The organism is Paenibacillus sp. GM2, from assembly GCF_900069005.2.
In the GTDB taxonomy this organism is placed as follows: domain Bacteria; phylum Bacillota; class Bacilli; order Paenibacillales; family Paenibacillaceae; genus Fontibacillus.
Map to the genome: position 1 here is coordinate 3307414 of NZ_LN831279.1, position 57671 is coordinate 3365084.

Below are 57671 nucleotides of genomic sequence, written 5' to 3' on the forward strand. Positions count from 1 at the left end.
GAATTCATAGTACCTCTCGGCAAGCCCCTAATAACAAATCTGGCTACGGGCCATGGTGTCTATAAAGCGGCTTTGCCAATTGGCGCAACGGTGAATCTCGATTCAATCAATAGTTCGATAACTGTGCTTGAACCTACCGTCAGTATATAACGTTTGCGGGCATCCTTCGGGGAATCCGTGATTTGGAATGAATTTGTCCGATTTAATACTATCTTTACTCTGAAGTTACCCCCATGGTTTCATTGTCCTGTGTAGTACCATCGCTTCCTAGAGCTTGAATATAGATACGGTCATGAAATGCCCGGCTACCAAAATTCCAGGTCAAAGACCAGCCGTTATCCTCCTCTATATCATAGCCAATAAGTTCCCTTTCCCCCCAGGTCTCTGTGCCAGCAGGAGCAATCCAAAATAGAACCGTTTCAATGTTTTTAGCCTTTACATGAATCGTCATTGTTGTGGCATCTTCTGGTACAACCCACCAACCTGCGTTCTTCGTTAGATCCGTGGTTACTTCCAGAATCTCAGCCTTTCCATTCGTATTCTGAGGTCTTACGGATTCTGTTAGACGATTATTGCACGCTGTCAGTAGAACAACAACTAAAAAACATATACTGATGCTCGCTCTCATCATTTTCCTCCATCATATCTAGATACTTTTAATCGACTCACAATCCTAAACTATAATCATTAACAGAAAAGAGAATGTATCCTATATGATAAATATACCAAACAAAGTAGGATAAATATCCGCTTCCGTGCTTTTCCTGGAAATTTCTCCAATCTCGGCAAAAGACTTCTCCTCAGCACCCGTAATATCAGTAATTCATCCGCGCTTAAAGCTGTTATAGCAGATGCCAAAGGCTCCCCGAATAAACGGTTTGTCATCGTCTGCTCCGCACTTTCCGCAATCGCCTCTTGGTGGAACCAACTCTGGAATTTACGCTGGAGACTGCGTTTACGAAGCAGATTCAAACAATGGTAGTGCGCAATCTTGTATAGCCAGGATGAGAAGCTGCCCGTTGGATTATACTTGTCTATTTTTTCATAAGCTTTAACCAGAATGTCCGGAACAGCACCCTCCGCCTCCTGCCGATTCCCTAACATACGACTGCAATATCGATAAATCGGAGCCTGGAACGTCTCAACGATATGTACATATTTATTCGCTTCGCCCGCTTTAACTTGCATTACGCATTCCTCAACAAACTCCATCAAGCCATCCTCCTCTCTACCTACGTGTAACACTTAAGGAGCGGTAAAAGGGACATTGGATTTCAGATTATAAATAGAAAAACAGTTCTCTTTCTGAGAACTGTCCTTGTCCAGCAGATATTTCAGTTATGTATTAACAACATTTAATAATAAAATCCCTCTTCCAAAAGAAGCCCTATAATGGTTCCGATTAGAAACATACCTATCCCATAGACAATGCCCCAGCCACTGGTTCCACCTTTTTCGTAAATCAAACTGCGACGGAGCTCATAATCCCCGTGTAGAGCCAGGATATGATCAATCTCTTTTTGAGCCTTCTGATAGTATAGTTTGTTGCCTAATGTTCCGCATAAAATATAAATTCCAATATAGGCTCCCTTAAGTGGAAGGCCTAATAATAGTTCAATGAAGACCAGCCCAACTAAGATGGCTGTATAGATCGCGCACTCGGCATACATTTTCCGATACCCCGCCCAAAACGGAAAGAAAAGAAAAGATGCCCAGTTCCACTTTGAATTTTTAATCCATTTTTCTACATATCTATCACTATGGGAATATAACCATAACCATTCTGCTTCAGGTGTATCATAAGGATTGGATTGTGGATGTTGCCATGCTGGGGTTTGATACGCTTGTTGCTGGTAAACTTGTTGTGGATAGGCCTGTTGCGAATATGCTTGCTGTTGGTAGGCTTGCGGCTGTTCATAAGCTTGCTGCTGATACCCAGGCTGCTGATAATCCCTTTGTTGATATCCCGGTTGATGATGCGGTTTTTGACAATCCTCCGGTTGCTGATATGGTCGCTGTTGATCCCCCGGTTGAGGATCGTCCGGTCGCTGATATGGTTGTTGCCGATACGATTGTTGTTGATAATCTTGTTGTGGAAATGATTGCTCTTGAAAAATCTGCTGCTCATGATCGTGCTGCTGGTATGCCTCCCGCTGTGGTATCAGCTTCTGCTGTTCCCGCTGCTCGTACACTTGCCCTTGGGCATCCAGCTGCTCTGCCTGTTCCACTATAGGTCTCCCACAGTTTGTACAGAAGCGAGCGGTCGCACTTATACTTTGTCCGCATGAAGAACAATATCTTACTTCCAAACAATCCTCACCATCCTCCACCCATATTACCACTACCGTTCGTCATTTCACGTTTTTCACATATAAACCTTATGAATTTAGGGGCTATCTATAGGTAATATTCTACTACAACCATGGAATAATTTAACGAATAAATAATTTAACCAAACTGAAACACTATTTAAGCAATAGGAAGACAAGCAATCCCCCGATCACGACCAAAGTCGTTAGGATCCTTGTCAGGAAGCTTCCTCTTGTCAGAGCTTCTAAATCACCGCTCACCGAGCGGTTTATCGAATCAGCCATATTGATGGTTGGATTTTTCTTGTAATCTTCGAGCTTCTGTTGTTCTAGTTTATCTCGGTGATTCATGGATTGGCCTCCGATCCGGGTAAAAATAATAGTACTGAGAGGAAAATTAGCATTAAAAGACCGATTTATTCAATCTGCGTAGCTACTACTTGCCCATTGGGTTCACATATGTGAGGGGAATTCTATTATTCTTTCTACTTGATAATTATAGTTCTTACACCAGTTTTATTCCATTCATTATGGTATAATTTGAGAGTACAGTATACGGCTGTAAGGGTGGTCGGCTAGTCTCCCAGGAGGGAGGTGATGCCCATGGAGGTTAAAGATGCGCTTTCCTTAATGTTCATGTTCGGCATGTTCATTCTGGCACTGCTCACCTACATGAAAAAGAAATAGACCGCCCTGCCTAAGGAAACGGTCTATTTCGATCAGCACTTAGCGGCCGACTGCTCTTTATGCAGTTATTGTACACTGGAGTCGTGTTACAGCACGGCTCCTTACTTATTCTTACCTTATTATAGCTCATTTTATAACGCTTTTACAGGGGATTTTTTGAGTGGGTCTATACCTTCTCCCCCTTATCACCTGTCAGTCTTTCCTTGGTATCCGTTGCACTTCCTTCCAGACGCTTCACAAAAGTTTTTCTCCAGTTTGCCGAGAGCTCATCCACTTCAAGGATCTTCTTAATCCCTTCGGTGTCATTCTTATCCCGGTGCATGATCTGGTTAGCGTAGGCAAGAGTAACCCCCATCGGATGGCAGCTCGTTCTAATCAGACTATCCGCCTTCGATACTAGCCCTTCTTGCAGCACCCGGAAATAAAAGCCAGTATAACCGGTCTCCTGCACCTTCAGCGGCATGTCGGGTGCCCCATATCTTACAGACAATTTAAAGCATGGCTGCCTGGGCTGACTCACCTGCACAACCGCTTCCCCAAGCTGAAAAATATCGCCGATACAAACCCCCGTCTCCAACAATCCTTGCGTCGTCAAATTCTCCCCAAAGGCGCTGTATTCCAGCTTTTGATTTAGTTCATTCTCCCAATAGGGATAATGTTCATAGGGGTAAACACAGACTGCCTTATCTCGGCCTCCGTGATGAACAAGATCCGCCTGACCATCACCCTCGAAATTGACCGAGGTCAAGAACAGAGTCTTATCGCTGGGCGTCTTGAAAATACCTGTGGAAAGTTCTCTGTTGTTATATTGAATCTGTGTAGGTTTACCTATGTTGATGGATATGATTTTGGCATTCATTTTGGGGGTCACCTCCGTTGTGGGATTGGGAACGAGATAAATGATTGTCTTTCTATTATATACCAGGTTTCTAAATTCAGTCGCTTGTCCGAAGCTCAAACTTTGGACACCCTCCCATCACCCCACTTATAATGAGACCAACCTTTGTATTTGGGGTTATCAATTATTAACCAGTTTCGAAATTCAATGGCATCATTTTTTGCGTAATCTACCGTCGGAATACCAAATTGATAATTCTCAACAGCTACTATTACTACATAAGCCTAGAACACTTTTCTTTTTCCAAGGCGCACATCTTCAGAAGCTGGTGCATAGTAGCGTGCTTTAAATCGGCATATTAAGCCAGTTTCGCTCTATTTGATTTATTCGCGATGAAGTCCATTTTAACAATAAAGTTTAATCGCAAATCATAATTCGCAGGATCAAACAAACGATTAATATAATTTTGATACTCCTTAAGTAATGACTCGTAGAACAATATAATATTTACTCTTATTCCATTATCAACTTCTGATACAAGTGGTAAATAGCTATCAGTTGTCAATTGCGATCCATTTTTAGTTTGAGCCTGATGCAAAATCCCACATCTGATATCATCATAAAAAACCCCAGCAACTCTATCATTAAAGGAATGTTTAAAGTACTCAGATCTAGTAAAAAATCTCCTAAATGCTAACTTCGATATTCCCCGATATCTCCTTCCACTGATTAATTCTTTTGATTCATCAATACCATTGTGAAATTGATATAAAGTCTCGATTAATAAACACATAATCGCCGTTGCGGAAAAAGCATTTGTAAATTCATTCAGTCCTAAAATGCTTTCTATTGAATTCAAAAAACGCCCCTTGATTCTATCATCAAAAATATCAATTGCTTTTTCCCAAACTCGATCTTTACTATAATGGGTCAAATGTAAATTAATATATTCCTCTTTACTAAAATTATTTGATATAAATATTTTATCATCTTGGTACATAGCTATCCCCTTCCTTTTCTGAAAATTATCTAACATTATTGCATGTACGAACCTCTGTAAGGCTAAGTCCAAACTTAGCCTTACAGAGCTGTTCACAAGTTATTTAGATCTCTATTTTAATCTATTAAGGACGTAACAGAGCGTAGCCCCCAGCATGAATACACTATTATCTGAAATTATTGTCATCGTTGAGACTCTTGCATCTTTTGAAATTGCTTTTGTATTTGTATCCTTAATAAGGATATCCAAAGTCAAAATAAAATCTTTCATGAAGCATTTGAACGGTTCTTCTTTTATAATTGGAATAACATAATGTTTATCGCCTTCAACCGTCGGATGTAAAATTAATCAACACAATTTGAGATAGTCAAATTGTATTATAAGCCTATTGTAATATAAAATTGGAATTAATTGTCGAACAATACTCCTCATATTTCAACAAAAAAACTTCCACTAAATATTAATAGTAGAAGCTTCTATAAGATATTCGAGTCACATCTATATCCAATTCTACTAAGCACTGTGCTGATTAAGCTATCCGAGTTTTACAACGTAAATATTAATTATATTTTAGGTCAAACAAATATCTCCAAGCGATACAACGGTAAGTGAAAGCGGATTTTCAATAGAATCCTGTGTCTCCAATAAATTGTTGACACAGGATTTTTGATTTTACGAGAAAATTGATAGCTTCCCATTCCTCCCGGAAAGAAGTAACTATCACATAGAATCCGCCTTACATAAACAAAAAATGCTGGCAGATTTGCCAGCATTTTTGCTATTCCATCCCTTTTGCTGCCTGTCACTCCCTCAGCAGCAGGCAAACAGTAGAAAAGATTCATGGAGAATCCGTTACGGAAACGATACGCTTCTGATTCCCAAGCCGATCTGAAATCGGCGAGCTCCATGCTTTCTACATCCGGTGCGATAGATCTTCCAACGCTTCGCCGGATAAATGTCCCTCTCCGGCCCGTTTTCTTGCGCCTCCGGGAGGCGCAAGAAAACGGGCCGCATTGCGGAGAACCCGGTGGATTTCCGGTTGATCATAGATAGGAAACTCCTCATGGCCGGGTGTAAAACCGAAAATTTTGCCGCGTCCTCGCTCAAACAACGTCCCGCTGCGGCAAACGTCCCCGCCTTCCCACCAGGCAATAAAGAGCAGCTTGTTCGGCTCGGGGATTAGCATCGGCTCTCCGTACATCTCATCCTGCGGGATTTCAATAAAATCTTCAAGCCCTTCACAAATGGGATGCCCGGGCGCAACGATCCACAGCCGTTCCCTCTCCCCTTTGGGCATGGTGCGAAAACGTCCCCATTCCCCCGCTTCATATTCAATCCCCAGCAGGCGCTGCCACGGCTTGGAGAAACTGGCCGAATGCAGAGCGACAAAACCCATGCCATCCCTGACAACCCGCCTGCAAACCTCGTCCGCCACCGCATCGTCCAGCAAGTTGTTATCAAGATGACTCCACCAGATGAGCACATCCGTATGCTCCAGCACTTCCTTCGTAAGCCCGTGACTAGGCATATCTTGCGTGGCAATGGTCAAGCGAAAGCTTGGCTCTTCGGCAAAAGCCGCAGCGATCGCGGCGTGCATCCCGTTCGGATATACGCTTTTGACCGGTTCAAATCGATCCTGGTGATGCTCGCAGAATATAGTAACCCGAATCTCGTTCACTAGTTTTCCTCCCCATGCTGTTTGGACAACTCTTTCTATGAAACTTCATTAGCAACTATACGCTCCTCTGCAACTCGCTCATTTGCTCTGTTCACAACCAGAACAATAATGCCTGTCACAGCCTGCGCCTCACTATTCTTCTTGTTCGATTAATCTTAATAGGCCCGCCAGTCGAACAGAACGCAACTTGCCCTACTTTGCAACTCGTCTTTGCCGATTTCCCGATAGACCCGGCCGCAGTCGGAAGGGTCCTTCATCAAAGCGATATGATCCGTGCGCAGCTTGCCTTCGGCAATCCATTGCAGCGACTTTTCCAGGCAGCGGTAATGGCTACCCGGCAAAAAATCGCCCGATTTTCGCGGCAGGCTCCACTCCCAACCGGAATGGACGTGCAGGAAGCCGTAAAAGATTTTAAACAGCAGGCTGTGCCCGTCCTCCTCAGTTGTTTTCCGCCAGGGAACACCCACAAGAAACAGATGGCCTCCATGCCGCAGCTCCTCTGCGCAGGCATAAATGGCTGATTCCTCTCCGCTACAGTCAAAAGCAGCGCCAAACTTGCCCTTCAGTTCCTGCGGAACCTCTTCTATATCCCCTGCCGTCTGCAAAATACCGCTCAGCTGTGCGTTATCCCGGCGCCGCTGCACCGGGTCCACCGCCCATACGTCATAGCCGAAGTTTTGCAGCACCTGGGTGCACATCAGCCCAACCAATCCCAGTCCGGTGACCAATACAGGCTCCATAGGGCGGACTGGCATTTGTAAAATCGAACTTAGCGAGACGGCGGGAAACCGGCAGAAAACTGCTTTTTCCGGAGAAAGTCCCGGCGAAATCGGCACAACGTCCTCCTCCTGAACCCGGTTATACAATTGATGGGGAGTACCCGCAAACAACAAATCCCCTTTGCGCACCTTTGTCACGCCCTCTCCAACTTCCAACGCTTCCAGAACAGCCGCGTAGCCAGTCACCTGCGGATAGACCATGTTGTCGTTATAATCCATGTATCCACCACGCTCAGAGCCGGTCGAGATCATTGAAACCACTGTTTTTCCCAATATTTCACCCGAGAGCAAGGGCCGGTCCCCAAATTCTTCAGAAATAAACCGGGCCTCCTGCTTCCGAATAAATCGTACGCAGTGGTTCATTAATTCTCCCATTCCGGCGCCCCCTCCACTTCCTGAATAAATTCGATCTCCTCCCCGTCAAACCCGATAACATAGGCAAAATACATATAAACGGGCCGCGGCTTGGCCTCCAAAATATCGGCAAAAGTAGGCGCAAGCTTGGGCTTGCCCCCGGCTTCGATGGCCCGCTGGTAGCTGGCCTCGATATCATCCGTGCGCAGCGCCACATGCAGCCAACGGCCGCAGGCCGGCGTATCTTCCGCTCCGCCTTCGAACACCTCAATGCAGGAGCCATCCCCCATATCCATCATATAAACCCGTTTGTCTCTTCCCCAAATATGCTTAATCGTAAAACCAAGGCCCTCCTGGTAAAATCTCACCGTATCCTCAAAATGATAGGAAGTCATTCCTATATGATGCAGGCTCGGCAAACTCCGGTTTTGCTGCTGCATAAGTAATCATCCTTTCACGGCTCCGGCCACGGAGTTGATGTAATTTTTCTGAAAAAATACAAACACAATAATGATCGGTACAATCGAGATAATCGTCGCCGCGGCAATATAACCGAATTGGAAATTGAACGTCCCTCCGAGATAGTTCAGTGCGGCAGCGATCGGATATTTGTCCGGGTTCAGCACGATAATCGGCCACAGGAAATTATTCCATTTATTAATAAAATCAAAAATGATGACCGTGGAAATGGCGGGCAGAATTTGCGGTGCCATGATTTTATACCAGATCTTAAATTCCGACGCGCCATCGATCCGCGAAGCCTCCATCACCTCGGTCGAAACGGAAAAATAAGCCTGTCGGAACAAAATAATGCTGAACACGGCCACCGAGCCCGGCAGGATCACAGCCCAGTAGCTGCCCATCAGCCCAAGGCTCCCCACCGTGATATAGTTAACAATTAGCCCGGCCGCAGCGGGGAGTATTTGCGTCGCCAGCAAAGCGCCAGTGATAACCTTTTTTCCGTAAAAATCAAATTTCGCAAGAGGATACGCACAAAGCGAAGCCAACACGACATCCAGCAAAATACCGAGAGCCGTCATCACAAACGTGTTCCAGATATAGATGGGCAGGTCCAAAAACTGCACAACGCCTACGTAATTAGCAAAGGTCGGATGCCTTGGGAACAAGGACATCTCATAAATATTTTCGTTTCCTTTAAACGAGGTGCTGAGCATCCAGAGAAAAGGGCCTGCGCAAAGGACCGCCACCAGGATCAGAATGAGATACAACAAAATTTTTTGGACGATGCTCTTGCCGCTGCGGTGTCTGCCAGCGGAATAGCCAACTGTGGAACTGCCCCTGTTATTCGCCATAACTCATTCCCCCTTTTCTGCCATAGAAGAAAATAACCAAGCTGAACGCTGTCGTAACTACACTCATGATCAAACCGGCAGCCGCGGAATATCCAAATTCAAACGTTCCAAAAGCTTTGTTATACGTATACAAATTCATGACCATCGTGGCTTTGTCGGGCCCGCCTTTAGTCATCGCGAACACGATATCGAACACGCCTAAAGCCGATAGTACGCTGAACAGGGTGCAAAACCAGATATACGGCTTAAGCAACGGCAGCGTCACGCGGAAGAATACCGTAACTTTGCCCGCTCCGTCGATCATTGCCGCTTCCTGCATTTCCTCCGGTACCGATTGCAGCCCGGCCAGGTAAAGCATCATGTAATAACCAAGCCCCTGCCAAATCGTTACGAACATCAGTGAAACAAGCGCGTAACGGGTATCCGCCAGGAAATATATTGGCTGGCTGATAATGCCGTTGCTGAGCAGCACGCTGTTGATAATGCCATCCGGGTTGAAAATAAAACTCCACATAATGGAGATCGCAATCATCGAAGTCACAACCGGAATGTAAAACAACACCCGGAAAAACGTGATACCCCTCAGCTTTGCATTAACGACAACGGCAAGCAAAATGGACAGAATCTGCAAAACAGGCACGCAGGCTACAAATAAAGCTGAGTTCTTCATCGCCGTCCAGAATTCCGAATCAGCAAAGGCACGTTTGAAATTATCCAGACCAACAAAGCTGGTGTCACCAATAGCCGAGTAGTCGGTAAAGGCCAGCGGTATGCTGTATACAATCGGGTAAAACACAAACAACACCAATAGGATCAAAGCCGGCGCCATGAAGGCATAAGCCATCAGGCTGCTTCTCATTTTTTTGCTAAGCTTTCTGCGTTTGCCCGCAATCACACCGACGCCCGGCTCCTTAACAGCGGCACCCATACCCGCCATATCATTCATCTCCTCTGTCTAAAAAAGAGTCCCGGCAGAAGGACTGCCTTAGCCTGCCGCCGGGTGTTCGTGATGGCTGCTTATTTCAGAAGCTCGTTAACCTTCGCTTCCGTTTCGTTCAGAACGGTTTTCGGATCCTTGTTCGCCTGCATGATCGATTCGAACATACCGTTGACCGTAGACACAACTTCGCTTTCTTTTTCTACGCCAAGGCCAAGGTCAAAGCTTACTGCGGTGGCTTTGGCGGCTTCAGCGCGAGCCTGTCCTTCCAGGCTTTCTGTATCGGAGGTAAAGAAGGAATCCTCTGCTGCGGCTTTGGTTGTAGGCATAATAGCCGCCAATTTGTCAAAAGCCAGCTGATTCTCATCGTTAGACAGAAAGTTTGCAAACAATATCGCCTCTTCATGATGTTTGGAAGCCTTCGGAATAGCCAAGCTTTGCAGCGCGCCCTGGGCAATACCGGCCGTGCCGAGCAGAGGAGCAGCTACATTGGTCTTGCTGACGGAATCCGGGGCTTCGTTTTGAATCCGGGTTACGGTTTGCGCGCCCAAGCTGATTTGCACCAGCTTATCCTGTGCGTATAGCTTGATCATGTTATCCCAGTTGTTCCAATCTGTTCTTGGCATCCAGCCTTCCTTGACACCTTGCTGCAGACGTGTCAATAGCTCTACCGCTTCCGGAGTATTGAATGCTGCCGACGTTTTGTCCTCGTTCAGAATTTGAATGCCGTTGCTGTACAACACCTGGCACATTTCGTTAGGAAAGTACAGGTAAGCTCCCGTTTTATCCTTTACGGTCTTGGCCATCTCTAACATTTCGTTGTAATCAACCGGAGGATGGTCAAACCCTGCTTTTGTTAGCAATTCCGTATTGTATGTCGTGATTGGAGGGGTTACGTACCAAGGGAAACCGTACAATGATCCGCCAACTTCGTTGGATTTGCTCAGGCTTTCCTGGTAAATGGATAGCTGTTCTGGCGTCGCTTCCTGTTTTAGATCAACAAGCGCTCCTTTGCCAGCCATGCCAAGCAGCAGGGTGGTCCAGACGTTCACGACATCCGGCGCTTTGCTGCCGGCGATTTGGGCAACCAGCTTTTGCTGCATTGCGTCGTAAGGCAAATCGGTCCATTTTACGGTAATCCAGTCGTACTGCGATTCAAAATCCTTAATGACACCGTTTACATAATCAGTAAAGGTTGGCTGCAAAGATAAGGTCCAGAACTCCAGCGAAACCGGATCGTGTTTCTCCGGTACCGAGGAATCCGTTGGTTCCGAAGCATTGGACGAATTGGAAGCGTTCGCCGAATCGGAAGCTCCGCCGGAGCCGGAATTCGAACCGCCGCAGGTTGTCAACGCCAAACAAAGAACAAAAACCAGAATAGATGCCACCGCTTTTTTAACCATTTAAAATCCCCCCTGTTAAAAGTAAACATCGGACATCTCCGAAATGTTTTAAACTAAGGCGTGTCAAACAGATGCTTTTCAAGCTCGTGCAAATCCTGCTGCGCGACGGTAAATTTGCTTCCTCGTCCGGAGGCTTCGTTTTCGATCGCCAAATAGCGGCAGCCTCCAGCGCGGCACGCCTGTAAAATCGACGGCCAATCATTCAAATCACTGGCGACAGATATTCCAGCCTCGACCCCGGAAAACGAACTGAAAGGCTTGCAATGAATGGTTTCCAACCTTCCTGCCGCCTGCTTTAAGGCAAGGACCGGGTCTGCTCCGCCCTCCAAACAATTCCCGGTGTCCAGCTCCAGAAAAATCGACGGCTTTGTGGCTCTCAGCAAAATATCCCACGGCGTCACACCATCAAAGCTGTCTTCAAATTCATGAGCATGGGTATGGTAGCCAAGCCTCATGCCTTCCGCTTCCAGCACGCCGGCAATCCGGTTCATCTCGCCGGCGTGCTGCTCCCAAACGGCAGCGCTGTTCTCTTCGGCCGTATGGGCGACATTCCAAGGACCACCAAGGCAAGGGATAACAATATTGGCATTGCCAAGCTCCTTGTGATAGCGGATTGTCTCCCCGATGGTGTCCGGCTGGAGCAGCCTCCATTCCACATGCCAGCCACAAATATCCAGCTCGCACTTCGCCAGCAGCTCTTTCAGTTTAGCTGCGGGCCACAACGTTTCTCCGTAAAATTCCACGGTGTTATAACCCATTTTCCGCAAAGTATGGAGCGTATGCTCCAGGTCTTGCTGTAGCTCGTCGTAAACGGTGTATAATGCAAGCGCAATATTCACAGTTACTCCCCCCGATTTTGTTCGGTAAGCCAGCGAATGGCGTTTGTGGTCAGCTTCAGCATTTCCGGGTCGTTCTGCATCTCCGGCGTATGTCCCTGGCTGATCCCGGCCACGCGCCCCTGCCCGTAGTCATGGCACCAGACGCTTGCCGAAGTGAGATGAACGGAGGTGGCGCAAGCGAGGAGCCGGGTCCGGGTTACGTCCACTTGGCAAAAGTAATGTTCGTCGTTTTGCCGGAATACACCGACGCCTTCGATGATCGGATGGGATACACCTAACAGCGGCGAGACGATTACATCGCTTTGCTCCGGGTGATGCACGAATCGGCCGGAGTTCAGTTCCCGGTAAAACGGACTGTCCCCGTCAATCAATACAAGTCCCGCATGGTAAAAAAGAATCCCCATCCCACCGCATACCTTATCCACAATTTGCCTCTGCTCCGCAAAGCTTAAATCCGTTTCGCCTTCCGGTCGGCCGTTTGTGAAAAATACAGTCAAATCCGGCGGCGTTGACAGCTCCAGTAAATCGCGGGCCCGCTCTGTCTTGCGAACATCCCATTTGTCCGGCGGAAACAGCTTTTCCACAGCGGTAATAAGCACTTCCTTGGGATGATAGTAATCGTTCCAAATAATAAGCGCACTTTTCATCTTTTTCGCCTCCTAAGCCTTTAGCCGATGGACAACTTTGGACGCCGCCGCCACATCCAGCAACACTTCGCAGTTCGGGTGAAGCTGCACCACCGATGCAGGAATATCCGCGTTTACGGGGCCAAACAAAGCCTGCTCGATGATATCGGCCTTATGCTGGCCCTTGGCTGCAAGCACCAGATGGCGGGTATGCATAATGTTCTTAATGCCAAGCGTCAGACCACCAAGCGGATAATCGGGTCCCACACCGGTTTCCCGCCGCACTCTGGCTTCGAAAATAGGGTCCATCGGCGATACCCAGGTTGTGCTTTCAAACGGGGTGCCCGGCTGATTGATTCCGATATGACCGTTGAAGCCGATGCCGAGCATTTGCAGATCCACACCGCCACGTACAGCCAGCCTTTGATCAAAAATTCGGCACTCCCGCTCAAAATCGTCCGACATCGTCGGCGGCATAATGAAATTCTCCTCGGGGATACCGAGGTGCTTGACAAGCTGTTCGTAGATCATCGTATAACAGCTGCCCGGGTAACTTCGATCCAGGTTCGTCAGCTCATCCACGTTAAAGATCGTCACTTTTGATACATCAAACGGGTATTGCCGGTAAATGTCAGAGACGATCTTGTGCATCCCCCCCGTTGTTTGCCCGGTGGACAAGCCGATCACGGCGTTCGGCTTTCTCAGCATTTGTCCGATAATCCGCCAGGCAGCGGCCGTGTCAAACGCCTGCTCGTCTTTCTCAATGGTGATTTTCATGAGGTACCCTCCGTTTGTTAGAATTATCCCTTCAGAGCTACCGCGGCCGCTCCGATCAGTCCCGCCGATGCCGGATTCAGCGTAGTGAACGTCAAACCCCGACGAACCGACTCCATAACCGGCAGCTTCAGGCGTTTCGGAAGCTCGCGTCTCATCCACGCGCTGTCGGCTACGCCTCCACCCAGCACGACCAGTTCGGGATTGCTGACCCGCACCAGATTCAGGATCAGTTCAGCCGCCGCATCCGCTGCGTCGGTGACGATTTTGGCCGCCAGCGGATCTCCGGCTTCCGCTTGGGCAAACAGCTGCTCTGCGGGGACAAAGCCTTTGGCTGCCAGTGTGAGCAGCGGGGAATCCGGGTATCTCTGTCCCAGCAGCCGAAGCCGACGATCCATTCCGCCTCCGGAGGCGATGGCTTCGGCGCAGCCGAAACGGCCACAGACGCACGGCGTATTCCCCGTGTAATCCACCGTCATATGCCCGACTTCTCCGGAGTCGTTCTGCCAGCCGCGCAACAGCCGCCCGCCAGCTACGATACCGGCCGCGATCCCCGTTCCGATATTTATATAGATAAAATCTTCCACCTCCTTGCAGGAGCCAAACCTTTGCTCGGCCAATGCGACCGCTTTAACATCGTTTTCGATTCGGCACGGATATCCGTAGCGCTGCTCCAGCAGCCCGGCCAACGGAATCTCCTCTTTCCGGCCGGGATCGATCATCAGCCACCTGCCGGCAGCAGCCTCCACCAATCCGACCAGACCGACACCCATGGCCGCCGGTTCCCTGCCGATCAAATCGGTCGTTTCCAGATAATCGTCCAGGGAGGCATAGATCAGATCGACTGCCTGCCGCTGCGTCAGCGGCCCGGAGGGATAACGCTTTGAACTGAGAATCCGCCCCTCGCCATCCACCTCACCGATCAACAGCTTGGTACCACCAAGATCCAGCGCAAGTACGGTTTCTCCTTCAGAAATGGCCGTCATCCGAGTGTCACCTCCTTGTCCGGCAGCAGTTCAATCGCTTCGCCTAGATCGCCTCCGGGTACGGCCAGTGCAAACCAGGGACGGCCGGTATTCAGCACTCTTGCCTTCAGTTCCACCGTTTCACCGGGAGCCACGACAACTGGCCCGGAAGCAAGCTCCAGGTTTACTGCGCGAAAGGTAAATGCCACAGCATCCTTGCCGCTGACGGACAGCCGGATGCCAACGATACCGCTTTCTTCCTGACTTGTTGCTTCGTAATCCGAAAATACGTTGTTCAGCTCGTATTTGCGTCCACCGATCAACGTCAGCCGCTTGGTCATTCCCTGCCAGTGGAAGCGGTATTCACCGTTTGGCAAGCTAAGCCGGAATTCGCCCGTGCGCGGCTTCGTTTTAACTGTCGTTACTTTGCCGGTAGCCAAACACTCCGCTTCCAGCACCGTTTCCGGCGCATCCGACAGCCAGCCGTATACGGCAGCAGGCCGGTTCAGCCGACTGGCCAGCAGCAAATATCGGACGCTGGGATGCACCCACATCTCCCGGTACACGGCGTTGTTCGTTTGCGGCCAATACGGATAATCTTCGTCACGGTAGCTTTGAATGCCCACGCAGATCGACCCGCTGATTGGTCCCGGCAAACAAACATATTGCTGCGCGTAGTTATAGCCTTCGCCAAGCATCAGCGACTGGCCAAACGGATTTTTGCCGACCGTCCACTCCAGTTGATGCCGGGCCAGCTGCATCAGCGAAGCGTCACCCCGGACATCCGCCCCAAACGCCGCCGCGCTGCCGCCGGCCAGCACCAGGCCATTGTTGCCCCGGTAACTGAACCAGGTGGGGAACCGGCGAAGATAGTAGCCCTGACCCAGCTTCATGCCATTTTGTACCTGCTGGCGGTATTCCCGCAGCATCCCCGGATGGGCAAAAGCCTGCTGGTTCAGGAACAGCTCGGCGTCCTGATCCGCCTCGTCCTCATGGTAAATCGATGCCGGACTCATAAAATAAGGTGCAGTACTGCCGACCGCTGTCTTGTAATACTCGGTATAAAGCACGATAGAATGATACCAACGCGTCCAGTCGGGATGATCCGGGAACAATCGGCACAATCGGCTCAGCGCCATGATCGGCTCGTGCTCATGCGAGCGGTGGTTGTAATGCTGAATTTGCGTTTTCTGCTCATCCCGATAAAAAAATCCCGTCAGCGGCACTTCCCAATCCGGATAATCCGTCTGCTGGCAGGCCATGACCCGCCGGGCAATTTCCGCTGCCTTCTCCGCAAAGTAACCGTCGCCGGTAATCTCATGGATATGGCAAGCCGCGAGCACTCCCGCGCTATAGAGCAAAACCTTGGAAGAAACGCGCGCCGGGTCCATCGATGCCGTGTATTCCTCGGCATCCAGTTTTTCGTACGCAAAACCGAAATCTTCCACGGCAATCTGTCGCAAATGCCTGCTTTGGGCTGGGTCGGCTTCTTCCAGCACTTGCGCGGCCAGCGCTTCGGCGGCGGCGGCCATGAAGTTCTCGATCGCCAGGTTTTGCGCTTCGCTGTCAAGCTGGTCGCAAGCGCCAACGATGTGACTCGTCCAGATTGAACCTCCACTGCCCATTGCGCGGTAACCGTCGCCGAACCGGGTGCGGAGCATAAAATCCAATCCCCATTTCCCCTCTTCGATCAACCGTTCGAACAAAGGCGTATTGCTCTGCTGTTCGATAGCGGCGTGAAAAAAGGAATACACGGCTTCGGCGGTATTCGTCAGGTTCTGGGACATGTCGGCTGCGTCATGCCAGCCGCCGTTCGCTACAACGCTTTTGCCTTCGTGGTGATTCAGCACGTTGCCGTGGCAGTATTTATGTACTCCCGGCACCTCGTACCCGCATCTTTCGCAAAAAAACAGGTTGATGGTCTTCCAGATGGAATCGTCCCAGATGTCCTCGGCGATGGGGAAGGTACGCGTAACCTGATCTCCGCAAACGATCAGATAGCGGCCTACAGAGCGGACTTCGGAGAAATCAAGAATGGAAAAAACACCCTGACTATTCTCTAACCGTACTACCGCCTTTTCCAAGACGATCCGTCCAGTGACCGTATCGACCAGCTTGAAGCTGTCCGCCAAACCGGAGCCGCCGATGGCGGTCTTTGCTGCACCGGGTTGATAGCCCGAGCCGCAAAAGACGATGCTGCTTTCGGCGGGCTCCCAACCGCTCCATTTTGCCGTTCGCTCCAGTTTCTCCAGCCGAAGGGCCGCGATGTAAAAGCAGGAGCGGTCTACTGCCTCGTTTTCGTTGCCGATCATGTCGTAGCCGATTTTAAGGGCTGTGACCTTATCCCTCGCCACATGCGGAATTTCGATACTGACCTCATTCCATTGATGATTTTTCAAATTGATGTTGTGGCACCCCTCGCGGTTATAACGATCCGGCACCGGCTCCACTCCTTCATTCACCAATTGCAAATGCAGGCTGACAAATTTGAAGCCCGGCATTTCCGGCCGGATACAAAGCGAGATCCGGTCATATGCCGTCCAATCCTCATGCTCGAAATGCCTGCTGATGTAAGGCGTTGTGTAAATACGAGCATAGCTTTCGGGCCAATGATCCAGACGGGTAGGCGTGGAAAACTTCAAGGTTTTTTTGCCATTCCACAAATGTTCATCGTTTAACGATAATTCGGCTAGCTTATCTGCCGTCCAGGCATCCAGGTTCTCCAGCTGATCCAGCCTTTTGCTTAGCAGGACCGGCGTGCTTTCCAGCGTCTTTTCAAAATACTCGTTTTCATCCAAAAACAGCGGACGATGAATCATTTTGCTGTCTTGAAGCTGTTTACTGAACAAAAGCTTTGTCATAGCTGTTTTCTCCATTTCGGTTCTATTACCTAGACAAATATAACTGCAAAGAATAATGTGTATCGATACACATTAAATATAACAATGGGATCATTAGCCGTCAATAAGGAAATTTAAAAATAATAAATTCAAATCAACCAAATAAACCCATGTAAAACAAAGAATTAATTACATATTTTGCAGAAACAAAAAAAGTCTGAAAGAGGTTTTTTAATCAAAACCCCCTTCAGACTGGGTTGAAAACAACTGTATAACGTTACATATTAAATTTCATTTCAGCATATCAGTTGGCTTCAATCTTCGATATTGACTTCCGCTTCCATATCGCTTTTAGGCATGCAGCTCTCTCTGACGATCAACTTGGCATTCAGCACGATCTTTTCCTTGGGCAGATCGGGGGCGTTGATGCTGGCCAGAAGCTGTTTGATACCGATATATCCCAAATCATACAGAGGCTGGCGCATCGTGCTGATCGGCTGGCACGAACAGCCATAATCCGCCGGATTTTCATCATCGAAGCCGATGATCGAAATATCTTCAGGCACGCGGATTCCGGACTCCTCCATGGCCTGAATAGCGCCGAAGGCAGAAATATCGCTGGCAAAAAAAATCGCATCGGGCAGATTACCGCCCATGATCATTTTTTTCATTTCCAAATACCCCGCGTCGTAGTAAGTGCGGTCGCCCCGCAGATCGGAATCCTGCGCAGGGTGGTGTTCTCCCTCCGGGAAGGCTGGATACAGAATTAAATCGCTCTGTACCGGAATCTTGTAATCCTGCAAAGCCCGGATATAGCCGTTCATCCGCTCCAGCGTAATTTTCAGGTTCATATTGCCGGCCATATGGGCGATGCGCTTATGGCCAAGCTTGATCAAATGCTCCGTAGCCCGATAGGCTCCTTCCGCGTTGTCGATCGTGACCTTGTCAACGTTCACGTCGTCCACCGTATTCTCGATCAGCAGAAATGGAAAGGTAGAATCGGCCAGCTCGCGGATAATCGTATCATCCGAGGTCAAGCTTCCGTAAATGATAATGCCATCCACGCGCCCCTGCGTCAAATAGCTGATGTGGCGTTTTTTCTTCTGCAAATCGCCGTTTGATGAGCAAAACAGCACATTGTATTTGTTTTCCTTGTCAAAGTCCTCAGCTCCCTGTTCCAGCCCGGAAATCAGCCGGGCGGCAAACGGCGCGCACAAATTGTCCAGCACGATGCCAATGCTTTGCGTCTTCTGCAGGACCAGCGAACGTGCAATCCCGTTGGGCCGGTAATTCAGTTCCTTAATCGCCAACTGAATCCTCTCTCTGGAATCCGGACTGACCCCCTTCCGGCCGTTCAGATAACGCGAGACCAGCGTCGTGGAAAGTCCTGCGCGTTCCGCTACATCCTTAATCGTTGCCATTCTAACAACTCCCGCTATAGAAATAATATTGCCGCCCTTTACAAAGCGGATAAAGTTCTCCAATCAAAAATAGTGCAAGTCCTGGATGCCGTTTTGTTCACGATTGCCTGATATACCCGATCGCACTCCTCAGGGGTAACAAGTTCATAGATGCCGTTAACCTTGATGTCGCCGCTGCGAATCCATTCCATGCCAACCGCAAAGTTTCCGTAGTTGCTGCCCGGTATAAATTCGGTCGAATGACGAGGGATGCTCCACTCCCAGCCAGAGGTCAGTGTAATGAAGCCATAAAACACTTTACGAAAAACGTCATGCGCCCACGTATCCGTTCCCCGGTACCAGGGAACGCCGACCAAAGACAACTCTCCGCCCTTACGAAGGGCGTCCAGAGCATCCAGCGCGGCCTGCTCGGCGCCGGAGCATTCAATGGCCAGTCCAAACCTTCCGGCAGCAGAACATTCTCCCACCGCTGAGTACACTTGAATCAGCCCGCATTCCCGAGCGATTGCCCGTCGCCGCTCATTATGGTCTACCGCATAGACGTCATACCCGCAGTGCTTCATCATCTGGGCGCACATCAGGCCGACAATGCCGAGCCCTGTCACCAGCACCGGTTCGACGGGACGGATCTGCGTTTTAAGCATGGTGGTCATGGATACAGCCGGAAACCGGCATAACACCGCCTCTTCAGGCGGCATCCCATCCAGTACTGGAACGATTTCGTCATCGCCGACGATGTTGTACAAGCTGTGCGGGGCACTGGCAAAGATCAGCTCTCCCGGCTTGACGGATTCCACCTTCCCGCCCGTTTCCAGCACTTCCATTACCACCGCGTAGCCGGTCTCCATCGGGTACCGGTTGCCGCCGAAATAATCCATATAACCACCGCGCTCAGAGCCGGAGGAAATTAACGAAACGACTGTTTTACCGAATACTTCATGATCCCCTAGCACGCGTGCGTGCCACGTTTCCTTCACTAAAGCAGCTTTGGCTTTAGCTACAAATTTAACACTCAGGTTCTCGTAGCTGTTCAAAATGTTTTTCTCCCCCATGCAGCGAATTCCTCAAACGGTTCATTTGACTTTGGTCGCTAAAAGTAAAATAACGTAAAGAAAGCAAAGGATTAGGCGTGTGAATCGTTACACATTTAACATAGCATAATTATTTTGGCCTTTCAAGTTTTAGCCATCGCAAAAGCATGCACCATACAAAACAAAAATGCCGGCAAATTTGCCAGCATTTTTGCTATAAATTTCTATATTAAACCCAACACCTACAGTTCAACCACCATATGAATATCCTTCGGCTCCTTTTTGAACAGCTCGGGATCTACATCCTCCGTCAATTGGCTGCCATTGCTCTTATAAAAAAACACCGCTGAACGCGTCTCTGTAGACGAAATGTAGAGGTACTTCGCGCCTCTTTGCTTCGCTTCTGCTGCCAGCGTCTGCATGATCTTCGTCCCGATGCCCCGTCTGCGATAGTTCCGGGATACATACATGAGATCTACCTGAAGTCGATCCTGGTGTTCGCCTCGCCATTGATGTGCCAATACACCAAATCCAACTAATGTATCTGCATCGAACGCGCCGATCGCCATTCCCCCATTGCGCAATTCCAGCAGATATCTTCCCTCCATCTCATGCAGCAAATCTTCGTCCCAGCTCGGGCATTCATGGCCGGCCTGCAATTCTATCATCTCACCGTTCTGCATCTCGTAGATCAGATCAATATGCTCGGAACGATCAATTTCACTTAGTTTTCCTACTTGCTCTTCCGTCATCACTTGATAGGTTATCATTGTGAATCCTCCCGTTCTGCGTGAATGAATCATTTCAATCGATATTAATAAGCAGGTCTAGCCCTCCACGACTTTATGATGCAGCATTCAAGCAAAATGCAGGACGGGAACCCGTAAGTATAAAGGTCCTATGAATACGAATTGGAATTACCCTTTCACCTCCTTTGCTAATTTACCTTCTAATGCAATAATCCTCATTCTGCATATGGATGTCAACAAGTAGCATCATTATTTAATTATATTTTTTATCTCCCAGGGAATATATTCCTCACCAATATTGAATCCATATGCTATATTAATAGAATCTCAGGATTTTCCATATTACAATACATAAAAGTGTTTAAAAGACCATTTTCCAGCACCGAAATGTGATATGAAGTCAAAGCGGGCCTTTTGAACAAACTTTAAAAAGGAGACATTATGAAAAAGTTTACTTACTTCACTCTTATGGGATGCCTGGTCGTCCTGCTCGGTCTGTTCTCATTCACTGCTCCTACTTCCGCCGCCGCAGCCGTATCTTATACCCTCTATGTGGATGGCACGGTTTCATCAGCGAAAACTCCGGTCGTTGTAGAGAAGAATGTTACACTCATTCCGATGAAAGCGGTGCTGGCTGATCTGAAGTATGTCACCACCGTCGATAAAAAGACAAAGGCCATCACTGCCAAAAATTCAGCAGGCTCCTACATCACCGTAAATCTAGGCAGCAAAAAGGCGAAAATTAACGGCTCCAATGTCAACCTGGCTGCAGCTGCCAAAACATTGAGCGGAACCACCTATATCCCTTTGTCAGCTGTAAAGCAGTTAACTGGGAAGCCAATCGGATTGGATGCTTCCGAGGGGGTCGCCTGGATCGGGGAGAAGCCGGCAACCGCGAATCTTCCGGTATGGGGAATAACTCCGGAACAAGTTAAATCAGCGGCCGGATATTCAACCCTTCTTGATGAAGGTGGACAAGGCGATATTTATTTGCTGTTGTACCAGGATTCCATGGAAGACCCTGAAGAGCTATACGTTTTTTATAAGAATAAATTAGCCAAAGTGGTCTTTAGCCCTGTCATTTCCGGTCTTAATGAAGTGGGGCTAGTTGGCTTCTATGATGGAGCGTTTGATAGTTTAGTTAAAAGCTATGGGCAACCTATCACAGATGTCGTTGGCGCTTACGAGGATACGTTAGAACAGATCCCTCTGCTTGACGGGGGCTACTATATGAGCGAATGGAAAAAAGGCGACACGCTGATCACTCTTTTATTGCAAGGAACCGAAGATGGGTATTCTGTAAGCATGCAGTATGTGAAGGCATCGATCGAAGCTCAAGTCGAGGCTGCTTTGGATGCGATTCAATAAATAGAATGGCCCCTACTCTACTCAGAAGACTTCCTCCCGGAAGTCTTCTTTTTTTCACCCTATTTCCTCAAAAATCCTCTTCAACATTAAATCTCCAAAATTCAGCAAACAATTTTCAACATTTCCGGATATTTAGAAAATTATTTTCTAAAAGCGTTTACAAATTAAAATTATTTTGTTAGCCTAATAGCAACACAAGCTATTCACTTGCGAGAAAAGGAGCGAAGAACCTATGAAGCAATACGACGTAGTTGTAATGGGCGGAGGCATCTCCGGGGCTATGGCTGCCATTGCAGCATCCAGAACCGGGGCGAAGACGCTGATTATTGAGTCCCACGGTTTCCTCGGCGGCACTCTAACCGCCAACGGTGTCGGGCCGATGATGACCTTCCATGCCGGTGATAAGCAGGTCATTCAAGGCTTCACCGGGGAATTGATCGAGCGGCTGAAGCAGTTGGGCAAATCTCCGGGGCATATTTTCGACACCGTCGGATTTACATACTCGGTTACCCCATTTGATGCCGAAGCAATGAAGCATGAGCTGGAGCTGATGGTAACGGAAGCCGGCGGAGAAATTTTGTACCACACGATGCTGGCAGGCGTTTACACGGAAGCAGGCCGCATTACAGGCATCCAAGTCTGCAACAAATCCGGGCTTAGCGACATTCATGCCTCCGTCTTCATCGATGCTACCGGTGACGGTGACCTCTCGGCCCTGGCAGGAGTCGAGTACACCAAAGGACGCAAATCTGACGGAGCGACCCAGCCGATGACCCTCAAAATGAAAATGTACAACGTGGATATCCCAAGGGTCAAGGAATATATTCACGCTCATCCCGAGGATTTCCCGCTATACAACGGGGACACCTCCATTATCGAGAAGGCCCCTCGCCTATCGGTCGGCGGCTTCGACAGCCTGTTCAGGAAAGCCAAGGAGCTCGGTGAAATCTCCATTCCGCGTGAAAATATTCTGTTCTTCGAGACGAATAACCCGGGCGAGGTCATCCTCAATACAACGCGGATTATCGGTTATGATGCTACAGACGCGCACAGTCTCAGTCAAGCGGAAATGGAAGGCCGCAAGCAGTGCCGGGAGCTGGAGCTGTTTGTTCGCAAATACATTCCCGGCTTTGAAAATGCAGTTGTCGAGTCCACCGGACCAAGCATCGGCGTGCGCGGTTCGCGCCAAATTAAAGGCATCTACACGCTGACGGCTGAAGATATTTTGCAGCAGCGCCTGTTCGAAGATACGATCGCTCACTCGGGCTATCCGATCGACATCCACAGCCCGGACGGCGAAGGCACCAAGCATGAGAAGCTGGAATGGGGCGGCGTATACAGCATTCCGTATTCCTGCATGATCACCGCTTCCATACCTAACCTGATCGTGATCGGCCGCTGCATCTCGGCCTCCTTCGAAGCCCAGGCAGCGATGCGAACCACGCCAACAACAGGCGCGATCGGTCATGGCGGCGGCGTAGCCGCAGCTCTTGCGGCGCTCGAACACAAGAACGTTCAAGATATAGACATCAAGCATGTTCAATCACTTCTTAAAGAGCAAGGCGCTTACCTTGAAGTATAAAGAGGTTGTTCAAAAATCCGCTTTTGATCACGAAGTCAATCAAGAAGCTATTCGGCATCGAATCTTGAATTCAGCCGGGTCCTCCGGTGCTCACGTACAAACTACGTACGCTCCGCTCCTCAGACCCTAGCTTATCCAACCTTCTCGGTGCTGAAAACCGGCCTTTTTGAACACGTATTAAAATAACAAGTTGAACTAAGGAAATAGAACGGTCTTGGCAAAAGGCTGAAATGATTCTGAAGAAACGTAGTGGTCGCCTTTGTGAACGGATTTCTAGCTTGTTGGATTCTACTCAATCATAGAAATTCGTGAGCAACAGCGATCGTAGGAACATTTCAGCCGGTTGTCTTCATCCGAATAGTCATTGGTTCAACTTGTTCAATCACCCATTTGGAGAGGGGAAATAAAATCAGATGACAACGACAATGTGGTTGCAAGCCATCGGTATTTTGCTCGTATTTCTGGTGTTTGTCGGGCTGATGATGACACGCAAGCTGCCGACCATTCTGGCCCTGCCCTTAATGGCGATTCTGTTCGCCATCATCGCGGGCGTGCCGCTATTATCCAATGACCCCGAGGCGACAAGCATCGCCAAGACCATTCTGGCCGGAGGCTCCATGAAGCTATCCGGTGCTATCGCCGGTCTGATCTTTGGTGCCTGGTTCGGCCAGATTCTGAACAAAGTCGGTATTACTAAATCCATTATTCGCAAGGCGGCCGAATTGGCCGGAGATAAGCCTATACTTATAGCTATTCTATTTTTCATCACCGCATCCATTATTTTTTCCGCAGCTGGAGGACTGGGCATGGTCATCCTCGTTGGCACCATCGTTATCCCGATTATGCTGACGGCGGGCATCTCCCAATTCGTCGCTTCGATCGTAGTTCTGCTGGCTGTTGGCGTGGGCTCCCTGTTCAACGTATCCAACTGGGCGGTATATGTCGATGTGCTTGGTCTTTCGGTTGAGCAGATCGCCGACTACACATTGGTTGTAGCTTCCCCGCTGATCCTTATTGCTTTGGCCATGATCGTCTTCTATATCCGCAAAGACGGCAAAGGCCGCAAAGCCTGGGCGATGCCAGCAGCAACCCCTGGCGGCGGCGACAAGAAAGTGCCTGCCATTGCCCTGATTAGCCCGCTCGTACCGGTATTGCTTGTATTTATCTTCAAGATCGATATCGTCCCAGCCGTTATTGCTGGCGCACTTGTCACAATTCTGCTTACCTGGCCGAAGCGTCCGATCCATATCCTCTCCAGCGCACTTGTAGAAGGAATTCAGGATGTTGCTGGCGCGATGGGACTTATGATTGGCATCGGCATCCTGCTCAGCTCCGTAATGTCGCCGCAAGTATCGGCGGTCATCTCGCCGCTGATTGAGTCCGTGCTGCCAAACAGCCCATTGATGTTCATCCTGTTCTTCACGATTCTGTCGCCGCTGGCCATCTACCGCGGACCGCTAAACGTCTGGGGTCTTGGCAGCGGGATCGCCGCCCTGTTCGTATCCGCCGGCATGACGCCGGTCGCTGCCATGCTCGCCCTGCGTGCAGTCAGCAACGTGCAATCCGTCTCCGACCCTACGAACTCCCATAACGTATGGGTAGCCGACTTTACGAAGAGCGACATCAACGAGATTCTGAAGAAGACACTGCCATGGACGATGGCGTCCGTTCTAATCGCCGTTATCATCGGATCGTTTATGGTATTTTAAACCTTAAATAGTGGACTTTTTGAATTACCTTTATAGATAAAACCGGGTAAGGGCCTTGCGTAGAGTTTCTATTAAAGCTCGAGCAGAAGGTCCTTGACCCGTCAACTGGAGGAGGACATTATGGGGAGAACGAAAGTAAGGGTCGGCATTGACGTCGGCGGTACGTTTACCGATGCGGCACTGATCGATAATGAAACATTTGAAGTCATCGAGAAAATGAAAATCCCGACCACCCACCATGACCCGGACGGTGTGGCCAAAGGGATTGTGCAAATTCTGGAGCGGATTCTAAGCAGCCGGGGCATTCAGCCTGAAGACGTAACCTTTATCGCCCACGGGACAACGCAGGCCACGAACGCTCTGCTCGAAGGAGACGTAGCCCGCGTCGGCATCATCGGTATGGGCTCGGGCATCGATGGGCTCAGCGCCCGCTCCGAATCCAATCCGGGCGATATCGAGCTGGCTCCGGGCAAGTTCCTGCATACTTTCCATACGTATCTGGACTCCAAGAACATGACAGATGAGCAGATCAACGGGGCCATCGACGAATTGGCGGCCCAGGGTGCCGAGGTGATTGTCGCCTCTGAGGCCTACAGCGTAGATGATCCCACTAACGAGCTGCGCGTGGTGGAGCTGGCGAATCGCAAAGGCTTGTACGCCACGGGCGGGCACGAGATCAGCCAGCTCTACGGGCTGAAGACGCGGACGCGCACGGCGGTCGTCAACGCCTCCCTCATCCCGAAAATGATGGAGACCGCCAATATGACCGAGAAGTCCGTTAAGGACGCCAGCATTCAGTCCCAACTCATGATAATGCGCTGCGATGGCGGCGTCATGAGCATTGACGAAGTACGCAAACGGCCGATCCTGACGATGCTGTCCGGCCTTGCTGCCGGGGTCGCCGGGGCGCTGATGTACGAGAAGATCTCCGATGGCATTTTCTTTGAGGTCGGCGGAACGAGTGTCGATATCTCCGTCATCAAGAACGGGAAAGTCATGATCAAGAATGCCGAGGTTGGCGGCCACCGTACTTACCTGCAATCCCTGGATGTGCGTACGCTTGGCATCGCCGGCGGCAGTATGATCAAGGTAGCAGGCGGCAAGATCACGGATGTCGGGCCGCGCAGCGCGCATATCGCCGGTAAAGAATATGAAGCCTTCGCATCGACCGAGAATATCGTCGATCCGAAGGTAAAATTCATCAACCCGCGCGAGGGCGACCCTGCTGAATACGTGATCTGTGAATGCGCCGGAGGCAAGGAATATTCCTACACCCTCGCTGGGGCAGCCAATATTCTGAACTACATTCCTGAAGGGGATTATGCCCGGGGAAATACAGAAGCAGCCTTAAAAGCCTGGAAGGCGCTGGCCGATCATGTTGGACTAAGCATAGAGGAAACCGCCAGACAAGTCATGAATATCGCTATCGATAAGACGATGAAGACCGTCAACGAGATGATCGCGGACTATGAGCTGGACCGCAGCTTCGTTACATTGGTAGGCGGCGGCGGCAGCGGCGCGGTGCTCATCCCGGCAATGGCAGACCGCGAGGGCTTCAAATCGCAAATCGCCAACAACGCTCCTTACGTCTCCACGATCGGGGTAGCGTTAGCCATGGTGAAGGAGCAGCTGGAGCGAACGGTCGTTAATCCGACTGAGGAAGATATTAAGCGCATCAGAGCTGATATCATCGAGCGTATCGTGCAGTCTGGCGCTTCCGAGGAGACCGTCGAAGTCAGCATCGAGATCGACAGCCAGAAGAACATTCTCCGCGCTATGGCAACCGGCTCCACCGAGCTGCGCTCCAAGGATCTGGGCCAAGAGGCCATGTCCGTGGAAGAGATGAAGGCCATCGCCGCCAGCTCGATCGATCAGCCGCTGGAATCAACGGAGCTTGTCGCTCAGACCGGACGCTGGAACCTGTTCGTCAGCGAGAATGTGAAGAAATCCTTTTTCGGCCTGTTAAAAAAGAAATCCAGCTCGGTCAGCGTTCTTGACCGCGAAGGCGTCGTCCGCTTCAAGAAGAGCAATGTGCATTATACGAAGCTAAGCAAAGCCGCATCAGAGGCGTTAAGCTCCTTCCTGGACGATAACACCATTTATTCCGATGCCAATGCCACGATCCCGAAGGTGTTCGTCTTTTATAAAGAGAAAATGCTTGATTTGACCGGTATGCAGACGAAAGAACAGCTTCTGTCCATTCTTGAGATTGAGACCGAGATGCTTAAAGCCCAGGATGAAATGCTGGTTATCGCTTATCAGTAGCGGAAACCGCCTTGTATTTCTAACGAAGCTGCAGAGCGTTATTCCCCTAAAAACAACTAGTTATCAAATCTAATGAAACTGTGGATCGTTATTTGCGATAAAAAACAGCTTAAAGCCACTCATCCGGCTTAATAAGGCTTCCCTGTTTCGCTACAATTTGTAGCAGACTTTTGAGACGAAAATAGCGATATCACGTTTCGTTAGAGAATAATGCTAAAGATTCATGCTAGAGATTAATTGAGCAGAAATTGCGAGGAGGACGATGAAAAATGCCGGTGCAAGCTCTTATCCCTGATCTGATGTCCGGTGGCATGCTGTCCGATGAAGTCCTGGGCTGTATGGAGCTGCGGCAGGACCCGCTGTTTCATAAAATACCCGCGGAGAAAATTCCCTATTACGTCCATGAATCGCTGCAAGCCGGACGTTTGGCGGCAGCGGCCTACACTAGCCACGATATTCGCGCTATGTGCAGGGAAGCCGGACTTCGCTACGAGATTACGGAAGCGTCAGGGAAATTCCATAACGTCGCCTTCCGGGCACAGATCGATTTCTCCAAGACACCGCCGGAAATCATTTTGTATGCCTCCTCGCTCAAGGGAATGCAGACGGTCTGCCAAGAAATCCTTGGTGAACGGTCCAACGGCACGGATACAGACTTCGACCTGCTGGTCGATATTCATCTGGCTCATGAATTCTATCATTGGCTGGAGTACCGGGAGCAAGCTTTTACAAATGAGCGTTTAGCATCGATCGAGAGCTTTAAGCTAGGGCCTTGGACGAGGCGATCCAGCGTAGTGCAGTGCAGTGAAATCGCCGCCCATGCCTTTTGCAAAGAGCTGCTGGCACTCCCCTGCCTGCCTAACTTGCTGGACTATGCTTATTTGATCGAAGAGAAGCAGCTCTCGGCTGAGGATTTTATGCGGCAAATATCGACTTGTAAATTATGGATATAACGCACTCTCAATACCTCACTCAGTATGATATAATGGGAAAAGCTATTGCCAGACACGCCGGAGTAGTCATTTCCAGCGTTAGATCAGGAGGAGGTATCATGTCTTCACAGGTTCCGGCCGTCATCGCCAAGATCGTATCCCAGACGCAAAAATTAACCTACGGTGAAAATCAAATCGCCAATTTTGTTATACACAATCCGGACTTTATTACGCGCAACACGATCACGGCCATTGCTAATGAAATCGGCGTATCGGAGACAAGTATCAACCGCTTCTGTAAAAAGGTCGGATTCAAGGGCTTCAACGATTTTAAGATCGCTTTCGCCCAGGACGCCTTCTACCGGGATATGCAGGCCAAGAAGAAAGAGAGACGGGAGATCAATCCCATCGACGCGCTTGCGCTCGATTATAATGAACTGATCGTGAACACCTCCGCGCTGGTTACGGAGGAGCAGCTTACCCGGGTGGTCGACATACTTAAGGGAGCCCGGCGCATATTCATTATCGGTATGTTCGATTCTTATCTGGCGGCCATCGCCTTGAAGAATCGCTTGTCCATTATCGGCATTATGGCTGAAGCGGTCAACGACAGCCGTGCCATGAAGATCGCCGCCGCCCAATGCGGCAAGGAAGACGCGGTTGTCGCCTTCTCTCGCTCCGGTTCAACCAAGGAGATCGTGGAGACCGTCGCGATTGCGCAGGTCCATCAGGTCAAGACGATTGCGATCACCTGTTATGATTCGTCACCCATTACAGAGAATTCGGATGTAAATATCATCGTACCGGATAAAATATCGGTGAATAACAGTGCGCTGATGTCCAATCACATCACATTCCTGTTCGTCGTCGATCTGATCATGAGCATCTTCATCTCATCGGACAAGGCTTACCTCAAGAAGAAGCTCGACAGCGAGGCCGTTCTGGCCAGCGATCAAGCGATGACCAACTATTATTTATGAAGCTAAATATGGGTTCCATGAAGAGCGCCCTTTCCATTGCGGAAAGGGCGCTTCTTTATGGATACATCATCGAAACGACTAACGGACCGATGCATGAACCGACAATCGCACAAACCGTCATCGCCACCGAGCTCATGGAGACGGATCGTTCACCATATTCCAATGCTTTTGCAGTTCCTAACGCATGAGAAGCAGTCCCTAGACCAATTCCGATTCCAACTTCACTTTGAATTCGAAATAGCTGATGATCAAAGGCCCGCCAATCGCGCCCGTAAATCCGGCAATCATGACAAATACAGAGGTTAAGGAAGAGTCCCCACCTAAGCTGCTTGAAATCTGAATGGCTACGGGTGTAGTGATAAATTTAGGTAGTATAGATAGAATATATAGTCTACTATGATGGAAGCACTTCAAAACGGGCGGCTTTTCATATATCTCACATGTTAATCTCTTAATGATTTCATGATTAAACCGAAGTTTTTTTCGAAATCTTTGTACGGATTCACATTTTTTTGGCCATGAATTTTTGAAGCATAGCTCGCAAAGTTCAGTCCGGCACCGTAAATCTGTAATGCTCCATTTGCCAAATCGCCTTTTTGAATCAGCTCGATTCCATCTTTTAGGAAGTTTTCACTTTCGTCAAAGTGGCATTCCGTAATATATTTATCGCCTGAGTGATATAATTTTAAATTTTCTAGAATTTTATTTGCTGTTTCTTCACTAATCGAAGCCTCTACGTTCATTAACAATTGGTTAATGGGTTTTACTAGTTTAGCATATTGACTATCATATTGATCACATGTTTCAGCAATTTTAGTTCTTAATTCTTGTGCGTTCATCGTTCATCTTCTCCCAACATTTTTAGTGTTCTATATCTTCATTTGAATGAATTTCCAACAAAATTCTTCCTCTAGCGTGCCCTGTTTGACTTTTTTCATGTGCTTTTTTCACTTCACCTAAAGGGTAAATACGTTCAATTTCCGATGAAATGTTACCGTCCGCAAGTAGTTGGGCGATGGTCCTTAAATTGTTCATTGTGACTTGTTTCGTATTAAAATGGACTTGAATGCCGTATTCTTTGGCCTTTTCTGAAGAAAGAGGCTGCGTAAGGCTAACTAATGTTCCACCTTTTCTCACGATATTCCAAGATTGCTCCAACGTATGTCCACCCACAGTATCAACGACTAAGTCAAATGGATCTATAATATCCTCAAGGGCGGTTTTTTGATAATCAATGACTTCATCTGCACCTAATGATTTTACGAATTCAACGTTATTGGTTGAAGCGGTACCCACCACCTTTGCCCCGCGCCATTTGGCGAGCTGAATAGCAAATTGTCCTACGCCTCCAGCAGCAGCATGAATCAGAACATTTTGATTCGGTTGTAAGTTTCCTTCACTAAATATCGCCTTCCATGCAGGAGCGGCACCTGCTGTTATCGTAGCAGCACTCTCATAAGTCAATCCGTTTGGCATAGGTAATATATGTTTTTCAGTGGAGAGCGTATATTCCGCGTAACCACCATGCGTCGAAGAACCGAAAACAGCTTGACCTACTTTAAAATTCGTTACCTTTTGTCCCACTTTTTCAACGACTCCCGAAATGGAGCCTCCAGGAATATAAGGGAAGGTTTTAGGAAACACACTATGCAAGAACCCTTTACGCATTTTCCAATCAAATGGGGTTACCGTTGTGTATCGGACTTTGATCAGAATCTCATTGTCTTTTGGTTCAGGGAGCTCGATACGTTCATGTTTCAGAACATCAGTATCTCCATATTGATGTACTCTAATGGCGTTCATTACTGGTGAAGACATCATATTTCAACTCCCTATATCGATGTACCAGCTGGTTTTTTAAGGCCTAGTCATATACTATAGTAAAGGGATCGTTTATAAAAGTAGTAACATTTTTATAACCTAGTCACAAAAAAGAGACTATTGTATAAGGAAGGGATGTTTCATGAGTCTAAATAAAAAAATAAATTCAAACCTACCTGAAAATAAGTGCTCTGTCTCGTATACACAGCAATTAATCGCAGGAAGATGGAAATTAGTCATTATGTGGCATTTAAGTCAGGAAACCAGACGTTTCAACGAGCTTCAAAAGCTCTTGCCTGGTGTATCCAAAGGAATTCTAACCAGACAACTCAGGGAAATGGAAGAGGACGGACTAGTTCATAGAGAAGTCTATAAAGAAGTCCCGCCTAAAGTTGAATATTCATTAACAAAAGAAGGACAAGAATTCCTTCCGATCCTTACAAGTATGGGGAATTGGGGAGCAAAGCACAGAGAAATTCTAGAGCAGAAGAAAAACAATAAGTAAGATTCATGGATGGGAATTATCCCATGAGATTAGCAAAACGGAGGTCCCCAAAACGAGGAGCCTCCGTTTGCTTTTCTATGCTTTTAAAAATGGGTATCTGCGTAAGCTGGATTTGGATATTTGTAAAAGCCTTCGCCGGCGCGATCGTTACGATCCTGCTCACCTGGCCGAAGCGTCCAGTTCATATCCTCTCCAGTGCATTAGTGGAAGGAATTCAGGACGTTGCTGGCGCGATGGGACTCATGATTGGTACCGGCATCCTGCTCAGCTCCGTTATGTCTCCGCAAGTATCGGCGGTCATCTCGCCGCTGATCGAGACGGTATTGCCGAATACACCACTGTTGTTTATCCTGTTCTTCACGTTTCTGTCGCCGCTTGCTATCTACCGCGGACCGCTAAACGTATGGGGACCTTGAAGAATCGCTTGTCCATTATCGGCATTATGGCTGTTCAACGACAGCCGTGCCATGAAGATCGCCGCCGCCCAATCCGGTAAAGAAGATGCCTTTGTGGCATTCTCTCGCTCCGGTTCAACGAAGGAAATCGTGGAGACCGTCGCGATTGCGCAGGTCCATCAGGTCAAGACGATGGCGATCACCTGTTATGATTCGTCACCAATTACAGAGAATTCGGACGTGAACATCATCGTACCGGATAAGATATCGGTTAATAACAGCGCGCTGATGTCCAATCACATCACGTTCCTGTTTGTCGTCGATCTGATCATGAGCATCTTCATCTCGTCGGACAAGACTTACCTCAAGAAGAAGCTCGACAGTGAGACCGTTCTGGCTAGCGATCAAGCGATGACTAACTATTATTTATGATGCTCCATGGGTTCAAGAGGCGTCCTTTCCAACACAGAAGGGGCGCTTTTTTATGGCAAGCGGGGAATTGGATAGCCTCCCCTTCTCTCTTTGCCCGTAGATTGCAGCCGCACAAAAAAAGGCCACCCCAAAGGGCAGTCCTTCTTGCCAATCATCAGTCCATTAAGCGGCTTATGGATAAACCATCCACACTACAAACGGGCCAACGCATGAACCTACAATCGCACAAACCGTCATCGCTACCGAGCTCATGGAGACGGATCGTTCGCCATATTCCAATGCTTTTGCAGTTCCCAGCGCATGAGAGGCAGTTCCTAAGCCAATCCCGATTCCAACCTCGCTTTCAATTCGAAACAGCTTTATGATCAAAGGTCCGCCAATCGCCCCCGTAAATCCGGCTATCATAACAAATACGGAGGTTAAAGAAGAGTCCCCTCCCAAGCTGCCTGAAATCTGGATAGCCACTGGTGTAGTGATCGATTTAGGCAGTATAGATAAAATATATAGTTTCGAGAATCCTAATCCTGCCGCTAGAAGGAGTCCGCTAAACATCCCTACAAGCAGTCCCACCACCGTTCCCCCCAAGATCGCCGGGAGATTCTGGGCGAGGACCTTACGTTGTTTATACAGAGGGTAAGCAAGAGACACTACAGCAGGACCGAGCAGCTTGTTGATCCACTGACCACCTATCATATAGGTGTCATACGGAATATGAAAATAGATGAGTATCCCTACAACAATAACTGTCGCTGTAAGCGCGGGAATAAGTACAGGATTGCGAAATCGTCTATACACCCACGACATCATTAAATAAATAGCTACATTCAGTAGAACAATACCTGTCGCGATAAAAAACATTATATTTCCTTCCCCTTTTCGCTTAATCTCTCGCCACTCCAGCCCGCTTTCCTCTTGCTGTTAAGGCTAGAAAGCCAGTGACTAGAATGTGCAGCTGCAGCAATCGTGAGCACACTGCTAACGATAAGGATCAGGATTAACAGTAAACCTCTCCCACTAAAAATATCCATATGGTTCACAATCCCAGCCGTCGCTGGAATAAAAAATAACGGAAGATAAGCTAATATCGTGGTGGCACCATCTTCTATCCACTTCAAGGGGATAACCTTGAAAAGCAATAGAACAAAGAGTAACAGTAAGCCTACGATACTTCCGGACACAGGAAGATGCAATTTCTTTTGTAGATATTCCCCAACGATGTAGAACAAATATAGCAGCAACACTTGGATAATAATACGAATGATTTTCATGATGCAAAGATCCCTTCAAATTAAACGACCACCTGCCATAACAGGTGGTTGTAACTCCGACTAAAACTCATTTTAATTGGGCTACCTTATTAAGGGTATCAGAGTTTTCTTGAAAGTGTTAATGATATTCCGAATCTTATATGAAAAAATCATATTAGTTTTATTTAATCTCTTTAATTCTAGTTAAGTCACTGCTGCATAACACTTCAAGATTATTAAAGATTTTCTCCGCATCCCAATCCCACCACTTCAGTGCTTCGAGATATTCAATCATCTCATCATCAAAACGTTGTCTAATCACTTTACAAGGATTTCCCCCAGCTATACTATATGCCGGGATATCCTTCACTACCGTAGAATTAGCAGCAATGACTGCTCCATTACCAATATGCACCCCAGGCATAACCGTAACATTCTGTCCAATCCACACATCGTTACCGATCACGGTATCCCCTTTTATAGGAAGATCTTTTAAATCCGGAACTGCTTGCTCCCAACCATGAGCCATAATATTGAAAGGATAGGTCGTCACCGAACTCATCCGATGGTTGGCACCATTCATCACAAATTCAATCCCTTTGGCAATCGCACAGAACTTCCCTATGATCAGCTTGTCTCCAATAAATTCATAGTGATGTGTCACATGCTCCTCAAACTTCTCCGCCCCATGGATATCATCATAATACGTATAATCACCTACTATAATATTGTCTCTGGTAATTGCATTTTTGATATAACAGATACTTTTGATTTGTTCATTAGGATAAAGCGCATTCGGATTCGGTCCATGTAATTTCATAGTGTACGCCTCACTCTCTTTTTGGATCAAACATAGCAGGAATCAGATTTCTTTTCAATGAGCATTACATCCCGTTAACACCGCATTGATCCCGAGCTAACATTCATCATTTAGAATAGAAGCATGTCAACCGGAGAGAGAGGATCATCATCATGAAGCAATTGGACGAATCCCGCCTCCCTGTCATCGCCTCCATCACCAAGCCGGAACAGATCCATGCCGCTCTGACCAGCCAGGTGGAGCGTGTCATCTTAATGACCGGCGATATTCTACAGATGGGCGATATGATGGACAAGCTGCATCTGGCAGGCAAGCAGGTATACGTACATGTGGAGATGGTTGGCGGCATCGGCCGCGATCATTCCGCCATTCAATATTTAGCAGATACCTTCCATATCGACGGTATTGTATCGACGAAGAGCAACGCGATTACTGCGGCCCGAAATGCCGGCATCTCTTCGATTCAACGCATCTTCGCCATCGATACCGCTGCGGTAGAGACAGCGATTAAGGTGATTACCAGCGCGCAGCCGAATGAAGTTGAGCTGATGCCGGGCTTGATGCCGAGAATCATCGGTGAGCTCAAAGCGCGGATTCAGCGGCCCCTGATCGTAGGCGGACTAATCCGTCACGAGGAAGAGATCCAAATCGCGCTCAGAAGCGGCGCAGACTATGTATCGATCGGCGACCAGCGCTTCTGGTAAGCGGGCGATCATGAAATAACCACTTTCTCACTTTTTAACGAAACTGTGGATCGTTATTTGCATGCAAATGGGCCGATAAAAATTGTAACGAAACAGGGTATCGTTATTTGTGCCAATCCGGGACAAAACAGCGATATTCGGCCAAAATAGCGATATGACGTTTCGTTAGATTCGAAATGTCTTCGTCTTTACGGAAATAACGATATAGAGTTTCGTTAGAGGTTCAGCAATTCAATTTCATATATTTTCTTTTGGGTGGAGACGATGAGATAACCCAAGGGCACATGACATGTAATCCTAATTCACAGGAGGTGGTATGCGCTTTTGGCTGTTTTTTCAATCGTCTCTTTTTCGTAGTTGTTCAAAAATTCCGCTTTTGATAAGAAAACCTGATCGAGGTCAGTTCAAGGATGCGCGACCGCGATTCAAAGGTAGGTTTTCTTGCGATATAGAATTTCATCAGCGTAGCTGATAACTTATAAATTCTATATCTAACACGAAGTGGCCCAAGAAGTGGATTAGCATCGAATCTTGAATTCACCCGGGCCTTCCGGTGCTCACGTACAAACTACAAGCAAATGCTTCCGATGTCGTTTTCTACGAAAACGTGTAGCTCCGCTCCTCAGACCCTAGCTTCATCCAACTGAAGCGTTTTGAAAAAACGCACATCGGAAGCATAAGCTTCGGTGCTGAAAACCGGACTTTTTGAACTCTCATTTTAAACTTGCATTAAAAAAATCACTTATCCCGTTATAAGGAAAGGAGTTTTCATATCCATGAAAACCTTGAAATGGTTAAACCCGGTGCTCGCCCTCATCCTCACCTTGACACTGGCGGCATGCGGCGGTAATACAAATACGGCTGGCAGCGCTGATGCGGCTGGTCAAGGAAATAACTCTTCCGCAGCGGTAGCTGACTCCGGTCTCAAAGACGATACCACGCCTGTTAAGATCCAATACTGGCACGCTCATGGCGATGCTCAGATCGAAGGCTTGAACAAAATGATCGAGGCTTTCCAGGCCAAATATCCGCATATTACGGTAGAACCGGTATTTCAAGGCGGCTATGACGATCTTCATAAAAAACTTCAAGCAGCCGTTGCCGCAGGCGATGTTCCTGCCGTAACAAATGTCGAAGTCGCTTCCCTGCCGAATTTCGCGGATAGCGGCGTGTTCGCCGATCTTACGCCTTATATCCAGCGCGATGCAATAGATACCAACGATTTTGCCAAAGGTATGCTGCAGGCTTACGCCTACAATGGCAAGCAGTTTGGCTTCCCGCTGATCGTCAGCACGAGCGTGTTCGTATACAACAAAACCTTGCTTGACGAGCTTGGCGTACAACCGCCGCAAACCTGGGATGAGATCGAAGCTTTTAATGAGAAAGTAACCGAGCGCAAGGACGGCAAGACGACCCGTTATGCCTTCGCTGTTCCTGGCTGGGACACTTGGTATTATGATCCCTGGTTGATCAATGGCGGCGGGCAGATTCTGAATGAAGAAGGCAAAGCGGCCGTTGATACCCCGGAATCGCTGCGCTACGTGCAGAATTTTCAGAAATGGATCCAGGAAGGATCGATGCAGATGGGCTACGGAAAAGGCGCTTCGGACAATATGCGTCAGATGTTCCTCGGTGGCCAAATCGCAATGGTTGAGCATACTTCAGCGATGCTGAAGACTTACCGTGAAAATGCCAGCTTCGAGGTTGGCGTATCCTTCCTGCCAGGAGACAAGACTCGCACCTCCAACATCGGCGGCGCCGGAATCGTGATCATGGACGGAGCTAGCGATCTGGAGAAAGAAGCCGCTTGGAAGTTCGTGCAATTCATGACCGCAGCTGAGAACAACATCGGTTGGGCGGAATCGGTAGGCTACCTGCCAACTCGCAAATCAGCGCTGGAGACAGAGGAAGGCAAAGCCTATTTTGGGCGCTGGCCGCAATATAAGGCTGTATTCGACAACTTCGATAACGTTACTCCACGTCTGCAGCACCCGGCTTATCCGGAGTTCAGCTCCGTGTATAAAGAAGTGATCGGCGAAATGGTTCTGAACCAGGCTGACCCTGCACAGCTGATGCCGGAGGCCGCCAAGAAAATGAACGAAATTCTTGAGGATTATGAATGATGATGAACAGCAATTCGCAATCGCAATCTGCTCCATTGATCAGGGAGACGACCGCCAAGGCGGACGTCTCTCCTTACAGCAGCAAGAAGTATCTTCAATGGATAGAGAAAGCCAAAGACTTCATGTTCGCCGTCCCGGCGCTGATATTCCTTGGCGTGTTCTTGTATTACCCGCTGATGAACTCGGTCTATATCAGCTTCACGAACTGGAATATGACCAAGCCGGTGAAGAAATTCGTCGGCACGGACAACTATGTCAAGCTATTCAAAAATGAGGATCTGTACCAGTCGCTTAAGGTCACTTTGCATTACACGCTGCTTGATGTCGTATTGACCCTGACGATCGGCCTGATGCTGGCGCTGCTATTTAACGTATTCCGCTCCAAAATGTATGCGGTCATGCGCGGAATCATCTTCATGCCGCATTATATCTCCATGGTTATCGCGGCGATGGTATTTACCTGGATTTACAACGGGCAATACGGTTTGCTTAATCGTGTTACCGATCTCATGGGGCTTGAACCGATTCAGTGGCTGACCAACCCATCCACGGCATTGCCTGCCCTGGTCGCGGTCTCGGTCTGGAAAGGCGTCGGCTTCGCCATGATGCTGTTCATCTCCGGCATGCGCGGCATCCCAAATGAATATTATGAGGCCGCCGCCATCGACGGCGCCTCCGGGCTGAGCCGCTTCCGCTACATTACGCTGCCGCTGTTGTCGCCAATGACGTTATTCCTTGTCATTACGACCTTTATCTCGTCCATGCAGGTGTTCCAATCCATCGACATTATGACCAACGGCGGACCGCTGCAAGCGACGAATGCGATTGTCTACTGGATCTACACGATGGCCTTTACGGAATTCAAGACTGGCAGAGCCTCGGCCCTGGTCATGATCCTATTCGTCATCATCCTTGTATTAACGATTATCCAATGGCTCGTCAGCAGAAAGCAGGTGCACTATGAGGGATAGCAGAATGGCCGGGGAGAAGCAGCACCGTCTGCGTTTCACCCTGCGTACAGTGCTTGGCATTGCGGTGACTGTTCTGATCTTTTTCCCGATTTATTGGCTTCTGATCAGCTCCTTCAAGACTCAAGCGGAGATGCGGCTGGCCGTGCCAACGTTATGGCCCAAGTCGTTCCATTGGAGCAATTATGCCGAAGCGTTCCGGGTCATCCCTTATGCCCGCTTCTTCATGAACACCCTGGTCATGTCGGCCGGTATCGTCATTCTCCAGCTGAATGTTGCGCTGATGGCGGCCTTCGCTTTTGCCAAGGGAAGGTTCTGGGGCAAGGAAATCCTGTTCTTCCTCGTCCTGGCCGCGCTGATCGTGCCGGATCAGGTTACTTTCGTACCGGTGTATGTGATGATGTCGAAGGTGCACTGGCTCGATACATTCTGGGCGCTCATTGTCCCAAGCGGAGCCTCGGCCTACGGAATCTTCCTGCTTCGCCAGGCATTCAAGTCGCTGAACAACGACGTGCTGGAAGCCGCCCGCGTCGACGGCGCCGGCAGATTTACGATACTCTATCGCATCCTGCTGCCAATGGCTAAACCGACGGTTGTTACGCTGGGGGTGCTGACCTTCATCTCGTCCTGGAACTCTTACTTTTGGCCGTTGATTATGACCAACACGAACAATATGCGCGTGCTGTCGGTTGGCATCGCCATGCTGCGCGACTCGATCGCCGGGGACGAAGCGATGTACTTCCACATCATTATGGCCGCCAGCGTCATGGCGATCATCCCGATCGTGCTCGTCTTTACGGTCATGCAGAAGCATATCGTCTCGGCTATGGCCCATTCGACTTTTAAATAATATGGAAGGTGCTGGGAGTTGGAGATTTCCATAGTGCCAACACGTAGTTCAAGCTCGTAATTCCAACACGTTTGCGTCTAACGAAACTACAGATCGTTATTTCCTCAAAAACAACGGCAATAAAAATCTAACGAAACGCTATATCGTTATTGGGGAGAAATACAGCCGTTAAACCCCAAATTCGCTGCAATAACGATACCCTGTTTCGTTAAAATTTTTGACAGCCTATTTGGCTCAAAATAACGATACCCTGTTTCGTTAGAGGAGGCGAAGCGGAAACCGCCTTTGAAGCGCGGCCCCTTCATTCCCTGAAAGGGCCACGGGCGGAGGTTTTCTATCTACAGTGAAACTTTTTGAATTTCTTTTACCGCACAAGTTACGGTGGAGAATAGAGACAACCTTCTAACTGACGCGGAAGACCTATTACAGAAGGGATGTTGTTCGTGAATCCAATTCGACTCATCGTTAGCGATTTGGACGGTACATTGCTCTCCGCCGATCATACCTTGCCAAGCTCTGCCGCAACTGCCATTCGTGAGTACATTAGCCGCGGAGGCTGCTTCACACTGGCAACCGGACGGCCTTTTATTACAGCGCGTCCGATTATCCAGCAGCTGGGACTCGATCTGCCGGTTATTCTCTGCAACGGTGCCGTGGTAGCCCGGGCGAATGGAACGCTGCTTGAACGCTGCGGGATTCCCCTGGCCAGCCTGTATGATCTGCTAAGCGCAGCGAAGCTGTCCGGGCTGGATATCCTGCTTTTTTGCGGGGACGAGGTGTTGACCTTGGCCAGAAATATAAATATCGCTGCTTATGAACGAAAAGAAGGCGTTCCTTGTTCTCTTCTCCGTCTGCATGAAATCCGGAAATGCGGCACAGAGATTGAAAAGGCGATTTTACTCGGCCCGGTTGAGCAAAGCCGCCGTTTGTTCGCTGAATTCGTAGATCGTTCATCAGCGCTGCACTCCTCTATCGCCGCTTTTCAATCGGAGGACAATTATCTGGAATTGGTTCCAGGCCAAGTCAGTAAAGGAACGGCTCTTCAGCAGATCGCAGCCAGCCTGGAGATTCCTCTGGAACAGGTGATGGCGATCGGGAACCAGCTCAATGACCTGCCGATGCTGGAAGCCGCGGGTATTGGCGTGGCGGTTGCGAATAGTCCCGCTGAATTGAAGCAAGCCGCCGACTATGTCTGCGAGGCTAGCTATAGCGAGGGCGTACTGGAAGCAATGGAACATTATATAGATGCCGTAGATCGCCGTTTTCAAAATTATATAGAAAAGCTGGAGGTATGAGAAATGTCTAAAATACACGGGATTGCCCACCGCGGCTATCCACTCAAGCATCCGGAAAATACGCTGCGCGGCTTTCGGGCCGCCCTCGAATTAGGCTTCGATCATCTGGAACTGGATGTGCAATTAACAAGCGATGGCGTACCTGTGGTCATCCATGACGCAACCCTGGACAGAACGACGGGCGGGCAAGGCCTGGTCCGCTCGCATACATGGGAACAACTGATGCAGCTGGATGCGGGGGACGGGGAGCGAATCCCGACTCTGGAGCAAGCACTGCTGCTCTTGAAGGATCGGCTGACCGTCGATATCGAGCTGAAGCAAACGGGGGATGCCATGCCTGGCCTGGAGCAGACCGTGCTTGAGACCATTCATCGCTTGGGTATGAGGGAGCAGGTAATTCTCTCCTCCTTCGATCATTACGCCATCGAACGGGTAAGAGCGCTCGACTCCAAGATCGCCATAGGCCTGATTTCTTACGGAGCTTCGGCTTCCCTGTTTCCTTATCTCGCACAGCTTCGCGGCACATATTTGTCCGTTAAGCACGTCTACGTTACTCCATCCTTTATCGAACGCTGCCGCGAAGAAGACGTCCGGCTGATGGTCTGGACTCCTGATGATGATGCCTCCCTCCGGGCCTGGTCCGAGTATCCTGACCTGCTCGTCTGCACGAACAATTTGGAGGGCTGGATCTCCGTCACAGCAGCAAGACAAGCTCAGCTGTCCTAAGTATTTAAGCTACAACTGGCATTCTTTCGGAGTTGGACAGGTCAACCAATCCAACTCCAAGAATGCCAGTTTTCTTCCCTCTATCTCCACTCCTCCGGCAATAGACCTGCATAATGCGGCTGCAGATAGCGATCATCGATCAATAGCAGTCTCCCATGATCCGTCTCGGTGCGAATAAGCCGGCCTCCGGCCTGAAGCACCTTATTCATCCCGGGATAGACATAGGCATAATCGAACCCGTTCTTGCCTCCTGCATGGAAGTAATCGCGAATAATGTTCCGTTCCAGGCCGATCTGCGGCAAGCCTACCCCGATGATTGCTACGCCTGTCAGACGATCACCCACCAGATCAATTCCCTCGGAGAAAATGCCGCCCATTACCGCAAAGCCAGCCAAGGTTCCCTCATGATCAGCCTCGAACGCTGCCAGGAAGCCCTCCCGTTCTTCTTCTGTCATATCCCCCCGCTGCAGCAGTATGCGCAGTTCTGCCTGATTCGCAAAGACTTCCGTAAACGCTTCGTAGACAAGATTCATATAGGCATAAGAAGGGAAAAAGAACAGATAATTGCCCCGATGCCCCTCCATCATCTGTCTAAGCAGCTCTGCCACCTGCAGCTTCGTCCCCTCCCGGTCATGGTAACGCGTAGATAACGGCTTAATCTGCACCTCAAGCTGTTCGCGATGGAAGGGGGAGGGGAGCGATAAGGTATAGTCCTGCTCCCTCGCCCCCAGCATATCCCGATAATAAGACATCGGTGTTAACGTCGCTGAGAAATATATATGCGAGCAGTAGCCCTTCCCCATCTCCCGCAGCAGATGAGAAGGATCAAGACAGAACAGCTTAATGGATACTTCCCTTGAGGAAATTTCCGCATAGGTCACGAATCTCTCGTCATACAGCTTGCTGATCCTAACGAAGCTCTGCGCCGCGAAATAGGTCTGCAGCAGCAATTGTCCCTGTACCCCATCCTGACGCAAACTTAGCTCCTGCTCCGCTGCAAGGATGAAATGCTCGACCGATTCTACCAGCTGCGCCGGAGCCTGCCGGGATACCAGCTCCTTCCTGTCCATAGCGTCTTTACGCAATTGTATGAAGAAGCCATTCACGGCCTTGGCTGCCTGATGCACCTCCGCGTTAAGACCTTTATACTCCCGCTGTAAACTCAGGAAATCCCCTTTATTCAGGGACGCCGAATACATCTCGCGGGCCCGATCCACCAAGTTATGAGCCTCATCGATCAACAACGCGGTGCGGCTCTTCGACTCTGCAAATATCCTTTTCAGAGATACCCTCGGATCAAAAATATAGTTATAATCGCAAATCACTACATCCGCCGCATAGGCAAGATCAAGCGAAAACTCAAACGGACACACCCGGTGCTTGTACGCATATTCTACAATCTTCTTACGACCGATCAGCGTCTCATTTGCCAATATATCAAGAACAGCCCCGTTAATTCGATCATAATATCCGTCCGCGAAGGGGCAATCCTCCTTGCGACAGCTCACCTGATCCTGGGGACAGATCTTCTCTTTGGCGGTAATTGTAACTACATGCAAATGCAAGCCTTTGACTTGCAGCAAAGAGAACGTATCCTCCGCAGCTGTACGGGTAATCGTCTTGGCCGTTAAATAGAAAATTCGCTCCAGACGCCCCTCTCCCATCGCCTTCACTGCCGGAAAAGTCGTCGAGATTGTCTTGCCGATCCCCGTTGGGGCCTTGGCAAATAAATGCACTCCCTCGCTGATAACTTTATAGACCGCACCTGCCAATTTGCGCTGTCCGTCCCGGTAAGACGCAAACGGGAAATCCAGCTCGCTAATGCTCTTGTCCCTTGCCATTTGATGATCTCGAAGCATTTGTGCATAAGGTGCATATTGCTCGACGATCTCATTTACAAAAGCCTCCAGCTCGGCCAAATCGGCCTCCTGCTGGAACCGTTGCTGTTCTCCGGTAATTACCTGCACATAGGTCAGTTGGACCTTCATTCGTTTGACTTCGTGCTCCCTCGCATACATATAGGCGTAGCATTTGGCCTGTGCCCAATGAACCGGATAGCTCTCCTCCACCACCTGCGGAATGTCGCCGGAGCTCGATTTGATCTCATCGATCATCACCGATCCGTCCTCCATAACCAGCAGCCCATCGCATCTTCCCTCTATGACAAACAGCAGATCCCCGAAGGGGATCTCGGCTGCCAGATAGACTTCCTTCTGATCCGCCTCACCGTAGCTCTTCTGTACCTGCTGATGCGCCTTCGTCCCCTCGGTCAAGGCTGTTCCTGTTCTGAACCCGCTGTCTAGATCCCCGCTGCGGAACGCATATTCAACTAATGGCCTGACAGCGATCTTTACTTGATCCTTCATTATTGCTTCACCCGCCGACTTCTATTAAAGGTTGTTCAAAATGGCCGTTCGCTTTGACTAATCACCGTTATGGAACATTTGTTCTATATTATAACATAAAATAGTAAATTCCCATTGCCCCGAGCTTTTTTCCTCCACACTCCCGACTTTCCGGATTGCGTATCTTTAAAAAAACTATTGTATTTTTATTCATTTGGATGTATATTACTTTTTTGGATCTATTCGCTGGACGAGATGACTTACGACCAAGCGATGGAGGATGCGCGCAGCCATGCTATAGACCAAGCGGTCCTTGCCGGGGCAAATCGCGCTACGGTGCAGATTGTATTGTCCGAGGACATTCCGATCGCGTATCTGCCAGGTAATGCCCTGCTTGTGAAAGTAAAGGCAGCAGGACGCTTGTAATTGATTAACAAACAACCCAGCCAACGATAGAGTTCCTATCCGGGCTGGGTTGTTTGTTAAAATCCGGGCTCCGTAAGCATCAATCCTGCTCTTCAGCATTTTGTCGACGCTGATTTCGCATCTCCTTCTGCACTTTCCGGAGCGCCTTCTTCGAGCCGCGCTGCATATCATGCTGAAATTTTCGTTCCTGATAGCTCGTGAAGAGCGTGTTCAGATCGTATCCCTCCGGATACAGTTCACTTGCTTGCAGCTCCAGCGATACACGCTTATAATGAACTTCCAGCATCTTCCCCTGAACAAATACGATCAGGTTGTTGAGGGAGTCAAGTCCACGATACACGATAGCACTCTCATTCCGATCCAGCAGCTTAACCTTATCGCCCATAGCATAGACGGGAATTTCCGCTTCCGCAGCGATATCGATATTCTTCGGCTTGCCAACCTTGCTGCTTTGAAGGCGGTCCATGCGATATTCCTTTCGCTGCATATAGCTTTTGGCTCGCTCCAGCACATGCTCCTTCAGCTTCATTTTCCGTGAAATCCACAGCGCGTTGCTTTCGCCCGATTGACCAATCATCAGCCTATATTGAGGCTCCAATGTCTCCTGATCAAACTCCATCGCCGCATTCATAAAGTCACTGTGCATTTCCGAGTATTGCTTGATCTCGCCATAATGCGTAGTTGCCACCGTGATACAGCCCATATGGTAGAACTCCTCCAGAATGGCAATCGCTAGCGCTGCCCCTTCATTCGGCTCGGTGCCGCTGCCGATTTCATCAAATAGCAGTAAGGTATGACGATCTGCCGCATACATAATCTCCGATATATTTTTCATATGGGATGAAAAGGTGCTGAGCGCGTTCTCAAGACTTTGATTATCCCCAATATCTACAAAAACATGGCGGAACAACGCAACCTCAGTTCCCGGCGCAGCCGCAATATGAAAGCCTGACATCGTGGCCAGAGTATTGAGTCCAACCGTTTTCAGCACCACGGTTTTCCCGCCGGCATTGGGTCCCGTAATTACGAGACTTCGATAGGCATCGCCGATCTCAAAGTCAAGCGGCACCACCTTGCCGGTAAGCAAAGGATGTCGGCATGACACCAGCCTTATATAGCCATGATCGTTGATGAGAGGCTCTATGCCATCGAGGCTGCGACTGAATTTGCCCTTGGCAAAGATCATATCGTACTGACTGATTAACTCAATATTGATATTCATGCTCTGCGCATGATCGAATATCAGATTAGACAAGTCTGCAAGAATCTGATATTCCTCCATCGCCTCTTCGGCTTTCAAACTCGCTAATTCCGCATTATATTTCGATACGGAGATCGGTTCGATAAATACCGTAGCCCCCTTCGAAGACACCTCCACAATCGCTCCCGGCACATGGTTTTTATATGCAGCTTTGATCGGAATCGTAAATCGGTCATTCTTTTTGCTTACAAAAAACTCCTGGATATATTCCTTATTTGCACTGTTTTTCAAAAAGCGCTGAAGCTGCTCTTCAATCTTCGCTTCCGCTATATCAATATGTTTGCGAATCCGCTTCAGCTCTTTGCTGGCTGCTGAATCTACCTGATTTCCCTTGATACTTGCCTGAATCCGCTCCTCAATAGGTGCGAACTCGGTCATGGAATAGGCATAAGCGCTAATTTTCGGCGCCAGAAGCTCCCTCTCCTGCATAAAGCTTTTCATTTTGCGGCAGCCGCGCAGGAAATCAGCGATGGCTACGAGCTCAGAAGGATCCAGGATCATCCCCTTCTCAAGCTTATCCATAAAGTTCTGGATATTGGATATGCCCACTAACGGGACGTGACTTTCCGTATCGAGAATCGCCCGGGCCTCAGTTGTCTCGTTCAACCGGGTTTTCACAACGCTCAGGTTTGAGCTCGGTTGCAATTTATCAATAAACTGCTTTCCTAATCCGCTCACACAAAAGCTTTTTACGATTTCTTTCAGTTCGTTGTACTGTAATTTATCAAACGTACTTATATTCATCGGTTTATTCTCCTCACGTAAATGAATCATGACAAGAAGAAACCCTACCCCAATAGATTTCAATAAAGCTGCCCGAGAGGCTGTTCAAAAAGATCCGCTGTGGCTAAGCAAACCTGATCAAGCTTGGTTCAAAGATAGCAACCTGGCGGCCTTTTTTGAACAGGCACCCTATAAATAGACAGCAAAAAAAGCTGTAGGAATCCCACAGCTTTACATTCATGTTCTAGGCATATTTGTTCCGGAAATCTCCGATATATGAATAGAGATCCATCCAAGCCTCATGACGTATTGTAGGGTTCTTCATAGGTAAAACAAATAAACCTACAATATAGGGAAATTTCACACGTCCATCCATCGTCCGTGCCTATATCGTAATGTTTATTTATTCAATTACGACTATTTAGAACCTAACACACTCATAAAGCACCTCATATTGTTCAAAAGATATTTATTGAAATCTAATGATGGAATTATCATATAACAATCTGGTATCCGTGTAAAGCGGCGGTAGCCCGTGTGGACTGCATCAGTTCTTTTAATACCCAAGGGGCGGTATCCTCATTCCATACTGAGTGCTTCTTTTATTTGGGGGATGGATAATCCGCTGGACTTCAGTTCTTTAATCCGCAATATACGAGCGACCGTTGCCTCCCTTTTGTATCTTCGGGTCAAATTTTCCTCTGCCTGCTCAAAAGGAAGCATCCCCTCTTCGGTATAAAATTTCAGCGTACTATAGCGCGAATCTGTAAGACGCACTAATTCACCTATAGACACATATTCAGAGGCTAGTATCGTCTCCATGGAACGTTGTCTGGACATGATTATTTGACTCCTTTTTAAAATAACGGTTTCGGAATTAGACGCACCCCATGGATCGGCACTCTTCCGTAGATGGCATGTGGGATCGCTTCGTAAACAATATTATCCACCTTAAGGGTCGGAATCTGCCCCTTATGCAGCACCGTAACCGTGTGGCCCTTGGATTCCAGCCGCACCCTCACATCATGCAACCTTTTCACTGCATTAGGCAGCATTTGCTCAGTGTCAATGAATATGGCCTGTGAACGCTCCAGCATTGGAAAAAGGAAATTCATGCCGCTGCCCACCTGTGTCCTGACTACCCCTGTCTTCATGCGCAAAAGCTTCTTGATGATTAATTCAATGCCGCTATGGATGCGGATCGGGAATAATACTTTGGCCAGCGGTTCATTTTGATATAGCTTATACATTCCGGCACTTATACCGACCAGTTCGCTCCGCGAGAAGAAATCAAGCATACAGCCGCTTTCGCGAAGAAGCCATACTAAACAAATCGTCTCATCTGTGACCAGGCCCTCTTCCAGCAGCTCCGCCCGGGCGCTCTCTGTAATCGTTGAGTATGCTTGGATATCGCTGCGATATTCTTTAATATCCACACCTGCGGAATGAAAATAGAGATCGCACCCCAAAATATGAGAAATCTCCTCAAGCAGGTTCATCTCTTTCAGAGAATCCGAGATGGCGTGTTCTAACTGTCTCAATTTTCTTTCCGGGATCCTGGCAGCCTTCTTCAGCCACCAACTCAGCTCGCCCGTGGTCTGCGCATTTTTGCGCACGATGGATGTTAAAATGACTTCGCGATAAGGTATCGTCTGCGATTGCTCAAGCATAGCTTTATTCAGAACGAATTGCTTCCCTGTCTGTGTGAATCCGCCGTCTAAGTAAATTTCTAGAATAACCGCCGCAGCCATGCAACGAAGAGCCACCTTCTTCGCAGTAGTCATCTCAAGACTTCTCTGTGCGTTTAACGCTATAATCGAAAAACTTTGTCCCAATTTTAGATTTGTCATTTAAAATCCTCCTCTGATCATCATTTTCTTGGCTTATTCTGATGTCTGCCTAATGCGAGGAATCCGTTGAAAACTCATTTATTACTTACTACTTATCACTTACTACTTACTATATGTCATTTTCTTGCTTTGTCAAGAGAAACACGACAATCGCTTTACGAATGGGTCATCTCCCAAGTTGGACCCGCCAGCATTCAAAAAACTCCCCTGACCACAGGGGGGCTAGTGCCCGTTTGCAAGATAGAGTCAAAATACATACTGTTCTTACTCCGGTTGCCAAAACAAAAACACCTCCAGGATTCTCTATATCTTACGACATAGCAAATCTTGAAGATGTTTTGATGGGTCTCACGTCAGAAGGAGCAGTCGCCCTAAATCGGAGCAATTCTTGTTAAACAATCCGACATTGTGCAAAAGGAACTAGAACTGCAGCAAGCGATATACGACTCGTGCTGCTTCCGCTCGGGTCAGATCGGCGCGAGGCGCAAATTGATTCCGCTCTCTGCCCTGGAGTAATCCGAGCGACACAGCAGAGACAACGGATTCAGCCGCCCAACCGGCAACCTCATTCCGATCAGCAAATGGATAAATCATGGCTTGCTGAGGTACAAGTTCGCCAAATAGAGCATACGCCTTCATCAGCATCACTGCCATTTCCTCACGAGTGATCGCGGTTTGCGGATCGAAGTGCCCGTTTCCTTTGCCGTTCACAATTCCATATTGGTAAGCGATCTCTATCGCTTCAGCATACCAGGCCTCGGCCGGAACATCTGCAAACCTCCCCGAGACCACACCTGCTTCAGTTCCTGTTCCAGCCATCCACGACCCATGCTGCATTGCGATTGCAGTGACGTCGTATTTAATCGACAAAGCGCGTACAAGCAAGGCGGTGAATTCCGAGCGACTGATCGAACGGGTCGGGTTAAATGATCCTTTGCCGTCGCCTTCGATCAGCTGTTTGGCTGCGAGCTCGGCGATGATTTGCTGTGCCCAATAGTCAGGAGAGACATCTGCAAATGTCTTCGCTACCTGCAAAGCTGTATATGTGCCAGGGTGATAAAGGTTTGCCGCAATCATTTCGTCCGACCATTTACCGCCGGTGTACGTATAACTTCCATTCGCCACCTTGAAAATTCCCGCAATATGTCTATTCGTTTCCAGGTCAAGCAGGAGACGGAGCTTAAGCGGGGTCGGGAACTGAAACAAGCGTTTCACCACACCCTCGGAAGTCGTCAACATCAAATCCACATCATAACCTAACGTCAGAACGTGAATAGTTGTAGAGGTATCGACATTCGCTGACTGCATCATGGCTTCAACATCCGTCAGGTTGACCGGATTAATCCGTACCGTTATCGCAGCAGTATTAGCCGCATCAGTATCCAGGTCAAGCAATGCGAGCAATACCTCTGCAGGAATAAGCAATGAAACAGCTCCATTCTTTAATTCAAGCGGATCTGATCCGAGCAACCGGAGGATACCATACGACAAAGTTACTTCATGTATATCGGTCGGGATCATCACAAAGTACGAGCCTTCCTCCGTCTTCTTCAACTGATCCGAAGTAATGGAGAGGCTGGCCGCACTGCCCGGCTTCTGACCATCATTGCTTGCTGAACCAGCAGATTCCGCCGAGGATGGGCTTTCCGCTGGCGTACCCGGATTGCCTGAGGTACCCGGTTGCTCCGGATTCGTTGGCAATTCCGGAATATCGGCAGTTCGGATGAGCTCCATATCGTCCAAATACCCCCATACTTCCCCTGGTGCCTCCACCTCAAAGCCCACCGTGATCCGTCCGTTCATAATCTTGATGTTCTCAACCTGATAGGGCTTCCATACATTCCATCCGGTATTTACCATATCGGTACTGAGCACTTCCTCGCCCTGCTTCGCGAACAGCTTAAGCACCGTATCTCCGCCGCCACCGGAAGCCCACGCCTTCAGCGTATAAATTCCATTCTCCAGGCCCGTAATGTCCTGGGTTAATTGATATTTATACGGTTCACCATACCAATAATTAAATGCATAGTTGCCGGAATGCGCATTGGCTGCATTATGCTCGACCTTACCAACATCACCGGTCCCGGTAAGTGTCCATTCCGATAAGTCGCCGACTTCAAAGCCCGGATTTCTGATCTCGTTCGCTTGAGCCAGCACGGTGATTTCAATCGAAGCCTTTTGGGATATCCCTTCCACCGTTCCATACAACGTAAATTTACCAGGCGTAGTCCATTGTTCACCCTCCATTTCATCCCATGCCACCGGTACGGAGTGAATCGAGCCTTCATTGAACAAGACGCTCGCCGCAGTCGGCAAAGATGGTACACCGCCTTTTGGAATCGTGATGGCTTGCGATGGATACACAAGGAGTGGCAATTTGTCAGCAATGCTGCCCGGGATAAATTGAAATGCATCAAGCGATGGCAGAGCATTGCCGTCAAAGTCGAATATCGCTTGATTCTCCCAGGCGTTCCCTTCGCCCGACTTCCAGCCTACACCAGGCAGCCAGGCTGGTTCCCAATAGAAGACGCCGAGGCCTCTATGGCCATCAACATGGGCGACCGTATTCATGACCGTCTCTGTCACCAGCTTCTGATTTGCAACGGATGCCGGGAAACCGGCGATTCTCGTTTCATTCTCGCCCGCAATATTGCCATATTCATCGGCATCTTCGTAAGTATAGGGATAAGCGGTCTCAGCCACGACGACTTCCTTGCCATAACGGGCGATCAGATCATTCATATTGCTCTTCAGATCCTGGAAGGTACCATGCCAATACGGGTAATAGGATAATCCGATGACATCGTAATCGACACCCCGCCGCTGAATCTGATCGAAAAAGCTGCGAAACTTGCCGTTGCTTCCCCCTTCGGCGAGATGAAGCATAATTTTCACTTCGTGATCCTGCGGCACCGTGTCGCGAACGGCTTGGCTGCCCTGCTGCAGCAGTTCCGCCAATCGATCGAAGTTGCTGGTCGATCCGTCAGGATGGAGTATGCCGCTGTTGATTTCATTGCCGATCTGGATCATATCCGGATAGGCATCAAGCGCGGCCAGCTCTGATAACACTTCATGCGTATATGAATAAACCGCCTGCTTCAAACCGCTAAAATCAAGCTCCTTCCATGCCTTCGGCTTCACCTGCTGGCCCGGATCGGCCCAGAAGTCGGAATAATGGAAGTCCAGCAACAGCTTCATCCCGGCCGCTTTAACCCGCTGAGCCATCGCCAGGGTATGCGGCTTATCGTTGTAGCCGTCCGCCTCTGCCGGATCATTCCACAGCCGCAAGCGGACATAGTTCACGCCGTGATCCTTCAGGATCGTGAGCAGGTCCTTCTTTGCGCCGTTGTCGTAAAATGCAGCCCCCTGATCTTCCAAGGCTTGTAGCGTGGAAATATCAACGCCTTTGATGAACTCGGCCGGATCATACGCTTCCTCCTCGATCTTCACCAACTCAACATCGTCAAAATATCCCCAGGTCCCAGCAGGCCCAAACACCTCAAAGCCAATCGTCACCTTGCCATCAGTCACTTCAATGTCATGTACCCAATACTGCGCCCATTGCTCCCATCCGGTGTTGACGATATCGGTACTTAGCCCCGTTGGATCGTTATCTGCGGTCTCTGCATAAAACTTCAGTCTGGTCTCTCCTCCACCTCCGGACGCCCAGGCCCGCAGCTCGTAAATCCCGTCTTCCAGACCGTCGACCGACTGAGACAGCTTGAACCAGGTCGGCCCGTTATCACTCCAGTAATTAAAGGAATAGGAGCCTGAATGCGGCGACAAGGAATTGACTGCATACGTAATCTCCGTCACGGTCTGTGTCACCTTCCAACCGCTTAAATCCCCGCTCTCAAAGCCGGGATTCTGCAGCTTGCCTGGCGAAGATGCCAGCGGCAAATCCGCTGCCGCAGACCTCGGCGCATTCGCGAAACTTAAGTGTGAAAATGTCAATAGAAATACCAGAAGCATGAGTCCTGACTTTTTCATTTCGTACCTTTCACCTCACAACTCTACTAGAATGAATGATGCTCTCGCCTGAGTATCACGGATCCATGCTTAGGCAATACAAAGGAACTGGGAGCCGGCTCTCCGCTTTCAATATCCATATACACGGCAGCATCCAGACAAACCTCTACCTCTTGGCCGGAGAAATTAAGCAGGAATACATAATCCTGCTCGCCATCAGTACGAAGCTGTGCCGTTACTCCATCCGGCAAGACGGTGTCGATTGCCCGTTTCACGCCGGCCTCGTCTACAAGCTTCCTGTACAGCGAGTCGTAGAATCGCTGCTCGCTGACTCTGGCCGCAAGATAATAAGCTTGGCCTGCGCCTAGCCGATTTATGGTCAATGCCGGGCCTCCGGCATAGAAGTCATCCTCGTAAGTAGCCAATACCTCAGCTCCCTCGGCGTGAATGATCTCACATAGCTCGTGAATTTCATATTTGCCTTCCAGCCCCAAGACGTTACCGGAGGACATTATCAACGCATTACGATCCTGCTCGTGCAGCCCGTCGATTTCTTCCGCCCAAATGCCAAGCGTGTTGCGCAGCGGTCCCGGGAAGCCATTCAGATAACAGAGATCATGCTCATCAACGATTCCTGTCCAATACGTGACCACCAGCGTTCCGCCGCGCTCTACATACTGTTCCATCCGCTTGCCCGTCTCTTCCCGCAGCAGATAAGCCATCGGAACTACGATCAGCTTATATCTGGCAAGATCATCCTTTGATCCAATGATATCGGTAGGAACGCCCAGCTCCCAGAGGGAGTGATAATGCTGCATCACTGTCTCTTCATAATGGATTCCGCTATTGCGCGGCCCCTGCGCATCATGTATGGCCCAACGATTATCCCAATCAAACCATATCGCGGCTTCGGCTGGAACCTGAGTGCCGATAATCCCGCTCATTTGCGATAGCGTCTTGCCTAGAGCGGCAACATCCTGAAACACCCGCGTATGTTCATGCCCGACATGATCTACTACTGCGCCATGGAATTTCTCGCTGGAGCCCCGGCTTTTCCGCCATTGGAAATATTGCACCGTATCTGAGCCATGGGCAACGGCCTGCAAGGAAGAAAGGCGGTGCATTCCGGGACGCTTCAGTTTGCTCACCGGCTGCCAGTTCGTCTGACTTGGCGTGCTCTCCATCAGCATGAACGGCCTATGCTTCAGCGTGCGGAATAAGTCATGGTTGAACGAGAACCAGACAGCGATCCTCGCCTCCGAATCTGCTTCATGCCAGGTCGGATACGCATCCCAGGAAATAACATCCACCGCTTCGGCGAACTCGCGATAATCCAGCCCGTAGAATAGATCCATCATATTGGCAGTGCACGGCAAGTCTGGATTGGCCTGCTTCAGCGGCGCGATCTCGTGCTTATAGAAGTCAATGGTCTGGTGAGATACGAAGCGGCGCCAATCCAGATGGTGACCATGCACCATCGTCTCTCCATGGGGGGCCGGCGATTCAATCTGTGACCAGGATGTATACGTATGGCTCCAGAAGGCGGTCCACCACGCATAATTCAGCGCGTCCAGCGTCCCGTATTTGTTCCTCAGCCAGGTCCGAAATGCTTCCTGGCAATAATCGCAGTGGCATTCGCCGCCGTATTCGTTCGATACATGCCAACCGATAACAGCCGGGTGATGGGTGTACCGCTCGGCAAGTTTGCTATTCATGATTCTGACCTTCTCCCGGTATACCGGGGAAGAATAGCAGTGATTATGCCGGTGACCGTGCAAATTGCGGCGACGGTTCGCTTCCACGCGCAGCACTTCCGGATATTTCTCCGACATCCAGGCCGGGCGCGCACCACTAGGCGTAGCAAGCCATACATATATGCCATTCTCGACTACCCGATCCAGGAGGCGGTCAAGCCATTCAAACGTAAATTTCCCTTCCTCCGGCTCCAGGGCCACCCAGGAGAATATCCCCACGGACATGACATTGCAGTGGGCCAGCTTCATCAGCCGAATATCTTCATCCAACACGCCAGGATCATGCAGCCACTGATCCGGATTATAATCAGCGCCGTACATGAAGACCGGCAGCTTGCTGCTGATTGGCGAATGCTTGTAGTTCATTTCCAGCTTCCTCCTCTAATCCAATCATGTCGTTATTTGGAACAAAGTAGGGGACGGGCGTCCCCTACTTGTCATAGCAAACCCGTAAATGAAATCGAAACGCGGGCTATTGATTTGCCAGAAAAGCGTCAATTTGACTTTGCAGCTCCTGCCGAATGGTATCGATCCCCGCAGCCTCCAGCTGCTTGATCAATTCGGCCTGCCCCTTGTCGAGGTCATCGATCAAGCCATACTCCAGTGGAATCGCATAACGCAGCATCACATTGCCTACGTTAGCAACCTCGTTCTTAACATGGGTATCGTCAAATACGAAGGTTTCCAGCGGAAAATGATAGACTTTATCCATCCAGCCCTCCAGTATTTGGTCAGCCTCTACCGGATAGGAAGCATCCTTTCTGTTCAGAAGCGAGTTCCAGCCCCAATTGGAGAACCCTGTGTAGCTCTCCGAGCTTGGACCCGGAGTATACTTGTCGTCGCCCGACGGCTCGTAATGCTTGCCGGCAATACCGTACATCGTCAAATCATGAATCTCTTTGTCATTTTGCAGCAGGTCAATCAGCATCAAGGAACGCTCCACGTTTTTCGAGCCGGCATGGACGGCCATTCCGTTCTGCGTGGAAATCGCGCCGATCTTCTTCTTATCCGGGGTAAGATCCACAATCGCCACTTCATATTCCGGCTTATCACGCCGCATCTCTGCCAAATTGAAAGCAAGGGTTCCCAGGTTCTGTGCATAGGAAGCCGTTTTGCCTGCCTTCATATCCTGCCATGTGTCATTTTTGTTGCTGACGATATTCTTCGACCAGACTTTGTTCACAGCAAGATCCTTGTAATAAGCGAGCAATTGCGAGAATTCAGGCGTATCGTACACATTAAAAACCTGGCCTTTCTCATCGTCCAGCTTATAGGCAAACGGTATGCTGTAATCTATCAAATTCCAATTGTTTTGCTGTTCCAGCAAAATTTGATCCAATTCATGCCATTTCCAGCCGTCCGCCGGCTTGGCTCCGAAACCGCTGATGCCTTGCTCGCCCGCAGCGATCGTCTTCACGTAAGCACTATAAGTTTCCGGGCTGTTGACCGGCTCAAGATGATACTTCTTGCGCAAATCCTCGCGAATTAGCACGACCTTATCTGTAACCTCATTATTGTTATTCGGCACCATGTACAGCTTGCCGTCTACTCCTGCCTGTTGCCAGGCAAACTCCGGCATCGCTTCCCACGTCAGCGGCGCATATTTCTGCAACAAGTCTTCCGTCAGTTCAACAAAGCCGCCTTTCCGCGCCTGGTCGTTGTAGTACGCCCAGTTCGCCGTGTAAGCGATATCAAAATTCTCGTTAGCGGCAAACTTCAACGGATATTTCTGTGACCAGTCCGCCCAATCGAGAAATTCGGCTTCCACGGTAGCGTTGATCTTCTCCTTCAGCAATTGATTCAGTTCTCCAAAAACCTCATCATAATCGGCTGGCTTCCCGCCGATCATAAGCATCTTCAGCTTCACCTCCTGGGATAGGTCAGGCTGACTGTCATCGGTCTGGTTCACGGCGGCGTTGTTGGCAGAAGCGCTCTTGCCACTGCTGCTGTTTGATTCCTGATTTGAGGCACTCCCCCCTTCGCCTCCGCAAGCTGTCAGCCAAGTGGATAGAGCAAATACCATCGCCAGCAAAAACATAAATCTCTTCTGTTTGTGTTTCATGACAAAATCCTCCCCCGATTATTTTGACTTTATAACAACCTCTTCACTTATATCGATAACCAGGTTATCCTGTGGTCATCCTTTTACCGCTCCAATCGTCAAACCTTGCACAAAATAACGTTGAATAAATGGATAAGCGAGCAAAATCGGTCCGGTAGCGACGATCGTCATCGCCATTTTCAAGCTCTCGGTTGGCAAATCGAAATTTACAACTGCCCCCGACTGCATAATCGCTCTCCTCATCCCGTCCATATTGCCGAGCAATCGATAGAGATAGTATTGCAGCGGCATCAAATCAGAATTGGAGATGAACAGGAGAGCATTGTACCAATCATTCCAATAAGCCAGCGCAATAAACAGGCCGATCGTTGCCAGAGCCGGCTTGGACAGCGGAAGAATAAAACGGGTATAGATTTGGAAGTCTCCGCTTCCGTCTATTTTCGCCGATTCTATGATCGCCTCCGGGATCCCCCCCATGAACGACTTCATCACGATAATATAGAACACGTTCATCAGCATCGGCAGGATCAGCACCAGGAGTGTATCCTTCAGATGCAGGTAATTAACGATAAGCAGGTACCAGGGAACGAGCCCGCCGCTAAAAAGCGTCGTAAAGAAGAAAAAGAAGGAAAAGGCATTGCGCCACTTGAAATCTTTTCGCGCCAGCACATAGGAGGTCATCGAGGTTAAAAACAATCCGAACAGCGTTCCCAGCACCGTCACCGTAATGGTCACGCCATAGGCCTTAAGCATATCCGCCGGATATTTGAACAGCAGATGGTAGGCCTCTGTCGAGAAGACCGCAGGGAATAGTTGATAGCCTTCTCTCGTAATTGTGCTCTCGTCCGTAAGTGAAGAGGAAATGACCAGTACAAATGGAATGATGCAAAACAGTGCAAAAATGGCTAATGACACATAACCAATGATGGACAGGAGCAGACGATCCTTTGGCTTCGTTCTGCGCGATGATGTATCGATTTTTCGCCCCGTTCCTCCGGACGCCGGTACTATTTCGTTCATAAGCTTTCCCCTCCGTAATCAGAACAAAGCACGGTCTTTGTCGTATTTGCGTACAGCATAGTTCGCGAGCAGGATCGTAACAAATCCGAGAACGGATTGATAGAATCCGGCAGCGGCAGACATGCCGATTTCATTCGAGGTAATCAGCATTCTGAATACAAAAGTATCGATAACATCCGTCGACGAGAATAACAGGCCGTTGTTGCCAACCATGTTGTAGAACATCCCGAAGTCTCCACGGAAAATGTTGCCAATCGCCAATAAGACCAGAATAATAATTGTTGGCATCAAGCTTGGGATCGTAATTTTGCGGATTCGCTGAAAAATGTTGGCCCCATCGATCTCGGCAGCTTCATACATCTCCGTATCGATGCCAGTAATGGCCGCCAAATACATAATCGTCCCGTAACCTAGCGTCTTCCAGGCGGCTACAAAGACTAATATAATCGGCCAATACGCAGCTGTATTATAGATATCGACAGATTCAAACCCGATTTTGTTCAACAGAACATTGACCATTCCAACGTCATAATTGAACAAGTTATAGGCAATCGCCCCCACAACGACCCATGAAATGAAATAAGGCAGGAACATAATGGTCTGCGTAATCTTGCGGAACCATTTACCGGCAACCTCAAACAATAGAATGGCGGCGAAAATCTGCAGCGAGTTATTAACTACGATAAACGCAACATTGTACAGTGCCGTATTTCTCGTTACACGCCAAGCATCCCCTGAATCGAAGAAAAAGCGGAAATTGCTAAGCCCGTTCCAAGGACTTCCGAATATACCGCCGCTGTAATTGAACTGCTTGAAGGCAAGGACGATTCCTGCCATCGGTATATAGGCGAATAATAGAAAAAAGAATACGGCAGGCAGCAGCATCAATAGCAAAGTTCTATACTTTTTCACATCGCTCCAAAAACCGCGGCTTTTCTTCATCCCCTTAACCAGCTCCCTTCTCTTTATCTCTGCCATCATTATAGAATGGCTTCT

53 protein-coding genes and 2 pseudogenes (1 of these 55 running past the window's edge) are annotated in these 57671 nt (G+C 49.0%); 18 read left to right on the forward strand and 37 right to left on the reverse strand.

The genetic code is table 11. The annotated features are described in order from the left end of the window. On the forward strand, positions 1 to 150 hold the final stretch of the coding sequence (locus BN1360_RS24560; protein WP_068782445.1) for a S66 peptidase family protein. 774 nt of this gene lie to the left of the window's left edge; the window shows 150 of its 924 coding nt (coding positions 775-924); the start codon falls outside the window, past its left edge; the stop codon is at positions 148 to 150. Between the two features lie 64 nt (positions 151 to 214). Here the strand turns inward: BN1360_RS24560 and BN1360_RS24565 are convergent, their stop codons facing one another. The 5 genes and pseudogenes from BN1360_RS24565 to BN1360_RS24580 form a co-directional block, all read right to left on the reverse strand. Continuing rightward, on the reverse strand, positions 215 to 628 hold the full coding sequence (locus BN1360_RS24565; RefSeq protein ID WP_068782446.1) for a hypothetical protein: 414 nt from the start codon (positions 626 to 628) through the stop codon (positions 215 to 217). A 59-nt stretch (positions 629 to 687) separates the two neighbouring features. Next, a complete protein-coding gene (locus tag BN1360_RS24570; RefSeq protein WP_229521101.1) occupies positions 688 to 1212 on the reverse strand; it encodes an RNA polymerase sigma factor in 525 nt (174 codons plus the stop codon). Between the two features lie 143 nt (positions 1213 to 1355). Then, complete coding sequence (locus tag BN1360_RS24575; RefSeq protein ID WP_068782447.1) at positions 1356 to 2228, reverse strand: DUF2628 domain-containing protein; 873 nt, start codon at positions 2226 to 2228, stop codon at positions 1356 to 1358. A 6-nt stretch (positions 2229 to 2234) separates the two neighbouring features. Beyond that, a pseudogene (locus BN1360_RS26480) lies at positions 2235 to 2342 on the reverse strand (zinc-ribbon domain-containing protein); the annotation flags it as partial. 123 nt (positions 2343 to 2465) lie between these two features. Next, positions 2466 to 2660 carry a hypothetical protein gene (locus BN1360_RS24580; protein ID WP_068782448.1) on the reverse strand — a complete coding sequence of 65 codons (195 nt, stop codon included), beginning with the start codon at positions 2658 to 2660 and terminating at the stop codon, positions 2466 to 2468. Positions 2661 to 2912: 252 nt separating this feature from the next. On the opposite strand from BN1360_RS24580, the gene BN1360_RS26145 reads away from it, so the two are divergent. Next, positions 2913 to 2996: a putative holin-like toxin gene (locus BN1360_RS26145; protein ID WP_220687457.1), complete on the forward strand. Its 84-nt coding sequence runs from the start codon at positions 2913 to 2915 to the stop codon at positions 2994 to 2996. Between the two features lie 166 nt (positions 2997 to 3162). Here the strand turns inward: BN1360_RS26145 and BN1360_RS24585 are convergent, their stop codons facing one another. The 17 genes from BN1360_RS24585 to BN1360_RS24665 all read right to left on the reverse strand — a co-directional run bounded on the left by BN1360_RS24585 (position 3163) and on the right by BN1360_RS24665 (position 20564). After that, positions 3163 to 3855: an MOSC domain-containing protein gene (locus BN1360_RS24585; RefSeq protein WP_068782567.1), complete on the reverse strand. Its 693-nt coding sequence runs from the start codon at positions 3853 to 3855 to the stop codon at positions 3163 to 3165. 337 nt (positions 3856 to 4192) lie between these two features. After that, positions 4193 to 4834: a hypothetical protein gene (locus tag BN1360_RS24590; protein ID WP_068782449.1), complete on the reverse strand. Its 642-nt coding sequence runs from the start codon at positions 4832 to 4834 to the stop codon at positions 4193 to 4195. A gap of 575 nt (positions 4835 to 5409) precedes the next feature. Continuing rightward, complete coding sequence (locus tag BN1360_RS24595) at positions 5410 to 5742, reverse strand: hypothetical protein (RefSeq protein WP_068782450.1); 333 nt, start codon at positions 5740 to 5742, stop codon at positions 5410 to 5412. 5 nt (positions 5743 to 5747) lie between these two features. Further along, positions 5748 to 6512 (reverse strand): ThuA domain-containing protein, encoded by a 765-nt coding sequence (locus tag BN1360_RS24600; protein ID WP_068782451.1) that lies wholly within the window; start codon positions 6510 to 6512, stop codon positions 5748 to 5750. A 155-nt stretch (positions 6513 to 6667) separates the two neighbouring features. After that, positions 6668 to 7666, reverse strand: a complete 999-nt coding sequence (locus BN1360_RS24605) for a zinc-binding dehydrogenase (protein ID WP_068782452.1) — start codon at positions 7664 to 7666, stop codon at positions 6668 to 6670. Further along, positions 7654 to 8085: a VOC family protein gene (locus BN1360_RS24610; RefSeq protein ID WP_068782453.1), complete on the reverse strand. Its 432-nt coding sequence runs from the start codon at positions 8083 to 8085 to the stop codon at positions 7654 to 7656. The genes BN1360_RS24605 and BN1360_RS24610 overlap by 13 nt, the downstream gene beginning before the upstream one ends. A 6-nt stretch (positions 8086 to 8091) precedes the next feature. Further along, entirely contained in the window at positions 8092 to 8958 is an 867-nt protein-coding gene (locus tag BN1360_RS24615) for a carbohydrate ABC transporter permease (protein WP_068782454.1), read from the reverse strand. Continuing rightward, positions 8948 to 9895, reverse strand: a complete 948-nt coding sequence (locus BN1360_RS24620) for a carbohydrate ABC transporter permease (RefSeq protein WP_229521102.1) — start codon at positions 9893 to 9895, stop codon at positions 8948 to 8950. Before BN1360_RS24620 ends, BN1360_RS24615 begins: the two co-directional genes overlap by 11 nt. Positions 9896 to 9975: 80 nt before the next feature. Continuing rightward, on the reverse strand, positions 9976 to 11298 hold the full coding sequence (locus tag BN1360_RS24625; protein ID WP_068782455.1) for an ABC transporter substrate-binding protein: 1323 nt from the start codon (positions 11296 to 11298) through the stop codon (positions 9976 to 9978). A gap of 53 nt (positions 11299 to 11351) precedes the next feature. Then, positions 11352 to 12137 carry a sugar phosphate isomerase/epimerase family protein gene (locus tag BN1360_RS24630; RefSeq protein WP_068782456.1) on the reverse strand — a complete coding sequence of 262 codons (786 nt, stop codon included), beginning with the start codon at positions 12135 to 12137 and terminating at the stop codon, positions 11352 to 11354. Between the two features lie 2 nt (positions 12138 to 12139). Beyond that, the gene (locus BN1360_RS24635; RefSeq protein ID WP_068782457.1) at positions 12140 to 12784 is read right to left on the reverse strand and encodes a ThuA domain-containing protein; all 645 of its coding nucleotides are present in this window, start codon (positions 12782 to 12784) and stop codon (positions 12140 to 12142) included. A 12-nt stretch (positions 12785 to 12796) separates the two neighbouring features. After that, positions 12797 to 13540, reverse strand: coding sequence for a 6-phosphogluconolactonase (locus tag BN1360_RS24640; RefSeq protein WP_068782458.1), 744 nt, complete (start codon positions 13538 to 13540; stop codon positions 12797 to 12799). Between the two features lie 23 nt (positions 13541 to 13563). Further along, positions 13564 to 14523, reverse strand: coding sequence for an ROK family protein (locus BN1360_RS24645; protein ID WP_068782459.1), 960 nt, complete (start codon positions 14521 to 14523; stop codon positions 13564 to 13566). Next, a complete protein-coding gene (locus BN1360_RS24650) occupies positions 14520 to 17363 on the reverse strand; it encodes a glycoside hydrolase family 9 protein (protein WP_068782460.1) in 2844 nt (947 codons plus the stop codon). The genes BN1360_RS24645 and BN1360_RS24650 overlap by 4 nt, the downstream gene beginning before the upstream one ends. Positions 17364 to 17656: 293 nt before the next feature. Further along, positions 17657 to 18763 (reverse strand): LacI family DNA-binding transcriptional regulator, encoded by a 1107-nt coding sequence (locus BN1360_RS24655; RefSeq protein WP_068782461.1) that lies wholly within the window; start codon positions 18761 to 18763, stop codon positions 17657 to 17659. 38 nt (positions 18764 to 18801) lie between these two features. Beyond that, positions 18802 to 19815 (reverse strand): zinc-dependent alcohol dehydrogenase, encoded by a 1014-nt coding sequence (locus BN1360_RS24660; protein WP_068782462.1) that lies wholly within the window; start codon positions 19813 to 19815, stop codon positions 18802 to 18804. 221 nt (positions 19816 to 20036) lie between these two features. Next, positions 20037 to 20564, reverse strand: a complete 528-nt coding sequence (locus BN1360_RS24665; RefSeq protein ID WP_068782463.1) for a GNAT family N-acetyltransferase — start codon at positions 20562 to 20564, stop codon at positions 20037 to 20039. A gap of 420 nt (positions 20565 to 20984) precedes the next feature. Here BN1360_RS24665 and BN1360_RS24670 point away from each other — a divergent pair, with 420 nt between their 5' ends. The 6 genes from BN1360_RS24670 (at position 20985) to BN1360_RS24695 (ending at position 29379) form a co-directional block, all read left to right on the forward strand. After that, positions 20985 to 21911, forward strand: coding sequence for a copper amine oxidase N-terminal domain-containing protein (locus BN1360_RS24670; protein WP_068782464.1), 927 nt, complete (start codon positions 20985 to 20987; stop codon positions 21909 to 21911). A gap of 232 nt (positions 21912 to 22143) precedes the next feature. After that, on the forward strand, positions 22144 to 23493 hold the full coding sequence (locus BN1360_RS24675; RefSeq protein ID WP_068782465.1) for an FAD-dependent oxidoreductase: 1350 nt from the start codon (positions 22144 to 22146) through the stop codon (positions 23491 to 23493). 413 nt (positions 23494 to 23906) lie between these two features. Next, on the forward strand, positions 23907 to 25202 hold the full coding sequence (locus tag BN1360_RS24680) for a citrate transporter (RefSeq protein WP_082790199.1): 1296 nt from the start codon (positions 23907 to 23909) through the stop codon (positions 25200 to 25202). 120 nt (positions 25203 to 25322) lie between these two features. Beyond that, on the forward strand, positions 25323 to 27467 hold the full coding sequence (locus tag BN1360_RS24685) for a hydantoinase/oxoprolinase family protein (protein ID WP_068782466.1): 2145 nt from the start codon (positions 25323 to 25325) through the stop codon (positions 27465 to 27467). Between the two features lie 269 nt (positions 27468 to 27736). Continuing rightward, entirely contained in the window at positions 27737 to 28420 is a 684-nt protein-coding gene (locus BN1360_RS24690) for a hypothetical protein (protein WP_082790200.1), read from the forward strand. A gap of 98 nt (positions 28421 to 28518) precedes the next feature. After that, the gene (locus BN1360_RS24695; protein WP_068782467.1) at positions 28519 to 29379 is read left to right on the forward strand and encodes a MurR/RpiR family transcriptional regulator; all 861 of its coding nucleotides are present in this window, start codon (positions 28519 to 28521) and stop codon (positions 29377 to 29379) included. A gap of 55 nt (positions 29380 to 29434) precedes the next feature. Here the strand turns inward: BN1360_RS24695 and BN1360_RS24700 are convergent. The 3 genes and pseudogenes from BN1360_RS24700 to BN1360_RS24710 all read right to left on the reverse strand — a co-directional run. Next, positions 29435 to 29763, reverse strand: a pseudogene (locus BN1360_RS24700) (LrgB family protein); the annotation flags it as partial. Between the two features lie 59 nt (positions 29764 to 29822). Then, entirely contained in the window at positions 29823 to 30218 is a 396-nt protein-coding gene (locus tag BN1360_RS24705; protein ID WP_068782469.1) for a hypothetical protein, read from the reverse strand. Between the two features lie 22 nt (positions 30219 to 30240). Next, a complete protein-coding gene (locus tag BN1360_RS24710; RefSeq protein WP_068782571.1) occupies positions 30241 to 31197 on the reverse strand; it encodes an NADP-dependent oxidoreductase in 957 nt (318 codons plus the stop codon). Positions 31198 to 31342: 145 nt separating this feature from the next. Here BN1360_RS24710 and BN1360_RS24715 point away from each other — a divergent pair, with 145 nt between their 5' ends. From BN1360_RS24715 to BN1360_RS24725, 3 genes are all read left to right on the forward strand, one after another. Further along, positions 31343 to 31705, forward strand: a complete 363-nt coding sequence (locus BN1360_RS24715) for a winged helix-turn-helix transcriptional regulator (RefSeq protein ID WP_068782470.1) — start codon at positions 31343 to 31345, stop codon at positions 31703 to 31705. 77 nt (positions 31706 to 31782) lie between these two features. Further along, the gene (locus BN1360_RS24720; RefSeq protein ID WP_068782471.1) at positions 31783 to 32121 is read left to right on the forward strand and encodes a hypothetical protein; all 339 of its coding nucleotides are present in this window, start codon (positions 31783 to 31785) and stop codon (positions 32119 to 32121) included. A gap of 51 nt (positions 32122 to 32172) precedes the next feature. Beyond that, positions 32173 to 32532, forward strand: coding sequence for an SIS domain-containing protein (locus BN1360_RS24725; protein WP_229521103.1), 360 nt, complete (start codon positions 32173 to 32175; stop codon positions 32530 to 32532). Positions 32533 to 32703: 171 nt separating this feature from the next. On the opposite strand, the gene BN1360_RS24730 is transcribed toward BN1360_RS24725, so the two are convergent. From BN1360_RS24730 to BN1360_RS24740, 3 genes are all read right to left on the reverse strand, one after another. Continuing rightward, positions 32704 to 33390: an LrgB family protein gene (locus BN1360_RS24730; RefSeq protein WP_068782472.1), complete on the reverse strand. Its 687-nt coding sequence runs from the start codon at positions 33388 to 33390 to the stop codon at positions 32704 to 32706. Beyond that, complete coding sequence (locus BN1360_RS24735; protein ID WP_068782473.1) at positions 33390 to 33800, reverse strand: CidA/LrgA family holin-like protein; 411 nt, start codon at positions 33798 to 33800, stop codon at positions 33390 to 33392. Before BN1360_RS24735 ends, BN1360_RS24730 begins: the two co-directional genes overlap by 1 nt. 160 nt (positions 33801 to 33960) lie before the next feature. Next, the gene (locus BN1360_RS24740) at positions 33961 to 34599 is read right to left on the reverse strand and encodes a Vat family streptogramin A O-acetyltransferase (protein WP_068782474.1); all 639 of its coding nucleotides are present in this window, start codon (positions 34597 to 34599) and stop codon (positions 33961 to 33963) included. A gap of 152 nt (positions 34600 to 34751) precedes the next feature. Between BN1360_RS24740 and BN1360_RS24745 the strand changes: the two genes are divergently transcribed. The 6 genes from BN1360_RS24745 (at position 34752) to BN1360_RS24770 (ending at position 41265) form a co-directional block, all read left to right on the forward strand. Further along, positions 34752 to 35303 (forward strand): glycerol-3-phosphate responsive antiterminator, encoded by a 552-nt coding sequence (locus BN1360_RS24745; protein WP_068782475.1) that lies wholly within the window; start codon positions 34752 to 34754, stop codon positions 35301 to 35303. A gap of 776 nt (positions 35304 to 36079) precedes the next feature. Next, the gene (locus BN1360_RS24750; RefSeq protein ID WP_068782476.1) at positions 36080 to 37426 is read left to right on the forward strand and encodes an ABC transporter substrate-binding protein; all 1347 of its coding nucleotides are present in this window, start codon (positions 36080 to 36082) and stop codon (positions 37424 to 37426) included. Positions 37427 to 37428: 2 nt separating this feature from the next. Beyond that, positions 37429 to 38397, forward strand: a complete 969-nt coding sequence (locus tag BN1360_RS24755; RefSeq protein WP_068782572.1) for a carbohydrate ABC transporter permease — start codon at positions 37429 to 37431, stop codon at positions 38395 to 38397. After that, on the forward strand, positions 38387 to 39244 hold the full coding sequence (locus tag BN1360_RS24760) for a carbohydrate ABC transporter permease (protein ID WP_068782477.1): 858 nt from the start codon (positions 38387 to 38389) through the stop codon (positions 39242 to 39244). The genes BN1360_RS24755 and BN1360_RS24760 overlap by 11 nt, the downstream gene beginning before the upstream one ends. A gap of 443 nt (positions 39245 to 39687) precedes the next feature. Then, the gene (locus tag BN1360_RS24765) at positions 39688 to 40539 is read left to right on the forward strand and encodes an HAD family hydrolase (RefSeq protein WP_195714309.1); all 852 of its coding nucleotides are present in this window, start codon (positions 39688 to 39690) and stop codon (positions 40537 to 40539) included. A 3-nt stretch (positions 40540 to 40542) separates the two neighbouring features. Beyond that, positions 40543 to 41265, forward strand: coding sequence for a glycerophosphodiester phosphodiesterase (locus tag BN1360_RS24770; RefSeq protein WP_068782479.1), 723 nt, complete (start codon positions 40543 to 40545; stop codon positions 41263 to 41265). An 80-nt stretch (positions 41266 to 41345) separates the two neighbouring features. Here the strand turns inward: BN1360_RS24770 and BN1360_RS24775 are convergent, their stop codons facing one another. After that, positions 41346 to 43631, reverse strand: a complete 2286-nt coding sequence (locus BN1360_RS24775; protein WP_068782480.1) for an ATP-dependent DNA helicase — start codon at positions 43629 to 43631, stop codon at positions 41346 to 41348. A 234-nt stretch (positions 43632 to 43865) separates the two neighbouring features. Here BN1360_RS24775 and BN1360_RS24780 point away from each other — a divergent pair, with 234 nt between their 5' ends. Beyond that, complete coding sequence (locus BN1360_RS24780) at positions 43866 to 44036, forward strand: hypothetical protein (RefSeq protein ID WP_157259363.1); 171 nt, start codon at positions 43866 to 43868, stop codon at positions 44034 to 44036. 79 nt (positions 44037 to 44115) lie between these two features. Here the strand turns inward: BN1360_RS24780 and BN1360_RS24785 are convergent, their stop codons facing one another. The 8 genes from BN1360_RS24785 to BN1360_RS24825 all read right to left on the reverse strand — a co-directional run bounded on the left by BN1360_RS24785 (position 44116) and on the right by BN1360_RS24825 (position 57656). Then, positions 44116 to 46041, reverse strand: coding sequence for an endonuclease MutS2 (locus BN1360_RS24785; RefSeq protein ID WP_068782481.1), 1926 nt, complete (start codon positions 46039 to 46041; stop codon positions 44116 to 44118). Between the two features lie 558 nt (positions 46042 to 46599). Beyond that, positions 46600 to 46860, reverse strand: coding sequence for a helix-turn-helix domain-containing protein (locus tag BN1360_RS24795; protein WP_068782482.1), 261 nt, complete (start codon positions 46858 to 46860; stop codon positions 46600 to 46602). Positions 46861 to 46877: 17 nt separating this feature from the next. Continuing rightward, on the reverse strand, positions 46878 to 47870 hold the full coding sequence (locus tag BN1360_RS24800) for a hypothetical protein (RefSeq protein ID WP_068782483.1): 993 nt from the start codon (positions 47868 to 47870) through the stop codon (positions 46878 to 46880). A 420-nt stretch (positions 47871 to 48290) separates the two neighbouring features. Next, positions 48291 to 51860, reverse strand: coding sequence for a glycosyl hydrolase 53 family protein (locus tag BN1360_RS24805; protein ID WP_068782484.1), 3570 nt, complete (start codon positions 51858 to 51860; stop codon positions 48291 to 48293). A gap of 26 nt (positions 51861 to 51886) precedes the next feature. After that, positions 51887 to 53959 carry a beta-galactosidase gene (locus BN1360_RS24810; RefSeq protein ID WP_068782485.1) on the reverse strand — a complete coding sequence of 691 codons (2073 nt, stop codon included), beginning with the start codon at positions 53957 to 53959 and terminating at the stop codon, positions 51887 to 51889. A gap of 106 nt (positions 53960 to 54065) precedes the next feature. Next, entirely contained in the window at positions 54066 to 55655 is a 1590-nt protein-coding gene (locus BN1360_RS24815; protein WP_068782486.1) for an ABC transporter substrate-binding protein, read from the reverse strand. A gap of 75 nt (positions 55656 to 55730) precedes the next feature. After that, positions 55731 to 56675 carry a carbohydrate ABC transporter permease gene (locus tag BN1360_RS24820; protein ID WP_082790201.1) on the reverse strand — a complete coding sequence of 315 codons (945 nt, stop codon included), beginning with the start codon at positions 56673 to 56675 and terminating at the stop codon, positions 55731 to 55733. Between the two features lie 18 nt (positions 56676 to 56693). Further along, positions 56694 to 57656, reverse strand: coding sequence for an ABC transporter permease (locus BN1360_RS24825; RefSeq protein ID WP_372775899.1), 963 nt, complete (start codon positions 57654 to 57656; stop codon positions 56694 to 56696). Positions 57657 to 57671: the final 15 nt, after the last annotated feature.

Bases quoted from the DNA above. Each gene is read 5' to 3' on its own strand.
- BN1360_RS24565 (WP_068782446.1), bottom strand. From the start codon at position 628: ATGAGAGCGAGCATCAGTATATGTTTTTTAGTTGTTGTTCTACTGACA.
- BN1360_RS24570 (WP_229521101.1), bottom strand. From the start codon at position 1,212: ATGGAGTTTGTTGAGGAATGCGTAATGCAAGTTAAAGCGGGCGAAGCG.
- BN1360_RS24580 (WP_068782448.1), bottom strand. From the start codon at position 2,660: ATGAATCACCGAGATAAACTAGAACAACAGAAGCTCGAAGATTACAAG.
- BN1360_RS26145 (WP_220687457.1), top strand. From the start codon at position 2,913: ATGGAGGTTAAAGATGCGCTTTCCTTAATGTTCATGTTCGGCATGTTC.
- BN1360_RS24585 (WP_068782567.1), bottom strand. From the start codon at position 3,855: ATGAATGCCAAAATCATATCCATCAACATAGGTAAACCTACACAGATT.
- BN1360_RS24590 (WP_068782449.1), bottom strand. From the start codon at position 4,834: ATGTACCAAGATGATAAAATATTTATATCAAATAATTTTAGTAAAGAG.
- BN1360_RS24595 (WP_068782450.1), bottom strand. From the start codon at position 5,742: ATGGAGCTCGCCGATTTCAGATCGGCTTGGGAATCAGAAGCGTATCGT.
- BN1360_RS24605 (WP_068782452.1), bottom strand. From the start codon at position 7,666: ATGGGAGAATTAATGAACCACTGCGTACGATTTATTCGGAAGCAGGAG.
- BN1360_RS24610 (WP_068782453.1), bottom strand. From the start codon at position 8,085: ATGCAGCAGCAAAACCGGAGTTTGCCGAGCCTGCATCATATAGGAATG.
- BN1360_RS24615 (WP_068782454.1), bottom strand. From the start codon at position 8,958: ATGGCGAATAACAGGGGCAGTTCCACAGTTGGCTATTCCGCTGGCAGA.
- BN1360_RS24620 (WP_229521102.1), bottom strand. From the start codon at position 9,895: ATGGCGGGTATGGGTGCCGCTGTTAAGGAGCCGGGCGTCGGTGTGATT.
- BN1360_RS24625 (WP_068782455.1), bottom strand. From the start codon at position 11,298: ATGGTTAAAAAAGCGGTGGCATCTATTCTGGTTTTTGTTCTTTGTTTG.
- BN1360_RS24635 (WP_068782457.1), bottom strand. From the start codon at position 12,784: ATGAAAAGTGCGCTTATTATTTGGAACGATTACTATCATCCCAAGGAA.
- BN1360_RS24640 (WP_068782458.1), bottom strand. From the start codon at position 13,540: ATGAAAATCACCATTGAGAAAGACGAGCAGGCGTTTGACACGGCCGCT.
- BN1360_RS24645 (WP_068782459.1), bottom strand. From the start codon at position 14,523: ATGACGGCCATTTCTGAAGGAGAAACCGTACTTGCGCTGGATCTTGGT.
- BN1360_RS24650 (WP_068782460.1), bottom strand. From the start codon at position 17,363: ATGACAAAGCTTTTGTTCAGTAAACAGCTTCAAGACAGCAAAATGATT.
- BN1360_RS24655 (WP_068782461.1), bottom strand. From the start codon at position 18,763: ATGGCAACGATTAAGGATGTAGCGGAACGCGCAGGACTTTCCACGACG.
- BN1360_RS24660 (WP_068782462.1), bottom strand. From the start codon at position 19,815: ATGGGGGAGAAAAACATTTTGAACAGCTACGAGAACCTGAGTGTTAAA.
- BN1360_RS24665 (WP_068782463.1), bottom strand. From the start codon at position 20,564: ATGATAACCTATCAAGTGATGACGGAAGAGCAAGTAGGAAAACTAAGT.
- BN1360_RS24670 (WP_068782464.1), top strand. From the start codon at position 20,985: ATGAAAAAGTTTACTTACTTCACTCTTATGGGATGCCTGGTCGTCCTG.
- BN1360_RS24675 (WP_068782465.1), top strand. From the start codon at position 22,144: ATGAAGCAATACGACGTAGTTGTAATGGGCGGAGGCATCTCCGGGGCT.
- BN1360_RS24680 (WP_082790199.1), top strand. From the start codon at position 23,907: ATGACAACGACAATGTGGTTGCAAGCCATCGGTATTTTGCTCGTATTT.
- BN1360_RS24685 (WP_068782466.1), top strand. From the start codon at position 25,323: ATGGGGAGAACGAAAGTAAGGGTCGGCATTGACGTCGGCGGTACGTTT.
- BN1360_RS24690 (WP_082790200.1), top strand. From the start codon at position 27,737: ATGCCGGTGCAAGCTCTTATCCCTGATCTGATGTCCGGTGGCATGCTG.
- BN1360_RS24695 (WP_068782467.1), top strand. From the start codon at position 28,519: ATGTCTTCACAGGTTCCGGCCGTCATCGCCAAGATCGTATCCCAGACG.
- BN1360_RS24705 (WP_068782469.1), bottom strand. From the start codon at position 30,218: ATGAACGCACAAGAATTAAGAACTAAAATTGCTGAAACATGTGATCAA.
- BN1360_RS24710 (WP_068782571.1), bottom strand. From the start codon at position 31,197: ATGTCTTCACCAGTAATGAACGCCATTAGAGTACATCAATATGGAGAT.
- BN1360_RS24715 (WP_068782470.1), top strand. From the start codon at position 31,343: ATGAGTCTAAATAAAAAAATAAATTCAAACCTACCTGAAAATAAGTGC.
- BN1360_RS24720 (WP_068782471.1), top strand. From the start codon at position 31,783: ATGCTTTTAAAAATGGGTATCTGCGTAAGCTGGATTTGGATATTTGTA.
- BN1360_RS24725 (WP_229521103.1), top strand. From the start codon at position 32,173: ATGAAGATCGCCGCCGCCCAATCCGGTAAAGAAGATGCCTTTGTGGCA.
- BN1360_RS24730 (WP_068782472.1), bottom strand. From the start codon at position 33,390: ATGTTTTTTATCGCGACAGGTATTGTTCTACTGAATGTAGCTATTTAT.
- BN1360_RS24735 (WP_068782473.1), bottom strand. From the start codon at position 33,800: ATGAAAATCATTCGTATTATTATCCAAGTGTTGCTGCTATATTTGTTC.
- BN1360_RS24740 (WP_068782474.1), bottom strand. From the start codon at position 34,599: ATGAAATTACATGGACCGAATCCGAATGCGCTTTATCCTAATGAACAA.
- BN1360_RS24745 (WP_068782475.1), top strand. From the start codon at position 34,752: ATGAAGCAATTGGACGAATCCCGCCTCCCTGTCATCGCCTCCATCACC.
- BN1360_RS24750 (WP_068782476.1), top strand. From the start codon at position 36,080: ATGAAAACCTTGAAATGGTTAAACCCGGTGCTCGCCCTCATCCTCACC.
- BN1360_RS24755 (WP_068782572.1), top strand. From the start codon at position 37,429: ATGAACAGCAATTCGCAATCGCAATCTGCTCCATTGATCAGGGAGACG.
- BN1360_RS24760 (WP_068782477.1), top strand. From the start codon at position 38,387: ATGAGGGATAGCAGAATGGCCGGGGAGAAGCAGCACCGTCTGCGTTTC.
- BN1360_RS24770 (WP_068782479.1), top strand. From the start codon at position 40,543: ATGTCTAAAATACACGGGATTGCCCACCGCGGCTATCCACTCAAGCAT.
- BN1360_RS24775 (WP_068782480.1), bottom strand. From the start codon at position 43,631: ATGAAGGATCAAGTAAAGATCGCTGTCAGGCCATTAGTTGAATATGCG.
- BN1360_RS24780 (WP_157259363.1), top strand. From the start codon at position 43,866: ATGACTTACGACCAAGCGATGGAGGATGCGCGCAGCCATGCTATAGAC.
- BN1360_RS24785 (WP_068782481.1), bottom strand. From the start codon at position 46,041: ATGAATATAAGTACGTTTGATAAATTACAGTACAACGAACTGAAAGAA.
- BN1360_RS24795 (WP_068782482.1), bottom strand. From the start codon at position 46,860: ATGTCCAGACAACGTTCCATGGAGACGATACTAGCCTCTGAATATGTG.
- BN1360_RS24800 (WP_068782483.1), bottom strand. From the start codon at position 47,870: ATGACAAATCTAAAATTGGGACAAAGTTTTTCGATTATAGCGTTAAAC.
- BN1360_RS24805 (WP_068782484.1), bottom strand. From the start codon at position 51,860: ATGAAAAAGTCAGGACTCATGCTTCTGGTATTTCTATTGACATTTTCA.
- BN1360_RS24810 (WP_068782485.1), bottom strand. From the start codon at position 53,959: ATGAACTACAAGCATTCGCCAATCAGCAGCAAGCTGCCGGTCTTCATG.
- BN1360_RS24815 (WP_068782486.1), bottom strand. From the start codon at position 55,655: ATGAAACACAAACAGAAGAGATTTATGTTTTTGCTGGCGATGGTATTT.
- BN1360_RS24820 (WP_082790201.1), bottom strand. From the start codon at position 56,675: ATGAACGAAATAGTACCGGCGTCCGGAGGAACGGGGCGAAAAATCGAT.
- BN1360_RS24825 (WP_372775899.1), bottom strand. From the start codon at position 57,656: ATGATGGCAGAGATAAAGAGAAGGGAGCTGGTTAAGGGGATGAAGAAA.